This is a genomic window from Micromonospora sp. HNM0581, from assembly GCF_012726175.1.
GTDB lineage: Bacteria > Actinomycetota > Actinomycetes > Mycobacteriales > Micromonosporaceae > Micromonospora.
The window spans coordinates 1-57,671 of record NZ_JAASAD010000004.1; the positions used below are offsets into that span (position 1 = coordinate 1).

Consider the following 57,671-nt stretch of genomic DNA (forward strand, 5'->3'; position numbering starts at 1 on the left):
GGCGACATCGGCGTGGGCGGCGACCGGACCGGCGAACAGGCCACCGGTGAACGCCAGACCCGCAACACCCAGAACACTCTTCCGCAGCATCGTGTTCATGATCAAGCTCCAATCGGGGGTCACCGCACACCCACACCGAGGGGGACCGGTCAGGCGCACGCAAAACACCAACAGAAAAGGGCACAGAAAAACAAGAAAGGGAACAAGATCTCCGGCCGGGGGTCTACCTCACGTCGCCGGGACCATGTGTAACGACCACCGACCCGCCACCATTCCCGTCAGCGGCACACCCACCCGGGGGCGGCGCCCGCCACGGCCGGGCGGTCCTCCTCGCTCGTTCAGGGATCTCCAACGCCCCCACCACGCCCCCCATTCCACCCGGGCCGGCCACCGAACCCGACCCCCGAGCCCAAACCACACACACCGTCGACCATGAGGTTGACGGCGGTTTTAAAGATCAACACGCCGCCAACCTCATGGTCAACGAGTGGAAGGCGGGGTGGGGGGCTGGTTGGGCGGCGGGGTCAAGCCTGCCCGCCCGGAGCCGGGCACGGCGGGCCACACCCCCAACCACGCCCACAACAGCGCCCGACCGCCCCTTCCGCGACGCCTGTGGCGTCCGGGGGAACACGGGACGGCAGCGAGGATTTCTCGTTTTCACCGGATCGGGTCTCAAGCCCACCTAGTGTTGGGCACACCGGTGCTAGTCACGGAGTTGGCCACCCGAACGACGTCCCACGCAGTCAGCGGACGAAAAGTGAGGGAAGACGCGTATGAAGGCAACAAAATTTCTCGTACCGGCGGCAGGCGGCGTTACTTTCGGCGCACTGCTGCTGCCCGGCACCGCGCTGGCCGACACGATCGTGTCGCCGTCCACCACGCCGGTCGGTGGAACCGTCGTACTGACCACGACGGGCTGCAACCCGAAGTCAGGTGACGCGATCTTCCGTGTCACCGGGCCGGACCGCGACCAGAACGTTCGCTCCACCACCGCCGCCGCCGGTGGCGGGTTGAGCGCCGAACTGTTCACGGCCGGTTTCACCCTGGGCAGCTACACGGTGGCTGCCACCTGCGGCGACGGTACACCCGACAGCAGCGCCACCCTGACGATCACCCCGATCGGCGGCGCCGCGGCCGGGGGCCGGACCGGCGACGACGGGATCGGGACAATGGCCACCGGCGCCACCCTGCTGGCCACCGCGCTCGGCGGTGCCGTCATCCTGGCCCGGCGACGCCGTCACGCCGTCACCGCCGCAACCCACTGATCCACGGCTCACCCCATCCTGCGACGGGTGCCCGTGCCAGCTCCACGGTACGGGCACCCGAGGCGGCACGGCAGACACAGTTCCGCGCCCATCGCGGACACCGGCGAACGGAGATTCCCGTGCGGGCGTACCGGTTGGGCCGTCTCCTGGTCGCGGCGCTCGCGGTGACCGGCCTCGCGCTGCTCGGGGCGGGTGTGACGCGGCTGCCGGTGCGACCGCCGCAACCGGACGGAGCCGCCGCTGCGCACCGCACGGTGCCAGCGCCGCACCTACCGTCACTGCCCCGAGCCGTCCCCGTCGAGGTACGCATCCCCGCCATCGACCTTCACGCACCGCTGATGTCCGTCGCCGCTGATGCCGCCGGGACGCTGGAGGTACCGCCGCTGGACCGCCCGGCCGTGGCGGGCTGGTACCGGCCCGGGGTCAGCCCCGGGGAGACCGGCAACGCGGTGCTGGTGGGTCACGTGGACTCCCCCGCCGGGCCGGCCGTCTTCTTCGACCTCGGACGGCTGCGTCCCGGGGACACCATCGAGATCGTCCGGACCGACACCCGGCTGGTGCGCTTCGCCGTGCACGCCGTCGAGGCGTATCCGAAGGACCGGTTCCCCACCGACCTGGTCTACGGGCCCGGCGACGCGGCCGGGCTCCGCCTGATCACCTGCGGCGGCCGGTTCGACGGGGACAGCGGCGAGTACGTCGACAACCTCGTCGTCTTCGCCACCAGGGCGGCCTGAACCCGAGTTCGACCGTCGGGGCACCGGAAGACCCGTCGCCAACGGCGTACGCCGGAGAGGACTTCGGCAGCTCAGGGCCCGAGCGGAGGGACGGCCGGCCCGAACGGTCTCCGGTCGCCAGCCGGCCGGATCGCCAGGGCTGCCGCGATCAACAGGTACGGCACGGCGGCGACCGCGAACGCCACCGGATTTCCCGCCATGGTTGCGACCAGTCCGTACCCGGCGTACACCACGATGATCGTCAGGTCGGTGCCCATGCCGGCGACCGAGGTGACGGTGGCCCGCCCCGGCCCGGTGATCCGGGCCTGTAGTCGCGCGTCGGCCAGCACCGAGGCCAGTTGCAGGCCGCAGAACGCCACCGCCACCAGACCGAACCCGGCCGGGTGACCCACCAGCGCGCCCGAGGCCAGGGTCAGGGCCGAGCCGACCAGCAGCACCGCGTAGCCGCGACTGCCGAACCGCTGACCGACCGGAGCGAGCAGACCGCCGACGATCTGCCCAACCGTGACGATCAGGAGCAGCAGCGGCACGGTCGTCAACGCGACTCCGGTGTCGCGGGCCAGCAGCGGCGTGTACTCGTCCAGGGCGCCCCAGACAGCACCGACCCCGGCGACGAGCAGCACCGCCCGGCGCACCGGCCGGTTGCCGCGGGCCTCGGCGACCCCCGCGCGCAGCCCCTGCCACCAGCCGAGCTCGTCCTCATCCGGGTCCGGTCTCGCCGTCGCGGTTACTGCCACGCCGACCACGGTCGGCGCGGCCCTACCCAGGGCAGGCACGGTGGAATCGGCGTCGGGGCCGCGCGGCACGGTGTGGTCGGTGTCGAGGCCACCGGGCACGGTGTCGAGGCAGCGCGGCAGGCAGGCGCCGTCGCCGGCCCGGTCGACGTCCGGGCCGGCGGACCGGCGGTCGTCGGGGAAGCGGACCGCGACGGCCGCGGCGAGCAGGCACGCCGCGACGCTGGCCGCCCCGACTGCCGGGTAGCCGCCGAATGTGAGCACCGGAGCGGCCAGCACGATCGACCCCAGCACCCCGACGGTGCCGGCGGTACGCGCCCGGCCGATGACGCGGGCATACCGGTCGGCGACACCGAGCTCGTCCAGCTCGTCGAAGACCAACGCCTCCGTCGCGCCGGAGGCGAGTGCGCCGCCCGCTCCCCAGAGGACGAAACCGACGGCGAACGCCGGATAGGACGGTACAACGGTCCACAGGGCGAAGCCGGCGGCGGTGCACAACGGGGCAAGGCAGAGCATTCGCTGCCGGGAGGTCGCGTCGGCCCAGGCGCCGGACGGCACCTCCAGCGCGATGCTGGCCAGCGACCAGATGACGAAAAGCGAGGAAATCTGCCCGACCGACAGGCCGGTGTCTGCGAAGAGCAGCGCGTACACCGGGTAGAGCAGCACCAGGTCGGTGAGGAACGCGTACACGTAGAGCGTGCCGGCCAGGCGGCGGGCACGCGGCGAGCTCGGGATCATCGGGGCCTTTCGAGGTGGGACGGGTCACGGACACCTGTGTCGCGGTGTCCATGGCGGCCCACGGCCTCGGATGACGGATCAATGTCGCCAGGTCATGGCGCTGATGATAACGCCGCACGCGGCGGTTCCACACGGGCTGGTCCGAAGCGTTCGACGGTGTGCGGGCGGAACGGGGCCGACTGCCGGCCCCGTTCCGCCCGGTCGGTCAGCGCTGCTCGTCGGTCTTCGGCAGCACGATCGTCGAGTCGCTGTCGGCAGAGTCGCGCCGTGCCGGCACCTGCGGCTGATTCGGGGGAACCACCTGGGTGGTGTCCGCGTCGTTCTCCGGCGGCGTCGAAGACTCCGGCCCGGGGTGCGTGGGGGCGGCGCTCTGGCGTGGCAGCGGCGTGGTCGCGTCGGGATCGACGGCGGCCCCGGCGACGACTTGGGTAGCCTCCGGGTCGTCGACGGACGACGAGCCGGCGGTGGTCGGTGCGGCGGGGTCGGCGAGATGCTCGTCGGTGTCGCGGCGGCTGGCAGAGTACACCCGGGCATGCTCGGCGATGGTCCGCGACTCCTGCTCCGCCCGGGCGAGCCAGGACTCCCAGCGGTGCTGCATCGGACGCACCAGCCCGCCACCGACCCCGACCACGAGGATGCCGCCGATGGTGGCCAGCACGGCGATCAGTACCGGCGTGGTCACCGTGGTCGCAACACCGATCTGGGCGAGCGCGGCGATGATGCCGAGACCGAGAATGAACGCCGAGGCTGCGGTGGCCAGCAGCCGGCCGTAGGACAACCCGCCGAGCGCACCGGAGATGATGTCCTTCACCGCACTCGCGATCGCGGCGGCGACGACCACGATGACGATCGCCACGAAGGCGCGGGGCAGCCAGGCAATGACCCCACCGATCAGGTCGGAGATCGGGTTCGGCCCCCAGACCCCGAAGGCCAGGTAGAGGGTGAGCAGCAGGATCCCGTAGTAGGCCAGTCGGGCGACGATGTCGCTGGCGTCGTAGCGGGATCGGGCCAGGGCCCGGCGGATGCCGCCCCGCTCGACCGCACGGTCGAAGCCGACCCGTTCGAGCAGCCGGTTCACCAGCTTCAGCGCGGCCTTGGCCAGCAGCCAGCCGACAACCATGATGGCCACGAAGGCAAGCGCCTTGGGTAGAAAGAGAAGTATCGAGCGGAGGGTGTCCCCCACCGCGTCACCGAAGTCGTCTCGCATCGAGTGGTCCTCCACGGGGGCAGGTGGTTCGTCCGGCCCGACCTACCCGCCCGTTCGCGGGGAGAAACCAGAACCGTCAGCAACGGCCCGAACACACCGTCGGCGGACCTCAGTGCCCGTGGTAGAGGGCGGCGACGTCGTCGGCGAAGTGGTCCTGTACGGCCTCCCGCCTGATCTTGAGCGTCGGGGTGAGTTCCGCATCCGCCTCGGTGAGATCCCGGTGCAGGATCCGGAAGGTCTTGACCTGCTCGGCCCGGGAAACGCTCCGGTTGGCCCCGTCGATCGCGGTCTGGATCTCGTCACGTAGTTCCGGGTTGTCCCGTAGCGCGGACACCGCCGCCCCTGGGTGCCCGTGCTGATCCCGCCACCGCGTCCACGCCTGCGGGTCGACCGTCACCAACGCTGCGACGTAGGGGCGGCCATCAGCGACAAGCATCACCTGGCCGACCAGTGGATGCGCCCGGATGCGCTCCTCGATCGGCGCGGGCGCGATGTTCTTGCCGGCGGTCGTGACCATGATGTCCTTCGTCCTACCGGTGATCCGCAGGAAACCGTCGTCGTCGATCGTGCCGAGGTCACCGGTGCGCAGCCACCCGTCGTCGGTCAAGGCGGCCCGGGTGGCCTCCGGGTTGTGCCAGTACCCGCCGAACACCACCTCTCCCCGGGCGTGGATCTCGCCGTCGTCGGCGATGCGGATCCGCACCCCCGGCAGTGGTCGACCCACCGTACCGATCCGGATGGCAGCCGGCAGGTTGGCGGTCAGCGCCGGAGACGTCTCGGTGAGCCCGTAGCCCTCCAGCACCGTGATGCCCGCGCCCCGGAAGAAGTGCCCCAGCCGCTCCCCCATCGGCGCGCCACCCACGATGGCCAGCCGGCACCGCCCACCGAGGGCGGCCCGCAACCGGCGGTACGCGGCCAGGTCGAACACCAGATGCGCCAGGCGGAGCAGCCTGCCCGGCCCGTGCGGGGTGTCCAGCGATCGGCTGTACCGTACGGCCGCCCACTCGGCGATGTCGAACAGCCATCCCCGGTGCGCGTCCTCGGCGGTGCGGCGGGCCTGGTCCCGCATCTTCTCGAACATGCGGGGTACGGCGAGGATGAAGGTGGGCCGGAACCGACGCAGCTGGTCGAGCACCCCGGAAATGTCGGCGCTGTGCACCATGGTGGCCCGGGTGTGCACCATGCCCACCTGGATCAGTCGGGCAAAGGCATGTGCCAGCGGCAGGAACAGCACCGTCGACGCACCTGGATGCAGCAACTCGGGCAGGACCGCCGTGGCGTTGCCGATGTCGGCGGAAATGTTGCCGTGGGTCAGCACGCAACCCTTCGGTGAGCCGGTGGTGCCGCTCGTGTAGACGATGGTGGCGATGTCGCCGCCCGTCACGGCGGCCCGGCGGGCGTCCACCTCGGCGGCGTCGACCGCACGCCCCCGAACGACCAGCTCGATCAGATCACCGGAGTCGATACGCCAGATCTGCCGTAACTGGGACAGCTCAGACCTCCACTCGGCCACGCTGGCGGCGTGGCCGGCGGTCTCCAGCACACAACCCACCGCACCGGAGTCGCCGAGTATCCGGCGGATCTGTTCGGCGCTCGAGGTGTCGTAGATCGGCACGGTGACCGCGCCGACGGACCAGAGGGCATAGTCCACGAGCGTCCACTCGTACCGGGTGCGGCTGAGCAACCCGACCCGGTCACCGTGCGCGATCCCGGCGGCGACGAAGCCGCGGGCCACCGCCGTCACGTCGTCGCGGAACTCCCGGCAGGTCACCGGCAGGGCGCCACCGCGCCCGGAGCGGCGTACCGGCCACGACCTCGGGTCCGGGTCGGGCCTGACGAACTGCACGGCGTCCGGATCCTCTGTCGCGTTGCGCCACACCCGCTCCGCCAGGCTGGCATCGTCGCCGCTGACGATCGGCTCGACCGCTGTCTCCCGCACGCTCGTCCACCTGCCGTCGTGTCAACCGTCCTGCGGCTGATGGTGGACCGTTGTCGGACGACACGACCCGGAAACCCGGAAATCCACCTCGCGGACCGGCTCTCGTGCTAGCCGCCGCGCCGCCATTCCGTTCGGTGTGCGGACCAGCGCCGCCTCATCGGGCGGCCCGGCCGTGGTGTTGTGCTCGGTGGTGGCGACGAAGTCCAACCCGATTTCGCGGGCGGTGGCGACGAGTTGCCCGGGGTGACTTCGCCACCAGCGGAGAGTGTCGGGTGTAGATGGACATCGCCCCGATACCAGCCGGGCTTCGGACGGATCGGCTCGCCGTCGGCCCGCAAGCCCGCGGTGCGTGGCCGTCTCGACTGATCGGAGAAAGCACCACCGCGGCAGACTACCGCCGCCCGCCGCTGGAGTCCTACCCAGGGAGGATGTGGAGCTCCGCCCAGTGGCCGCGGTTGCGGCTCCTGGTCGGGCGCGACCGGCGGTCGCTCGATCCAGCATCTACAGACATGACTGACAACTTGTCGCGGCGGACGTACCGGCATCGTCCCCTGGTGGTCTTCGTCTCGGCGATGGCGGTGCTCGCCGTCGTCTGCGCGGTCGGTATCGTGGCCGACCAGCGGATCCTGACCGGCGTGCCGATCTGGCTCAAACCATTCAAGTTCTCGGTGTCGTTCGTCCTGTACGGCGGCACCCTGGTCTGGCTGCTCTCCCTGCTGCGTCGCCGTAGCCGGGCCGCGGAGTGGGCGGTGACCGTGGTGGTCGCCACGGGTGTCGTGGAGATGAGCATCATCGTCGGGCAGGTGATCCGCGGCACCACCAGCCACTACAACCAGACAAGCGCGTTGAACACCGTGCTGTGGCAGGTGATGGGCGCGGCGATCATGGTGTTGTTCGTCGCCCACGTCGTCATCGGTGTCGCGGTGCTGCGGCAGCCGATCGCCGGCCGCGCCAGCCGTTACGCGATCGGCTCGGGGCTCGGCCTGGCGGCACTCGGCATGCTGGTGGCGATACCGATGACCCTGCCGGGTCAGGCGCCCGCGATCGAGGGCATCGCCGGGGCGCACAGTGTGGGCGTACCCGACGGCGGGCCAGGGTTGCCGCTGCTCGGTTGGAGCACCACCGGCGGGGACCTACGGATCGGGCACTTCGTGGGGCTGCACGGGATGCAGGTGCTGCCGTTTGTGGCGCTGCTGCTGGGCCGGTTCGCCGGTGGCCGGTTGGACGAGCGGACCCGGGCGCGGTTGCTGCTCGTCGTGGGCGTCGGTTACGGTGCGGCGACCGTACTGCTGACCTGGCAGGCGCTACGTGGGCAGCCGCTGCTACGACCGGACACCCTCACCCTCGTCGCCGCCGCGACGCTGGCGGTGGCGACCGTCGCCGCTGCCACGGCGGTGCTGACCCGACACCGGTCTTCGGCGCGCACGGTCGGGCACCGACCGGAAGGCCCCGGTGAACAGGGCAGGGCGGCTCCGCGCGACGGGCGGATCGTGGGTGACGAACGGGCGGAGGTGATCGCGTGAGTGCCACGTTGTTCTCGTTGACCTTCGCGGTCGCGGCACCCTTCTGGGTGCTGATGATCCTGCTGCCGAACTGGGCGGCGACCCACCGGATCATCCAGTCACCGCTGATCGTGGCCCCGGCCGTGGCGATCTACGCGATCCTGGTCGTCCCGGCGTTCGGGGAGGTCCTGCCGGTCGTGGTGTCACCCACCCTCGACGGCGTACAGGGTCTGCTCGGCGGCACCGACGGGGCGGCCGCGGCCTGGGCACACTTCATCGCCTTCGACCTGTTCGTTGGCCGTTGGGCCTGGCTTGACAGCCGTGAGCGGAAAGTCCCGCCGCTGGTGATGGCGCCGGTGCTGGTGTCGACGATCCTGGTGGGCCCACTCGGCCTGGCCGGGTACCTGGCCGTACGCACCAGATGGCCCGTACCGGGCACGATCAGCAGCGCCTAGGCTGAGGTCGTGGGCTGGGTGGGGCGGCTGTTCGACGCGCGCGACAGCCTCGTACGGATGGTGCTGCTGATCCTCTCCGGCCTGGGTTATCTGGTCCTCGGCACACTGTCGGCACCGACCACCGTCCAGTGGGTGCTCGCGGTACTCGCCTTCGCCGTCGGGCTGGCGCTGCACCACCGGCCGCTGCCCGGCATGCTGACGCAGACGGCGCTGCTGGCGGTCGCGATCTGGCAGGTCGACGACTTCACCATCAACCAGGTGGGGGCCAGCTGGGCGTTGCTCGAACTCACCATGGCCGCCCGTCGGGGGCGCACCATCTGGCTGGCGGCGGGGCTGCTGGCCGTGGTCGACCTGACCGACTCGATCGGCGATCCGCTGTCACGTCTGCTCTCCGGTGTGTTCGGGCTGCTTGCCGAGGTCGGTGTTCCGCTGCTGCTCGGGCTGGTCATCCGGACCACCCGGGAACTCGGGCAGCAGTCGCGGCGGCGTACCGAGGAGGAGCAGCGGCGACGTGAGTCGGAGAGCCGTGCGGCACGTGCCGACGAACGCAGCGCCATCGCGCGGGAACTGCACGACGTGGTCGCCCACCACGTGGCGTCGATGGTGCTGCGCGTCGGCGTCGCCCGGCACGTGTTGACCGACACGGATCCGCGGGTGGTCGCGGTCTTCGACGATGTGCACGGCACCGGCACCGCGGCCCTGGCCGACCTGCGTCGGCTGGTCGCGGTGCTGCGTGACCCCGACGGGGTTCGCGGCGACGCGGCGCTGACCGCGATCGAACCTTCGGCGCTACCGGCCGCGCTCGGCGCCGCGGTGGACCGGGCCCGTCAGGCCGGCATCACGGTGATCGCCGACATCGACCCGGCGGTCGGTACCCTCGACGCGGTGCGTGGCCTCGCCGTACTGCGCCTCACCCAGGAGGCGTTGACGAACGTGGCCAAACACGCCGGTACCGCCGCGGTGGCCCGACTGACGGTGAGCGTGGTCGACACCGGCGTCCGGTGGGAGGTCGTCGACGACGGCCGTGGCGCGGTGCCCACCGATGTGCCGGCCGGCGGCGGCCATGGCATCACCGGGATGCGTGAACGGGTCGAGGTCCTCGGCGGACAGTTGACGGTCGGTCCGACCGGCCCCGGCTGGCGGGTCGCCACCGTGCTTCCCGCCGCCGACAGAGCGACGGAACCCGCGTGATCCGGGTGCTGCTGGTCGACGACCAGCATCTCATCCGCGCCGGGCTGCGCATGCTCTGCGAGGCCCAGCCCGACATCGAGGTCGTCGGCGAGGCCGACAACGGCCGTGACGCAGTCACTCTCGCCGCCCGGCTGGTGCCCGACGTCGTGGTGATGGACCTGCGCATGCCTGGCGTCGACGGGATCTCCGCCACCAGCCGGATCCTCGCCGAGCGTCCCGGCGCCCGCGTCCTGGTGCTCACCACGTTCGGCGACGACGACCACCTCTATCCGGCCCTGACGGCCGGCGCCTGCGGTTTCTTGCTCAAGGACGCGCCGCCGACCGAGCTGCTCGACGGTGTGCGGCGGGCAGCGACCGGCGACAGCCCGTTCAGTCAGGAGGTGCTGCGCCGGCTGGTGCAACGTGCGGTGCACGCCCGCACCGGCACGCCCACACCGGTCGCCGGGCTGACGGCCCGGGAGCAGCAGGTGTTGGACCTGGTCGCCGACGGGCTGTCCAACGGCGAGATCGCTGAGCGGTTGCACATCGGCGTCACCACGGTCAAGTCACACATCACCAGCCTGATGACCAAGACGGACAGCCCCAATCGGGTGCGCCTGGCACTGTTTGCCCACGGTCGGTGAACGTTCGCCTGCCGTGCGGCACTCCCCGGCTCTGCCTGCTCCACTTCCGGAATGCCGGATTCGGGCGAGGTTGCTCGCCAGCCCGGCCTGGACCGAGAAGTACGCCAGCACGCGGGTGGCGACCGCCGGGGCTCACACCATCGGGGTCCGCTGCGCGTCGGCGGGCCAGATGACGGTGGTGGGGACGCCCCGCGTGCGGGCCCAGCTGACAGTCCGGTCGGTGGACGCGTCATGGCAACCCGGTTCGCCGTCCCAGACCGCCAACAGCCGCTGCACCCGCAGCAGCAGCTCCCGGTTCGCCGCCACGTAGGCAGCGGTGCCGGAGGTCCGGTGGCCGGTGTGCAGGACCCGGGTGGCGGTGCCCAACAACTCGTCGAAGGAACCCCGGGCCGGCGCAGCGATGGTGTCGCGGTAGTCGGGAGCCGGCAGGATCACCTCGTAGGTACCGCCACCGTCCCGCACCGCTCGGGCGAAGATCTGGTCGGTGCCCGCTGCCAGGCAGGTGACCCCGTGCACCGGTCGAGCACTGATCCGGCGCAGTTCGAGGCGGATCGCGTCGGCGACCAGCCGCTCGGTGGCCGGGGTCAAGTTGATGTGGCCGGTGACCCCGACACGGACCGGTTCGTGTTCAGGCCGCATCGGCGGAGCCTCCCCGCTGCACCGGCACGCCGGGGCCCAACCGGATCAACTCGAACCCGCTGTCGGACAGTACGTCTGGTAGTGCGCGGATCTCCTCCCGGTTCTGTTCCTGCGCCGCCGGTGGCAACTCGTCCCACGGCCGCAGCAGGTGATGCCGGCGGCGGGCGTCGTCACGCGGCTCGCCGTACGTCCAACCCTCGGAACGCCGTTCCCGGCACCACCGTTCGTGTTCGAGCCGGGCCAGCTGTTCGACCCGGTCGTCGATGGCCCACCGGGCTGCCGAAGCGTCACCGGCACCCCCGTGCCGGGGTGTCACAACGCAGCCCAATTTGAGCAGCTTCGCGGCAATGTCCTGGACGTGGCTGCGGTTCGCGCTGCGCAGCGACTCCGGCAGCCGAGACCAGGGCACCATGGCGGGTGCCTCGCCGAGACGTACGCCGGCCCGCTGCCGGGCGGACAGGTACCGCAGGTGGAGCTGCTCAGCGAGACGTTCGGTGAGGTCCTCGGCGATCAGCTGCGCTTCGCTGGCGTGGGTGAGTACCGGATAGAGCCGGAGTTTTCCGTGCACCTCGTCGAGGAGGTCGTGGCGGGCGTCGCCGTGGAAGGCAGCGGCGAGCGCGGCCTGCCGGTAGACCGGCACGAACACGACACCGCGGGCTCCACGCCACAGCGCGGGGGTGTCCAGCGCGAAGCGTAAACCGTTGCTCTCATCGGGGGCGCAGAGGTAGATGCGGTCGTAGCCCTCGGCGGCGAAGTGATCCAGACCGACAAGTCCCGTGATGTCCCGATCGTACCCTACCAGCCGGCAGACCTCGGTCAGGAACGGGTGACGGGAGGTGGCCAGGGCGAGTTCCGAGCGGGCATCCGGCGCCACCAGGTCCACCCGCAGCCGACGGTCGGGGCTGCCCTGGTCAGCCTGGTGCGCCCGCCAGTGGCGGGCGGTCTCCACCAGCAGGGTCCGGCGGAAGCTGCCGTCACCGGCGATCAGGACCATCGTCGGGCGGTCCGGCGCCGACGGCAACGGATGGTGCCGGTACAGCGCCCGGGCGGCGATGTCGTCGACGTGGAAGTAGTCCAGTCTGAGCCGGCTGGAGCCTGCGGCACCGAGCCGCCGAGCCTGCAACGACAGGCACATCTCCGGGTCGTGGACCTGCACGTACATCCGGGGTGGATGTCGCCGGTCCTGGATCATCCGGTTGGCGGTGTTGGCGATGGCGTGGTTGCGGTCGTCGTCGTCGGTGCAGGCGTAGACGGTGTGCGCCCGGGGCAGACCGGCACCCCGAAGCACCTCGGCGTTCGTCGGGTCACCGACGACCCCGAGATAGCGACGCCGGCGGTACTCCAGCGGCCCGAACGGTTCGGAGCGCACGACCACCACCCGGCCCCCGTCGGCGTGCAGCCGGTCGGCCAGCATGTGCGCGAACTGGGAGTCGCCGCAGACGACCGCATGGCCGCTGGCTCGTCGGGCCCGCCGCCGACGGATCTCCGTGGCCAGCAGCAGCCGCCCGGCCTCGGCCACCGCCAGGAGCGTGAACAGGGGTGCCATGAACCGGGCCACCTGCAACTGCCACGGGTACGGGCCCGGCTGTTCGAAGAGTTCGGCGCTGAGAAGGAACAGTTGCAGGTCGTAGTAGAGGATGTCGTACCGGTCCTCGATCACCCCGGGACGAATCTGCGACAGACGTTCCAGACCGACGTAACCGAGCACCGAGGCGACCAGACCGATCACCCCGAAGACGACCCGAAGCCACCAGGCGACAGGACGGGCCGTACCGGGGATCAGATAGGACATGCTCACCGGTCGGACCGGTCCTCGGGAGGCGGCACGACGTCGATGACGACGTTGCCGAGCTTGTGTCCGCTGTCGACGTGCCGGTGCGCCTCGACGATTTCGGCCATTCTGCCGGACGCGCCGATGACGAGGACCTTCGGCCCGAGCGCCGTCACCTCACCGGCGAACGCCAACCCGAGCACCCGGACGCTGCGGCGCGGCCGGCGCAGACCGATGACGACCCGACCCCACCGGGGTTCACCACGGCGCGTTCCACACTCGGCGGTTGTCACCGTGGTGGCGTACTCCCGGATCAGGACCTGATCACCCTTCGGTACCGGGGTGGGCAGCTCCACCTGGTTGAGCACCTCCGGCGGATCGTACGCGTCGAACATCACCGCTCGCATGCGCGTCATTCTGCGACAGCCCCGCCACCCGGCCCCGATGCGCTACCGGAGGCCACCGATCGGCTCCTTTTTGCAGGTACGACCGATCTGTCACCCGTCGAGGACCGCCACGATGGCTACTGACGGCTACGATTCGAAGACGCCCTGAAGGCGCGACGTCGCAGTGCCTGCCCGGGCCGTGGGAGTTCCTGGTGCCCGGACCAGAGCTACCGGAGGATCATGAAGATGGATGCAACTGAAGATCCGCCGGCGATCGTTGCGGTCAACCCGTTCTCTCCGACAGCTGTCGCCAGGGTGACCGAGGGCCGGTCGCCGACGATCACAGTCACCACCGCCGCCCTCCGCGACGCCGTCGCCCACCTGGACCACTACCTGCACAGCGGAGACGGCGGCACGGTCGCGGTGGTGGGTGACTACGGCACCGGCAAGACGCACCTGGCCGCCGAACTGTTGGCCCACACCCGCAAGGCCAGCAACGGCACGGCCCGAGCGATCTACCTCGACGCCCCCGCCGACACGTTCCTGTCACTGAGTCGTCAGTTCCTCGGTCGGTTGTCCCGCGACACGGTGCGGGCCCTGGTCGAGGAGCACCGGGCGGAACTGGCCGCGATCAGCATCGATCCGCACGTGGGCACGGTGCTGGCGATGTTGATCGACCCCATCACCGAGGCGGCGGCCTGGGACTGGCTCACGGGTCACCCGCCCGGCCCGGCCCTGACGGCCGCAGGTGTCCCCGCCCGGGTCGATGTGGAGTCCGACGCGGTGGCGACGATGGGTACGCTGGCCCTGCTGTGCGGGCAGCACGACCGACGGTTCGTGGTGCTGCTGGACGAGGTGGACAAGGTCCTTGCGGCCTCGGGCCGTCCGGGTGACGACACGATGACCCGGTTCTCCCGCATGATCGAGATTTTCGCGGCAGCCGGTGCCTTCCTGGTGATCGCCGGGCTGCCCGACATGTTGCACCTGTTCGACCCGGACGTGCGGCAGCGGATCGGGCCGATCGTGAGAATGTCCGCGCTCAACGCGCAGGACGTGCGGGACTTCATCAGGCGCAGCCAGCTGCACACGTTCGGGCGCACACGGCTGGCGCCGTTCACCGTGGAGACCACCGAGTACCTCACCAACCTGACCGACGGGGTGCCACGTCGACTGATCCGGCTCTGCTACCACCTCTTCCAGCAGGCGTCGCAGGCCGGCACGCCGGTCACCCACCACATGGTTCGGGAGGCGGTCCGCGTCCAGTTCGACCTGGCCAGCAGGCAGGATGTCGCCGCCGACGTGCGGCGGGTACTCACCCAGGACGGCTGGTCGTACCAGCGGGACCATCTGGTGGGTTCGCTACGGGACCTACCTGTCGATTTCTGGGTGCCGCTCGAGGAGCAGAATGCCGGCTGTTGCGTGCTACTGACCGAGTCGGTGCTCAAGTCCGAGGAGGTCGACGCACTGAACCGCCGGGTGGTGGCGATCCGGGCGGCGGTGCCGGACAGCGAGGTCATCCTGGTCGTCGTCGGTCACTTGCCGGCGGAGTTCGCCGCTGACCTCACCGAGACGTTCAGCGTGGAGCCGATCGTCTACGAGCCGCAGTCCTTCCCCGAGGACCTGTCCGGCAGCGTCAAGGCCACCCTGCGTCGGCTCGAACGGGCGCTCGGCGCTGACGCCCTGACCTCGGTGCGGACCCGCGTCGAACGCATCCAGCGTCAGCAGACGAACGCCCAACGCTCCATCGAACGGCTGTCGTACCAGCTGGACGAGATCCGCGACGACCTGCGCCACGACGCCCGCAGGACGGTGCAGCGGGACCATCGGCCACCTCCACCGGACCTCACCACGTCGATGCTGCCCGGCCCGGTGACCCGACTCTTCGTCGAGGCCATCGTGTCCCTCGACCAGCTCAGCGGCTTCGACCGCCACCTACGCGACGCGTTCGCGACGGCCGGTACCGGCCCCCCCCGATCGATCGGCGACGCCGCGCTGCTGCGCTCGGGGTTGCGGTCCCGCGACGTGCAGCGGGCACTGGGCACCTCGATGGTGTTGCGGCGGCTGATCGAGGCGTTCCGCGACGGCGTCGAAGGCTGGTACGAGGGCCACCGCCGCACACCTCGCCCAGGGGATCTGGACCGGCTGGACCGGCTCTGTGAAACCTACGACGGCATCGTCGAGTACCTCCCGCTGTTCCAACTGGACGTGCTCGGTGATCTGGCCGTTCACGGGGACGCCGGCCCCATCGAGCCGGCGGAACGCTCCCGCAGCTGGTCGGAGGCACGGTCGGTGTTCGACGGACTGAGCGGTCGGGTACGTCGCCTGATGGTGAACGCCTGACCGCCTCCGGCCGCGACCGACACCTTGCCTCACGTGCCGGTGGTTCGGACCTTCGACGGGGCCAACTGCCGGCCCACCGCCGACATGTCACGATCTGCCTGGGTGACCCAGTCCTGGTCGAGCGCAACCCCGAACAGGTACTCCTCGGGGCCGAGCAGATAGTAGAAGACCGCGCCGATCTCCAGATCGAGCACGAGTCGTTCGACCTGGCCGGCCACCGTCCGGCGCAGATCCCGGCTGACCTGCAACGCCAGCAGGGACAGGTCCCCGGCAAGCCGCTCGTAGCGTGCACGACGACCCGCCACGGTGACACCGCGGCTGAAGAAGGACTCCAGGTCCGGGTGTCGGAGGATGTCGGCGGCGGCTGTCTGCTCCCCAGCCCGGTGATGGCTCAGATAGTGCAGCCCGGCAGGCCGTAGAGCGGTGCTGAGCAGCTCAGCGGACTCCGGCACCCCGACCACGTACGCCACGAAGTTGGCGTTCGACGACGCCACCGGCTCCTGGGCGTCACCGGCGGTCTGCCAGCCACCCGGATTCTGCGAGGGCAGCCGGACCAGTTGACGTAGCGCGGTGGCGAGCCGGGCCGCCGCCCGGTCGATGTCGCTCGCCTGAGCAGGGTCGACCACCACGTCGCTGGGCTGCTCCGGAAGCCACCCGAACCCGACGACATGTTCGCCACCGATCACCGTGTTGCAGAAGACGAGGTCCGTCCGGGTCTGGACCGCGAGCCGCACCAGCGCACCACACTGGAGTTCCCAGACCCGCCGGCTGAGGTCGGCCGCCCGGTAGACGAGCTGGGCACCGGCCCGACCGTGTGCGTCGCGGCGCTGCGCCGCAGAGGCGTCGTCGACGGCGGCCGGTGCGGACGGATGATCGAGGAGATCCAGCGTGAAGTCGAGAACTCCTCCGGTGTAGTGCGCGACGTAGTAGACGCCGGTATCGCCGAGAAGAAGTTCCCGGCACAGGTTGCGCTTCTTGCGGAACCCGGGCACGTCCTGCTCGGCCGACTCCTCCGTCAGCGCGTCACTCAGACGCGAATCCGTCACCTGTCCACTCCTCAGCTTCTCGGCACGTCGATGTCGGTGTCGGTCAACGCGCTGGTATCGGCGCCGTGGGCGCCCTCGTGCAGCGCCCTGACCACCGCGAGGTTGGCGACGGCGTCGATGGTGCAGGGGTGGCGGCGGCCCAGGTAGCGTTGGCAGAGTTGGTGCGTGTCCTCCTGGATCCGAAGGGCGTCGCTGTGGTTTCCCCGCGCGGCCAGGTGGCCGGCCTGGGCGGTGGCAGCGGTGAGCGTCCACGGATGGGCGTCGCCGAGCCGGGCGCGTAGCGTACGCAGACCCCGTTCGCCGTCCCGGACAGCCTGGTCGTGCTCCCCGGCACCACGCTGGAACAGCCCCAGGTTGACCGAGCAGACGGCGGTGAACGGGTGCCCGGTCTCGAGCTGCCGCTCGTAGCCGCGCAGACAACGGATAGCGTGCTCGACCGCGACCCCGGCGTCACCGGCCCGGTAGTAGTCCACCGCCAGGCTGAGCAGGCTGGCCCGGGTGATCGGATGGTCCTCACCGAATCGGTCGCGGTAGCCACGGAAGGTGTCGATGCTGCGCTTCTTCGCGGCGATGGCCAGGCCGAGCCGACGTTCGGTGACGGCGAGACTCCGGTTCACGCTCAGCTCGTCGAGGTGGCTCGCGGAATGCAGCTCGTGTACCCGCTCCAGCGTTTCACGCAGGGTGGCCAACGACAGGTCGTACTCGCCGGCCTCCCGCTCAAGCGTCCCCACCAGGCACGACGCTCGCCACGTCGCCGGGTCCTCCGGCCCGAACAGCGCCATCCGCCGGGCGAACAGGTGGCGAGCGAGTCGTAGTGCCTCGCGTGCATCTCCGATGAGCTCGAAGGAGATAGCGAGATTGTTGATCGCCATCAGGGTGTTCGGGTGGTCGTCGCCGAGCACCTCCTGGTACCCGACGAGGGTCGCCTGGTCCTCCACGAGCGCATCCTCGAAACGACCGAGACCACGCAGGTCGCCACCACGGCCCCGGCCGGCGATGAGGGTCCGGAAGTGTCGTAGCCCGTGCCGACGGCGCTGCTCGCTGAGCACCCGCTCGTCGAGGCGCAGCGCCTCCTGGTGTTTCCCCAGCGCCCGGTGCAGGTTCGCGGTCTGCACGAACAACCGCATGGTCAACTGGTCGAACTCGCCGGTGGCTGTCCACCTGTCGCAGACCTCCTGCGCCAACCGCACCGCCGACTGCCAGGCGTCGCTGTCACCGAAGAAGAACAGGTAGCGGACCTGCTTCACCACCCAGTGCCGCACGGGTGCCTCGTCGGCAGCCAGCGCCCCGCAGGGCACCAGATGGCGCTGCAACTCCTCGAAGACCGGCAGGTAGCTCCGGTCGTCGGCCTCAGGATCCGTCGGCGCGTAGCCAGCCAGCCCGCGCAGAACCTGACGATGACGCTGGCGTCGCTGCGGCTCGGGCATCGCCTCGCGCAGCAGGACCTGGATGGCCCGGTGCATCCGCAACGCGGCGCCGCGCCCCCAGTCGATGTCGAACAGGGCGAACCGCGCGCCGACGGTGAGCACCAGATCGACCTCTCCGGCGTCGAGCAGCAACTCCTCGGCGGTGAGGTCAGCGGCGGCGGCGAGCTGGGTCAGCATCGGCACCGACCGCAGCAGGGGGAAACCGATGCCCTCCGGCGAGAGGAACGAACCGAGTTCGGCCACCCGTATCGCCAACGACCCGAACTCGGTCGCCCGCAGGCTGGCCAGGGTAACATCCAGCATCCGAGCCACGGTCGAGGTGCGGGAACCGGGAATCCGCTCCGTTGGTTCCTCCGCGTCGGCGGGCAGTCGCAACCCGTCGAGCAGGTCGGCCACGCACCGGCCGACGGCCTCCAGGTTGGGCACGCCCTCGCGCTCGAAGGCCCGGGTCCGCTCGCGGATCCACGCGGTGGCCAGCCGAAGTGCCAGCGGCAGGTGCTCCACCGCCACTGCGATGGCGCGGGCGTCGTCGGCGCTGATGCCGAGGGTCCGCCGCAGCATCGCGGTGCTCTCGTCGCCGGTGAACGCCGCCACCTCCAGCGGTGCCGGCAGGTTGGAGGAACCGTCGTCGCGCGAGGTGAACAGCACGTGCCCGACCCCTGGCCGGGGAAGTAGTCCGGCGAGCACGTCCGCGTCGTCGGCATTGTCGTAGATCAGCAGCCAACGGGCGATACTGCTACGCGGAGCCGACAGGGCTGCCACGGCCGCCTCCGCCGCGCCGACGCTGTCAGCCACGTTGATGTCATGGGCCAGCTCGCCCAGTGCCGCCTGGACCGTCTCCCGGTCCTGTGCCGGAATCCACCACACGACGTCGTAGTCGTAGGCGAACCGGTGGGCGAACTCGCGGGCGATCTCACTCTTCCCGACTCCGGCGCCGCCGGTCAGGGTGACCGGTCCGCCGCCGTCGGCGAGCTGGTCCCGTAGCCGTTCGAGGTATTCGCCACGGCCGACGAAGGACTCGTTGCGCGGTGGCAGGTTGCTCCGCAGCCGGCGTTCCGTCTCGGCCGGGTACCGTGGCGCGGTCCGCAGGTCGCCGGTCGGCTGTCCGGGTGCGATGAGGCCCAGTCGGCTCAGCAGCAACGCCTGCGCCCGTGCCGCGTCGACTCCGCCGAGGTCGACGACCCGGCTCGGATCCAGCTGTTCGGGAGCGTCCCCGCCGATCAGTACGCCGAACACCTCGACGTCGGTGTCGAGCCCTGCCGCGCCGCCGGGGCCGATGGCCTGGACCATGCCCGGCGAGAGGATCGCCAGCACAGTGGCCTCGGGGTCGTAGGCGGGTGCCGGCCCCGACCGCACGGCATGCCGCTGGACCTGGGCGTTGGCCCGACGAAGCTGCCCGCAGATCCAGTCGGCGTACGGCCGGGCGACCGGCTCGTAGAGCACGTGGATCTCGTCCACGCTCTCGGCCGGGTCGAGCAGCACGCCCCGGCGGTAGCGACGGCGGATCCGCTCGGGCACCTCGGCTGCCCGGGCCACCGCTCCTCCGCTGATCCAGGAGGCCATCTGCTCGTAGGCCGCGAGCAGGGTGTCTTCGCTGCCGGGTGGGTCGGCCAGTACCGCCAGCACGTCGTCGTAGGTGTCGTAGGTCTGCTCGGGTACCTCCACGATCTCCACCATCGAGGTACCGGGCAGCCCGATGGTGGACTCGTCGAGCAGGTCCGCGAACGCCTTACGGGCCGAGTCGCGAACGGCTCCGTACCACGGTTGGCTGACATCGCGCAGGGTCGGCGCGGCGAGCACCCGGATGCCTCCGGTGGCCTCGCGCTGAAGCTGCGCGGCGAGTTCTGCCGCCTGCTGCATGGCCTGCCGGCGGGGCGGCACCGAGACCACCGCCACGTCACTGAGCATGGCGGTGTAACCGGTGCCCGGCAGGGTGAGGTCGACCGGGGTGTCTATCAGGACGTAGTCGTAGCCGGCGTGTAGCAGCAGCTGCCGTGCCCGTACCGGATCGACCTCCGGCAGAGCATTGACGTCGAGGTTGACGCCGATCATCTCGAAACCGAAACTCGACCCGGATATCGCGTACTGGTGGAGCACGCCCTCCTCCGGCCCGCTGGACGCGGACGTACCGGCCCGGCGCGTCGGCGCGTCCGGGTGCGGGCTGATCAGGGCGGCGAGCTCTGTTCCGAGCACCCCGGCGGCCGGCACTGCATCCACGCGGAACGACCGGAGATAGTCGTAGACCCTCGGGGTCTTGGTGCACCAGTCCACGGCGAGGACCCGTTTGCCGTTCGAGGCGAGGATCCAGGCGATGTTGGCGACCGCGCTGCTGCGACCAGTGCCACTTGTGGGCGAGACGAAGGAGACGATCGTGCAGTGACCAGCGGGTTCCTCCCGACCCTGGTGGCCGGTACGGCTGCGAGCCGGTCGCTGCTGCGGGACGTCACCCGGAACGGCCGGGGCGTCCCCCCGGTCAGTCGTCGCCATCGATGGCGCTCTGCCAGCCCGCGTACTGGTCGCCGGAGGCGCCGCTGCGCTGCTGCAACCGGTGCAGCGCGGCGAGGAGCACCTCGCTCGGCACGGCGTCGAGGGCGGCCAGGTCCATGTCGGTCAGATCGATCAGATCGGAGCGCAACGAATCCTCCCCGGCGTCCATCCCCCGATCACCGCCTGTCTGCATCTCGGACAAGGATCGCGGCGCAGTTCGGACATCGACCGTTGGCCAGATCCGCTGCGTGAACCCATGATAACGGTATGGCGTGCCCGTCAGGCGGTCCCACGCGGACCGGGCCGGTCCGCCGCCATGGCGGTTCGGCAGTGGTTTCGGCGGTCCAGCGGCGGATCAGACACGGGAGTGAAACGCCGAACGTCGATGTATGCTGTGGACCTGTCGACCCGGCCGACCGGCCGCAGCCAGGACGGTGAAGCTCCTGATGCCCGGACCTGATGATGACCACCGGCCAGCCGGTGTGACCGCCGCCCAGCCCGCTGCGCCGATCGCGTTCCGTCAGTTCGTGCTCAAGCTGCACAGCCGCTGCGACCTGGCCTGCGACCACTGCTACGTCTACACGATGTTCGACAAGCGGTGGCGGGATCTCCCCCGGGCGATGCGCCACGAGGTGATCGAGGCGACCGCCGGGCGCATCGGCGAACACGTCAGGGCACACCGGCTAGACCGGGTGTCGGTGATCCTGCACGGCGGTGAACCGCTGCTGGCCGGACCGGAACACGTCGAGACAGCCGTGTCGGTCATCCGACAGGGCGCGGCGCCGGTGCCGGTACGGATGACCGTGCAGACGAACGCCACCCGGCTCGACGAGCGGTACCTCAGCATGTTCGACCGGCTCGACGTACGACTGAGCGTCAGCCTGGACGGCGACCGGGCCGCGCACGACCGGCACCGACGCGGGCCCGACGGGCAGGGCAGCCACGCCCGCGTCGAGGCCGCCCTGCGTCGTCTCACCACGGGCTACCCGCACCTGTTCAACGGACTTCTGTGCACTGTCGACCTTCGCAACGACCCGGTGACCACCTACCTCAGCCTGCTGGAACACCGGCCACCGACGATCGACTTCCTGCTACCGCACGGCACCTGGACTACTCCCCCGCCCGGACGCCCGGCAGATCCCCGTCTGGTCCCGTACGCGCGGTGGCTGATCCAGGTGTTCGACCGGTGGTACCACACGCCGGGCCGGCCGGTCCGGATCCGACTCTTCGACGAGATCATCCAGTTGCTGCTCGGCGGTGCCTCCCGACTGGCCGGGGTGGGCCTGAGTCCGATGGCGGTGGCGGTCGTGCAGACCGATGGTGAGATCGAGATGGACGACACGCTAGCCGCCGCCCACCCCGGCGCTGCGCGTACCGGTTTGCACGTGCGACGGGATCCGTTCGACGCCGTCCTCCAGCTGCCCGTGGTACGCGCCCAACTCAACCCGGCTGCCGCGCTCTGCGCGACGTGCAGTGCCTGCGACCTGCGGCAGGTCTGTGGCGGCGGGCTGCGCACCCACCGTTGGCAGGCCGACAACGGCTTCGACAACCCCTCGGTCTACTGCCCCGACCTGTACGCCGTCATCAACCACATCCGCCGGACGGTACGTCGGGACCTGGCGACACTGCCCGGGGCGGCACGTTGATCCTGCCGGCGCACCGGATGTCGACGGCGGTCCTCGACGAACTCGCCGCCGGCCGGGGCGGCGAACGAGCGGTTGCGCAGCTGCGGGCCGCGCAACACAGCAAGACCCTCCTGCTGCTGCGCGCCATGCTGCTACTGGTACGCGAGCGGGCACACCCGGACCGGGCGGCGGTCGAGGCGGCGTACCAGGTGCTGGCAGAGGTTCCGCCACCGGATCGGTTGGCCGCGCTCGCCCATCCGCCCGTCGCCGCATGGGCCTTCGGCACCGTGTCGCTGCTGGAGGCGGGTAACGCGTCGACGGCGTACCCGGGACTGCTCGCCGCCGTGGCGGTGGCCGCGGCCGTCCGGGCGGGCACCGACACCGAACTCGACGTCCCGCTGGCGCGCGACGCCAACGGCCTGCTGGACCTGCCGGGTCTCGGCACGGCGACCCTCCCGGCCACCGCCGCCCAGGCCCGGGTCCAGGTGACCGGCGGGCAGGCTTGGGTGACTGCCGCTGGTACCCGGGTCGCCATCGTCGCCGGTCGGTCGTCCGACCGGCGATGGCGGCCACTGTCCCGGCTGGACGTCACGCACGACGGGCTGAAGCTGTCGCTGCTACTGGACACCCGGACCTGGCGGCACGTGCCCGGCCTGGACCGAAGGCCCTGCTTCAGCGTGGGACACACCGGTGCCTGGAGGTCGCGGCTCGACGGTGCATGGCGGATGCTCGTCGAGCACCACCGGCCAGTCGCCGAGGAGATCTCCGCCCTGCTCCGCACGCTGGTACCGATCGCCGCACCTCGGACCAGCACCCGCAGCGGCACCTTCCACCACGCCTTCGGTTCGGTGGTCATGTCGCTGCCACCGGACGCACGGTCGACGGCGGTGGCGCTCGCCCACGAGGTCCAGCACGCCAAGCTCGCCGGCTTCACCGACATGTTCGCCGTCCTGGAACGGGGGCCGACGGAGCTGTTCTACGCTCCGTGGCGGCCCGACCCACGACCGTTGGACGGTCTGCTGCACGGGGTCTACGCCCATCTGGGGGTGGCGGGTTTCTGGCGTCGGCAGGAGCAGGTGACCGAGCCGGGTGCGGCGCGGCACGCGGCACAGGTCCATTTCGTCCGGTGGACCAGGGCAGCCGCCGACACCGTAGCGGTGCTTGGCATCCAGCCCCGACTGACCCCGGTGGGCCGGCGTCTGGTGCACGGCATGGCCGGTGTACTCGACCGATGGCAGGCGGAGCCGGTCGACGCACGGGCGGCTACCGAGGCCGACCGGCTGCTGGCAGCGCACCGCGCCCGGTGGGACCGTCACCGGGCGCCGACCGGCTGACCACTCGTCTCGCCAGACTCCACTACGCTGGGTTCATGGGGGAGGAACGCGAGAGGCCTACGCGTCGTGAGTGTTTCGTGATCGCCCCGATCGGCCCGGAGGGCTCGGAGATCCGTAAACGCAGCGACCAGATCCTCAAGCACGTGATCCGTCCGGTGGTCGAGGAACGGGGCTTCGTAGCGGTACGTGGCGACGAGATCGAACGAGCCGGTCTGATCACCTCCCAGGTGCTGGACCGCATCATCCGCAACGATCTCGTCATCGCCGACCTGACCGACCAGAACGCCAACGTCTTCTACGAACTGGCGGTCCGGCATGCCCTGCGTAAACCGTTCGTGCAGCTGATGGCGAAGGACCAGCAGCTGCCCTTCGATGTGCAGGGCATGCGGACGATCCTGGTCGACCACACCGATCTGGACAGCGTCCACGCCGCGAAGGAGCAACTGGGTCGGGCCATCGACGCGATCGGCCGCGAGGCGGACATCGTCACACCGATGTCGGTCGCGCTCACCCTGCAGGAGCTGCGCGGCTCGTCAAGCCCGCACGAGGCCGGACTTTCACAGATCATCGAGACCCTGCCACAGATGATGGACATCCTTCAGGAGCTGCAACGTCACCTCGGGACCGGAGCCGTCACGTCGGCGCCGACCGAGGACGACGACCATCGCCGGTTGCGGACGATGGTCGAGTCCCTTGCCACCCGCGGCGGGGTCACCGAGGACGAACTCGCCGGGCTGCTCGGCGGCGGCAGCAGCAAATTCGAACGGTGGGTCGAAAGCCTCATCCAGCGGGCCCGCGGCTCCAACAACCACGGACCGGCCTGACCGGGGCTCGTCTGCCGGTACACCGGGGCGTTGACCGCCTGCGGCCCGGGTCCGCGCCCCAGGTGGTGAGGGTAGGCAGGCGACGGAGCGTCAGGATGCCTGACGCACCGCCTGCTGGTAGAACCAGGCGAGGTGTTCGACAAGTGCCTCGCGGGCCGAGGCGTCGGCAAGGACCTCCAAGGAGAATCCGGGACGCAGGGCCAGCTTGGCGGCGGCGATGTTCACCCCCGGCAACTTGTTGAGCCGCTGGCGGAACTGCTCCCGAAGGGTGATGGCGTCGAATGGCGGCCGGACACTCAGGTGTTGGAACACCAGCTCGAACTTGCCGCTCGGATAGATCGCCGCGGGCCAGATGTTCCCCAGCTCGTGCTCCTTGCCCCGCGCCATGAGGAAACACGATGTCTCACCTCCGGAGCCGTAGAGCGCTCGACCGCCCAGTCCCGCCCAGGCTTCGATGACGGCAACCGTGGCGGCGACCACCCGGGCGTCCTGCAGGTCGGTCAGCTGCTCGACGAAACGGTCGTCCAGCGAATCGTTACGGTGGGAGCGGGGTCGGTGGAACTGCCGAGGCGTGTCGTGCTGCGGTAGGCCAGCAAGTTGGGCCAGCTCGTCGACGCCGAAGCGTTGTGCCTGGTTGGCCCGGCCGTACGTGTCGAACTCGACACCTTCGGCCCGCAGCAGATCGCGAGGGTCGCCCTCTCGGTCGCGGAGGTTCACGGCGCACCCATCGACGAAGTTGAACGCCGCCGGACGCTGGTCATGGGCATCATGCTCGGCGGCAGCGGTTCCGCTCGTCGACCACCGCACCCAGCCGTGTTTCCGCGACGTTACACCGCTCCCGGGCATCGACGGAGGTCAAGCCCCGTCCGGTTGACTTACTTCGTTCATCTATCGGCGCAGGTCTTGCCCGAGCGGGCCGCCAGACCCCACGATCTGCACTCATAGTCACCGCACCAGTGCGCTGTGACATGGTCCTGTGGGAGGGTTCCGAATGAATCGAATGGATCGGGTGTGGCGGCGTTTCGCTGCGTCCAGGTCGACGGCGCTGCTGCGGATGGCGGCGACGACGCTGGCCGCCGTCGTCGTCGGCGGGGCCGCCGCCGTGGCCCTGGCGACGCCGGCCAGCGCGGCGACGACGACGATCTGCAAGAACCAGGCGGTGCCGGCCGGGTACGTCGTCATCGCCGAGGGCTCGTCGATCTCCTGCCCCTACAGCTTCCCCAACACCTGGACCATCACGATCCCGTCGACCACCACGACGACGGTGATGTGCAAGGTGTCTGCCGTGCCGACCGGCTTCGTCGTCGTCGCCGAGGGCTCGTCGATCTCCTGCCCCTACAGCTACCCGAACACCTGGACCATCCGGAAGCCGTCGACCACCACGTCCACGGTGATGTGCAAGGTGTCCGCCGTGCCGACCGGCTTCGTCATCACCGCCCAGGGCTCGTCGATCTCCTGCCCCTACAGCTACCCGAACACCTGGACCATCCGTACCCCGTCCACCACCGGCACCACGGTGATCTGCTCGGTGTCTCCGGTGCCGGCCGGCTACGTGGTGGTGGGCACCGGATCGTCGATCTCCTGCCCCTACAGCTACCCGAACACCAAGACCATCCGGCTGCCCTGACGGTTGGCCAGAAGCCCCGCCGCCGGTGTCACACCGGCGGCGGGGCGGCGGCCGTGTACGGAGGGTGCCGGCTGCTCTGTCGGACCAGTGTCGTAGCGTGAGTCGATGACCGACTTGGTGGCGATCATCCGGCAGGCCTGCCTGCGTCTTCCCGAGGTCAGCGAACGACTCAGCCACGGCACCCCGAACTGGTTCATCCGCGACAAGAAGGCCTTCACCACCGTCTGGCCCGATGGTCATCATCAGAACGACTTCCCCCATCTGTGGTGTGCCGCGCCGCCGGGGTCCGCCGCCGAGCTGATTGCGGAGGACCCGCGAACCTACTTCCGCCCGCCCTACGTGGGACATCGCGGCTGGGTCGGCGTCCGCCTCGACACCGGCATCGGCGAGGCCGAGCTGGCGGAGATCATCGAGGACGCCTACCGGACGGTGGCACCGAAGACCCTGCTCGCCCGGCTCGACACGGCCGGACAGCACCCGTCGGCGAATCCGGGTATCGGTCCGTAGACAGTCTGCAGTTCACCACCGGCCGGAAGACAGGGCGTCGGACCGCTGAGTCCCGGACGAGGACGTCGGTAGCTACCGACCGAGCGCCCTGTTGCGCCACGCTGCCCGGTTCCGCTGTCTCCGCAGCCGAGACCGGCACCTTCAGCTGCCCCGGCCACGCGGCGGCGTACCCCACGTAGTTCCCCGCCGTTGGTTGTTCGGGCGTCAGTTCAAGGACTTCACTCCCACTCCCTGTCCGGTGCAGCCGTTCGGAGAGGCCACTGCTGTGCGGTATGGAGTACCGATGTCGAGTCAGCGGTGCGCACCGTGCGCTACCGCAGTCGCCGGGCGGCGAAGCGGGTCGGGGGGTCGGCGATCGCGGACTGGGCGGTGACCAGTTGCAGTTCCCGGGTGCCGGCCGCGAGAGTGGCCTCCAACACGGCGAAGATCGAGTTGGTGGTCCGTTCCAGCGCGGTGGCCGGCGAACCCGTGGTGGCCAGGTGCGCCAGATACAGGGCGGCGGTGATATCACCGCCACCGTTGGGGTTGATCGGCAGCAGCGGCGTCGTCACCGCCCAGGCACCGGCGTCGGAGACGGCCACCACCTCCAGCGCACCAGCCGGCAGGTCGTCGTGCAGCACGCTCGTAACCAGTACGTGCCGGGGCCCGGTGGCGCGTACCGTGTCGACGGCCGCCAGCAGGTCGCCGATCGTGTTCGTCCGGCGGCCGGCGAGGAACTCCAGCTCGAACTGGTTGGGGGTGACGATGTCGGCGCGGGGCACCACCACGTCACGCAGGTACTCGGGGATGCCGGGCCGGACGAACATGCCCCGGCCGACATCACCCATCACCGGGTCGCAGCAGTAGAGGGCGCCCGGGTTGAGGGTCTTCACCGAGGTCACCGCGTCGAGGATCACCGCACCCATGGCCGGATCACCCTGGTAGCCCGAGAGGACCACGTCGGCGTCGCCGAGCACCCCCCGGTCGGCGATGCCGGCGATCACCTCGGCAACGTCGGCGGGCGCCAACAGCGGACCGCGCCACGCGCCGTACCCGGTGTGGTTGGAGAAGTGCACGGTCAGCACCGGCCACACCTCGTGGCCGAGCCGTTGCAGGGGGAACACCGCCGCCGAGTTGCCGACGTGGCCGTAGGCGACCGAGGACTGGATGGACAGAATTTTCACTGTTCCATCATCGCGGTCGGTGGCCCTCGATGGACCGGGTCCCGCCACCCGACACTGCTCGACACCATGGCCCAATGTGTTCCAGGAGGCCACCGCCACATCCGCCGCCGTTCCGCCGGTCGGGTCGGGGCCGACAACTGACCGGTCGTGGGCCGCGTCCAGCAGCTCAGGAACCGACGCTGTCGGGACGATGGCTGTGGGCAAGGTCGCCGCTGTCGAGTTGGCGGCGTGGACGGATCGCCCGACACGGCTACCGATCGTTCCGCAGGGTGAGCACGTACCGGGCGGTGTGTGCCACCGTGCGGTCCTCGTCATGGGTCAGGGCTGCGAGGGCACGCGCGGCCGTGGCCCCGGGGATGTCCGCGAGCGCCTGCGTCAACCGGCTACGCACCGGCGGGGCCACACCGTCGGCGGTGAGGTGCTCGACCAGGTGGCCGGCGATCCGCTCCGCCAACGTGGGCTCACCGGCCAGCGCCGTCAGTGCGTCGGCCGCGTCAGCTTCGTTCGTCTCCTCGACGACCATCGCGACCAGGATCGGGATCGACTCGGCCCCGCCGCGGGCGGCGAGCGCGAGTGCCGCGTACCTGCGGACGACGAGGTCGGGGTGGGCGAGGGTGTCCCGCAGCAGCACGGTCGCGGCGCCGTCGGGGATCTCGGCGATGGACCGGACGGCGCGTTTGCGTATTTCGGAGTCGGGTGCGTCGAGGCCCACCGCCAGCAGCGCCGCCGCATCGCCTGCCGACTTCGCCAGCGCCCAGCGCAGCGCACCGGCGACGTTCGGGTCCGCTTCGCTCAGCACCGCCTCGACAAGTGCCTCCGCCGGCACCGCCGGGTCACCGGCAGAGGACAGGGCAGCGCGCTGACGGCGTCCGGCGTTCTCGGAGCCGAGAGCTTGGAGCAGGGCGACGGCCTGGAGTACGTCCGCCCAGTCTTCGGGTTGGGCGGCGCCGATCCGACGCAGCCGGGTGAGCAGCTCTGTCTGGGTGGTGATCCGCGCCGTGGTCTGCTGGATCAGGTCCGCCACAAGCTGCGCGGGGGTGAAGGCGGGATCGTCCAGCGCCCGCTTCACTTCCCGCAGTGACAGTCCCAGCGACCGCAGGCTCTCGATGTGGAAGATCCTCCGGACGTCGTCGCTTGAGTACTCCCGGTAGCCGACCCCGGTGCGGCCCGTCGGTTCCACCAGGCCGAGCGACTCGTAGTGCCGGAGCATCCGGGCACTGACGCCGGAGCGTCGGGCCACCTCACCGATCAACACCGCCGGTCACCGGATCCGGTCGTTCTCACCGAGGGCCACCGTACGCTTGGCCTCCTCGATCGCGAACTCGAAGCCGGCGTCCGGGTCGTCGAGCAGGCGTTGCGTGGCGATCGCGTGCTGCCGCACGCCGGGGTCGGGATTCTTCCCAGCCGCAGCCAGGACCGGAGTGATCACCTCCCCGAGCCCGATCAGCGCCCGGCTGAGGCTCAGCTGTGTCTCCCGCCCACCTCGCCCGAGTTGGGTCGCCAGCACGGCGGCCAACGCCGGCTGCTCACCGTCGGGTGCCAGCACCACTGCCGCCCGCCAGGCGCTGCGCGCCACCTCGTCGTCGGCGTCGGTCAGCAACGCCTGGGTGATCGCCGGCCACGACCGCCGGTCCCCGATCTTGGACAGGGTGTGCAACGCCTGGCTGCGGGCCTGGGCGGTTTCCGAGCGCAGCTCCGCGACGAGCCCGGGGACGGTCAGGGCGGCTGGGTGCCGGGTGAGGGCCCAGGTGAGCATTTCGCGTACGGAGAAGTCGGGCTCGACCGCACAGCGCTGCACCAGCTTGTCAATCAACTGCGGGTCGGGTGTCGTGCCGGCCGCGAGCGCGGCCCGCAGCCGCACCGACGGGTCGGCGTGCGCCAGGCCACGCAGCATCCGTGCCGGCTGCGTGGACTCTTGTGACATGTTCATCCGGATCACCTCCTCGACACAGTGAAGACCTTGTCACTCTGTCAAGGTCAAGCCGTTGGTGCCCGGGCAACGGCCGGACACCTCACGGCCCGCGAAGGTCCCTCGGTCAGCGCTTCGGTGCCTTGACTTTCTGCTCGTTGTGGTTGTTGCCTCGTCCGTCGGGCTGGTAGTCGCGCTCCACGTTGCCGGCCGCGTCCACCGAGAACCAGTGCACGGCCGTGCCGACGGGGATGGTGGGCGTCTCGCCGCCCTCCCGGATGCCGGCCGAGCCGCAGAGCGTCGAGGCGTAGGTGGGTCGGCTGCGGTGTTGGTGACGGGCACCGCCAGGGTCGCCAGCAGGAGTCCGGTGTTTGACCTGCGTGCAGACTGGAGATCAAGAGCGTGAGGGTAGTCAACGAGGGGGATCACGCGTGTCCGAGAACGCCACCGACCGGCCCGACCACACAGCCACCCGCCCGGCGGGTATCACCGATCCGCTGCTGTGGCGGCTCGCCCTGGGCGTCGCCGACGCGCACGCGCCGGGCGAGGACGCAGGCTGCACCCACCTGCTGTGCGCCGGCCAGACCTGGCCGTGCGAGCCGTGGCAGCAGGCCCAGCGGGCGCTGAACCTCGCCCAGGGCGGTACGGCAGGCGAGACGTCAGCTCCCGCTGCCAGCCGGGACGACAACTGGGCGGACTCGACCGCCCGACCGACCTGGTCGACGGACCACTCCCGTCGCCAGTCCGCCGCCTGAGCGCGCCAGGCCGGGCCGCGATGTCAATGTTGCGTTGACGGGTGCTCGACCCGCTCGACCAACTCGCCGGCGTCCCGTCCGCCCGGGTGGCAGCGCGATGGCCCTGGTCACCGGCCGCTGGATCCTCGACCTCACCCACTTCCCCCGGCCTGGCCGTGCTCACCGCCTCTGCGCTCACACGCCCACCCTCGCCGGCCCTTGGCTCGGCGCTGTCGTCGACCGGCTGCCCCGGCGCCCGGTCGTCGTCACGGCCGACCCGACCCTCACCGCCACCCTGCCCGGGCTCACTGTGGGGCGGGTACCTCCTCGGCGTCCCGATCGGGGCAGCACACGGTCAGGGCGGCGGGCATGGCGCGTGCCTTCAGTTTCCGGGCCGTGCTGCGGGCGCCGCCGTCCAGTTCGTACGTCTTGGGGTCGGCGAAGCGGACCTTGACCCTGCGGCCCCGGGTGATCCGCACGAACTTGGAGTCCTCGGAGCGGCCGGTGGCCATCTTACCGAGGGTGCGGGCCCAGTCGACGGCGCCGCTGGCGGTGGAGACACCGATCTCCAACGCGCCGCTGTCGGGGCGGGCGTCGTCGAAGGCGGGGATGCCGCCGGTGATGGTGCCGACGTTGCCGAACAGCACGCAACTGGCCTCGCCGTCGAACCAGAGGGCACCGTCGACGGTGATCCGGGTCCGGGTCAACTCGCCGCGCACGTGGCGCAGCCCGGTCCACACGTAGGCGAGCCGGCCGACACGTCCCTTCATCTCCCGGTCGGCCTCGCGGATGAGGTCGCCGTCGAAGCCGGCACCGGCCATCACCGCGAAGTGCTCGCCGTTGAGCTTGCCCAGGTCGAGCCGGCTCCGCCGCCCGTGCAGGCCGATCCGGACGGCCTCACGCAGATCCTCGGGAATGCCCAGGTTGGTGGCGAACAGGTTGGCGGTGCCGGCCGGCAGGATCGCCATCGGTACGCGGGATCCGGCGAGGGTGTCGGCGCACCGTTGGACCATGCCGTCGCCGCCCCATACGAAGACCAGTTCGGCGCCCTTGTCGAGCGCCTTACGGACCTTTTTCGGTGCCTTCCGGCTTTTGGGCACCTCGTACCAGAGCAGGTGCTCGACGCCCGCACCGACGAGGGCGGCGCGCAGCTCGTCCAGGCCCCCACCGAGGTTCTTCTTTCGGTGGGCCACGACCGCGACGGTGCCCACCGCCACGGCGGGCGCAGGCCGGTCCGGATTCACAAGCGCACTCGCACTCATGCCGGCCAGTGGTACCCAGCCACCAGAAACTCCACTCCTGCAGTAATACCGCCGTGTCTTCTGCGCGCCGAAACCACGGCGGTGCCTGACTTGGCCGATGCGGCATGGGTCTCATCGGCAACGAAGCGGGGTACCGTCCAACTTGTGGCTTGGGGCGCGTGCCGCTTACCGAACCGGCCACTCGGGAGGTAGACGGTAAGTATGGTCAAGAGTGCCGACACCGTGGGTGCGAGGATCCGCTATTGGCGGATGCGTCGGGGCGGCATGTCCCAGGCCGTCCTCGCCGGGCTCGCTGGAGTCAGCCAGTCCTACGTCTCGCAGATCGAGTCGGGGCGGAAGATCATCGACCGGCGCTCCGCCCTCGTTGCTTTCGCTGCCGCTCTCCAGGTCACCGTGGCCGACCTCCTGGGCCAGGGCATCGAGACCGGCGACCCCGCCAGGGAGCGGGCGGCGGAGTTCGTGCCGGCGATCTGGTCGGCGCTGATCGAAATCGAAGACGGCGAGCGGCGGCCCCCGACGCGTGCCAGCGAACAGCTGACTGGCGACATCGAACGAAGCGACCGGCTCCGCATGAGCTGCAACTACCCGGCCATGGCCCGGATGCTTCCCAACCTGCTGGTGGAGGCCGCCGCCGTGGGCGGTCCGACACTTGCGCAGGCCGCCTACCAGGCGTCGACATGTCTTCGGCATCTCGGATATCGACACCTGGCGCTCAATGCAGCCCGGGTTGCGGTGTCGGCGGCCGGGAACGTCGAGGATCCTGCCTGGATGGCAGCGGCGCGCTTCGCCTACGTGCAGAGCCTGCCGATCGAGTCGGCGGCGCTCGCCGCCAAGGCCGCCGACCGGTCACTTGGCGAGTTGCAGGCCGACGCCGGCGAAGTGCGGGTGCGTCAGATGCTCGGCCAACTGCACCTCTCGGCCGCGTTAACCTCGACCGTGGACGGCCGCCTGGATATCGCTCGCGACCATCTTGCCGAGGCGACCCGGGAGGCGGCCAGTCTCGGCGATCCGGTCGACGGGGGCGGCTTCAACGGCTGCGGCTTCGGACCGACCAACGTCGGGCTCTGGCAGATGTCCATCGCGGCAGAGCAGGGCGAGATGGGCCAGGTGATCGAACTTTCCCGCACTGTCCGACCGCAGGTGCTCGCAGCGACGAATCGGCAACTGTCCTACTGGCTCGACCTTGGCCGTGCCTTGACGGAGAGCGGCCGTCGAGACGCGGAAGCGCTGGGCGCATTCGTACAGGCCGAGCGAGCCGCACCCATTCCGTTCGCGCTGAACCCCCTCGCGCGCGACGCGGTGGTTTCCCTCGCCCAGCGGGCAAGGCGTCGGGCCGTCCCAGTTGATCTTCGGCTGCTGGCTGGCCGAATGGGCATCAGACTCGCCACATAACTTCCAGTGATTACTCAGTCACCACTGCCTCCTACTGTCCGATTCGGAGAGGGCAGCCGTCCTCTTCGGCCCGATGAGACAGAAACCCTTCACTAACCCGTGCGGTCCGACGGATCACACGGGAGGAGGCGGTGCGCGCCACGCGGCCCGGACGAAGGATTCGGTGGTCAGCCCCTCCTGACCGAGGTCTCGCGGCAGAGATCGGTGGAGGTGAAGTGAACGTGCAGGACGAGGAACCTGTGAGCCGGGGCGAGCAGGTCGAGGGGGCCGAGCGGGACGCTGCGCGGCGGCGACTGCTGGAGCAGGCCGAGGCGCAGCGGATTCCGGTGGACGAGACCACGCGGGCGGTACCGGAACGGCGTTGGCGACGTGACCGGTAGGGGTGAGGTGCCAGCCCCGACACGTTCCTGACACCCACAGCCACGGTCTTGCCCGCTGCCGGGATCGAGTTGGTGCCACTCGATCCCGGCAGCGGGCGCGGCTACAGGGTGCGGGCGAGGCGGTCGGCGAGGATCCGGGCGAACCGCGACGGGTCGGCCAGGTCTCCGCCCTCGGCGAGCAGCGCGGTGCCGTAGAGCAGCTCGGCGGTCTCCGTGAGGGAGTCGCCGGTGGCGCCCTGCTCGTGTGCCTTGCGCAGGCCGGTGACGAGCGGGTGGGTGGGGTTGATCTCCAGGATCCGCTTGACCTTCGGCACCTCCTGCCCCATCGCCCGGTACATCTTCTCCAGGGTGGGCGTGAGGTCGTGCGCGTCGCCGACCACGCAGGCCGGCGACGTGGTCAGCCGCGACGACAGACGAACCTCCTTGACGTGGTCCGCCAGCACGGTGCCCATCCAGCCGAGCAGGTCGGCGTACTCGGTGCGCTGCCGCTCCCGCTCGGCTTCGGCCTCGGTACGCTCCTGCTCGGTGTCCAGGTCGACCTGCCCCTTGGCGACCGAGCGCAGCGTCTTGCCGGCGTAGCTGCCGACCCGCTCGACCCAGACCTCGTCGACCGGGTCGGTGAGCAGCAGCACCTCGTAGCCCTTGGCGCGGAACGCCTCCATGTGCGGGGAGTTCTCGATGGTGACCCGGTTCTCGCCGGTGGCGTAGTAGACGTCCTGCTGGCCCTCCCGCATGCGTTCGACGTAGCCAGCCAGGTCGGTCTGCTCGGCCGGGTCGTGGGTGGAGGCGACCGAGAGGATCTCCAACAGGGTGTCCTGGTTGTCGGTGTCCTCCAGCAGGCCCTCCTTGACCGCCGGCCCGAACTCGGTCCAGAAGGTACGGTAGCGCTCCGGCTGGTCGGTCTTGAGTTCCTTGACCGTGGCGAGGATCTTCTTGACCAGGCGACGACGGACGGCGCTGATCTGCCGGTCCTGCTGCAGGATCTCCCGGGAGATGTTCAGCGACAGGTCGTGGGCGTCCACCACACCCTTGACGAACCGCAGGTAGTTGGGCATCAGCGCGTCGCAGTCGTCCATGATGAACACGCGCTTGACGTAGAGCTGCACCCCCCGACGGCCCTGCGGGGAGAACAGGTCCAGCGGCGCGTGGGTGGGGATGAACAGCAGTGCCTCGTACTCGAAGGTCCCCTCCCCCCGCATGTGGATGGTCTCCAGCGGGTCCGCCCAGTCGTGGCTGACGTGCTTGTAGAACTCGTGGTACTCGGCGGGCTCGACCTCGCCGCGCGGGCGGGCCCACAGCGCCTTCATCGAGTTGAGGGTCACGGTCTCGGTGGTGGCGGGGGTGTCGTCGGTGCCGGGCCGCTCGACGGTCATCCGGATCGGGTGGGCGATGAAGTCGGAGTAGCGCTTGACGATCTCCCGGATCGTCCACTCGGCCGTGTAGTCGTGCAGGTTGTCCTCGTCGTCGGCGGGCTTGAGGTGCAGGGTCACCGCCGTGCCCTGGGCCGCGTCGTCCAGCTCGGTGATGGTGTAGGTGCCCTCACCGGTGGACTCCCAGCGGGTACCGCCGCTCTCCCCGGCCCGCCGGGTGACCAACTCGACCCGCTCGGCCACCATGAACGCGGCATAGAAGCCGACGCCGAACTGCCCGATCAGCTCCTGCGAGGCACCCGCGTCCTTGGCCTCCCGCAACTGCCGCAGCAGCTCCGCGGTGCCGGACTTGGCGATCGTGCCGATGACGGAGACCACCTCGTCGCGGCTCATGCCGATGCCATTGTCCCGCACCGTCAGGGTACGGGCGTCCCGGTCGACCTCGATGGCGATGTGCAGGTCGTCGATGTCGACCGCGAGGTCCTTGTCGACCATCGACGCCAGGCGCAGCTTGTCCAGCGCGTCGGACGCGTTCGAGATCAACTCACGGAGGAAGACATCCTTGTTCGAATAGATCGAGTGGACCATCAGCCGGAGCAGCTGACGCGCTTCGGCCTGGAACTCCAACGTCTCGGCCCGGTCGTTCACACCAAGTCCCTTCCGGTCGTTGCCACAGCGGTTCGCGGAAAGGATACGAGCCGTCGCGCTGCGCGTGTGTCGGGTGGTCCCCACTTCTCAACGCGGATTGATCAGCACGGCGTAATCGGCGGCGGTGAGCGGCCCCGACGACAACGAGCCGTCCGCCCTGGGAACACTCAGCGGCCTGCCGCCCTCCACGAACAGCACCGCCGTCACATCGGTACGGGCGCTGAGCGTGCAAACGATCTGACCGTACGCCAACCGGCCGTCGCTGCGTCCGGTGTCCACGGCGGTCAGTACGACGGTCACCCGGGCCACCCCGTCGACCAGCTCGACGACCGCGCTGGTGAAGGCCCCCGGCAGGGCACTTGTCAACCCGTCGTCGCGCTCCTCGGGGGTCGGCCCGGCCAGAAGCGCCCGTAACTGCGCGTCGAGCGCAGGCACCTGATCGGCCCGACGGATCACCGGCACCAGACGTTCGTCGCGGGAGAAGTAGAGCACGTCGGTCACCGCGCCGGTCTCGGCCGCCGTCGGCGCGGCCGTGGCGGTGGACGGAAAAGGTACCGGTGGCGCGGTGACCGTGCGGGGTCGGTCCTCGGCGGGCACCCCGCACGCCCCGAGCAACGCGACGGCTACCAGCGCGGTCGTGCCCAGTCGAGCGGCGCGAGCAGGGCGGGTGGTACCTGCGGCTCTGACGACCCGCGTGAAAGGGCCGGGTGGCACGGGTCGGCCGGTGGTGGAGCGCATCATGTGACGCTCCCGGGCAGGGTGACCCGAAACCGCGCGCCGCCCTCGGGCCGGTCGCTCACCGACGCGTCTCCGCCGTGCGCGGCGGCGTGCTGGGCCACCAGGGCCAACCCCAAACCTGTGCCGTCGCCCTCGCCCCGGTAGTTGGCGGCCCGCCCACGGACGAAACGGTCGAAGATCGCCTTGCGGTCCTCCATCGGCACTCCCGGCCCCTCGTCGTCGACCTCGATCACGCCCGTGTCGGCGGAGTGGGACAGCCGCACCTCGACGGGTCCCGCGCCGTACCGCTCGGCGTTGTCCAACAGATTGGTCAGCACCTGCGTCACCCGGCGGCGGTCCACCCGCCAACTGGGCGGCGTTCCCGTTGCCAGCCGCACCATCGACTCCGGCAGGTCCCGGTCCCGGCACGCCTGCCGGGCCAACCCGGGCAGGTCGACCGGTTCCCGGTGCACCGGCTGATCGGCACGGGCCAGATCCAGCAGGTCATTCACGAGTTGCTGGAAGCGGTCGATCTCGTCGGCGACCAGCCGGGCCGCGGTGGCGGTCCGCTCGTCCTGCCCCTGCCGGCGGCGGGACAGCACGCTCGCCGCCGCGGCGAGCGTCTGCAACGGCGAACGCAGTTCGTGACTGACGTCGGCGGCGAAACGACGGTCCCGGTCGATCCGACCGGCCAACTCGTCGACCATGCGGTTGAACGAGGTGGACAGACGGGTCAGGTCCGGGTCGGTGTCCGGGGTGAGCCGGGTGGTGAAGTCACCGGCCGCGATCCGCTCGGCCGCGTCGGCGACAGCGGTCAGCGGGCGCAGCCCGTGTCGGGTGGCGTACCACCCGAGAGCCGCCCCCGATCCGGCCACCATGATCGCCACGGCGGTGAGTGCGAGCGCCAACACCTGGAAGGTCTGTTCCAGCTCACGTAACGAGGCGATCTCGTAGAACGCGGTCGACTCGGACAGCGGAACACCGACCAACATCACCGGGCTGTCGTTCACGCGGACCCGCTGCACCGCAGGCTTGCCCGCCGAGACGAGTTCCTGGAACCGGACCGGGACGATGGTGGTGAGCCCGGTGTCGGCGCTACGGGCATACCACTCGCCGTCGAGCAGCACCAGGGGTCGCCGTCCGGTACCGGTGTCCAACGCCCGCAGTGCCTCAGCGACGTCCGGATTCTCGGTGTTCAGCCCGGCCCGGACCACTGCGGCGTCGTAGTACGCCGCCCGCAGCACGGTGCGTTCCCGCTCGTCGAGCAGGGTGCGGCGGGTCAGCTCGTACGACACCAGGGCCATCGAGGCGGCCAGTAGCAACGCACCGATCGCGAACGCGGCGGTGACCCGGGCACGCAGTCCGAGGCGTCTCATCGTTGCAGCTTGTAGCCCAGCCCGCGCAGCGTCACCAGGTGCCGGGGATTGGCGGGATCCTCTTCGATCTTCTGGCGCAGCCGCCCGACGTGCACGTCGACGAGCCGTTCGTCGCCGCTGTCGTACCCCCACACCCGGCTGAGCAGCTGTTGACGCGAGAGCACCCGGCCGGCGTGCTCGACCAGCTCGCACAGCAGTCGGAACTCGGTACGGGTGACCGCGACCGGCGCACCCGAACGGCGCACCTCCCCCGCCTCCGGGCTGACCTCCAGCTCACCGAAGGCGAACACCGGCACCGGTCCGTCCGACGCACTGGACGTGCGACCGCGTCGTCGCAGGGCGCGCAGCCGCGCGGTCAGCTCCTTGATCGCTACGGGCTTGACCACGTAGTCGTCGGCACCGGCCTCCAGGGCGGCGACGATGTCGTGGGTGTCGTCACGGGCGCTGACCACGACGATCGGCACGTCGTCGTCGCGGCGCAGCTGGCGGATGCCCTCGAAGCCGTCGATACCGGGCAGCATCAGGTCGACCAGGACGTAGTCGGCGGGATCGCGGCGCTGGGTACGCAGCCCCTCCTCTGCGGTGCCGGCTCCCCGGGCCTCGTAGCCCTCGTCCTCGAGCGCGAGCAGTAACGCCAACCGGATCCGGTCGTCGTCCTCGATCACCAGTACCGCTGTCATACCGGAATCATCCCCAAGCGCCGACCACCGGGCCAACCGCGATCGACGACAGGGGCTTTTGTCACGCAACTGTCATCCGTCCGCGCGGTGGCCGCCAACCCCGCTGGGCAGGGTGAGAGCCACTTGGAGACCGCAGGAGAGGGCCGTAGACGTGACCACACCACGACGCCCCGAATGCTCGGTGCCGCTGGTCGAGGTGGCCATCACCGAGTTCGATCTGAGCTGTCTGTCGGAGACCGGCGCGGTCCTCGACCGTCTCCTGGCCCTGAATCCCCAGCAGGTCGTGATCGATCTTGCCGGCTGCCGGCACATCGACGCCGCCGCCATCGGCCTGCTGCTCGACGTGCACCGCCGGATGGTCCGCACCGGTGGCGTACTCGCGGTACGCAATCCGAACCCGCGCATCACCCGCATCCTGCAGACCGCCCGACTGGATCAGATCCTGCCGGTACACACCGACCTCGGGGGCACCCCAGCCCCGGCGGCGACCCCCGCCACAACCGCCCCCGACGCACCGGGCGTCCTACCGAGTGGCGTGACACCGCCGGCGGGTCCGGCACCCCGCGCTGCCGCGTTCGGCCGCGCCACCGTCACCGCGCGCACCTGACACAGGGCGGCCGACGCACCAGATCGCGAGTACGAGGAGCAGCATGACCAGCGCCGGGATTGTCACGGCTCTCGCCGTCGGCCTTGCCGTCGGCGCACTCGGCCGGCTGGTCCTGCCCGGTCGTCCGAGCGCGCCGGTATGGCTGACCATGACCATCGGTGCCGTCACCGCGCTACTCGGTGCCATCACCGCCTGGCTTGCCGGCGTGCAGGGGTTCAGCATCCTGGGCCTGGTGGTGCAGGCCGGGCTGGCCGCCGTCGCGGTGGTGATCGTGGTCGCCACCACCGGCAAGGAACGCCCCGACTCCCGGTGAGCAGTCCGCACGGCGTCGGTGCTGAGCCCGCCGCCCCGAGTCCCGACCCCGGCCGACCGGCCGCGGTACCGGAGAGGAAGCAGGATGACCGTCGTACCGGACGACAACCTGATGACGTTGATCTGCGACGTCTGTGGTGACACCACCACCGGCACCGCCTGCGTGTTGCCCGACGCCGAGGTCGTCTGGACGTTGGTTTCCGACCACGGGTGGAGTGGATCGCCGTTCGCCACCGGTCCGCACCGTTGTCCCCGGTGCAGTGCGCTGCCGCCGGGCAGCCCACCCGCCGACGGTGACCGCGGCGGGTCGGGCGGCGTGACCGAGGTGGCGGTGCCAGCAGACAGCGGCGTCGACCCGCACACCGGTGATGCGCTGCGGGCAGCGCTGCGCGGCGCTGTCGACGTGGCCGGGACGGTGGTGGTGGACCTGACTGACGTTCAGGTCATCGACTCGTTCGGGTTGGGCATACTCGTCCGGGCGCACCGTGACGTACGCGACCGTGGGGGGCGGCTGTGCCTCGCCGCACCGTCGAGGTTCATCCGGACTGTGCTGCACACGATGAAACTCGACGGGCTGTTCCCGATCTTCGACAGCCTCGACGCTGCCGTCGGTCAACTACAGGTCGCGGTGGGGCACGATGCCGATGCCGTTGACGTCGTGCCGGTGGATGTCACGCCAGCCGACGTACCGAGACCCGCCGCAGAGGTGACGCCGAGGGTGCCCACGGCCCGCCGTCGTCCGGTGAGCCGCGTCAGCGTCTGAGCTCGGCTAGGAGGCGGCGGAGAAGCCGCCACGGCGACGTAGTCGGCCGATCCATCCCTGCGCCGTGTGCCGGGGCACCCCGTAGTGTTCGGCGACTGCGGTGACCGTGCCGGTGCGGTTGAAGACCTCGACGACATCGTCCGGCATCCGCCGGTAGACCCGGCCCTTCGGCACCGAAGCCTCGGAGCGGCGGCGCATGGCCGTGGCGGCGCGGTTGGCACCGGAACGCGGGGTCCGCTTACCGACGCCCGGAACCCGGGGCTCGTCGACGGGGACCTCCCCGGTGTCGTCGGACGACACCACCGGCGCCAGCGGTGCGGTGTGGTCGGGGAACAGAGCCCGCAGAAGCAGATTCAGGTCGAAGGAGGGTAGAGCCGGTGCCGACATACCACTGCCTGCGCGCATGACGAGCTCCACCACCCGAGGTGTCGCATCATCCAGGTCGACAGAGATCACGGTTTCGCTGTCCGCATTCTCGGCTCTGATGGTGATTGTGTAGTCACCCATCGCTACCCTCCGCTGTCCCTCACATCAAAGCACACACCCCGACAGTGTGGTGGTTGAACATTCTAGACAGACTAGCGGATCGAGGTGCTTCCCTACAGGCCGTGTGTGCAGTCTGTTGAGTCGACCGGAAGCAGCCGATGCGCACGTCACGCCAGGTCACCCCTCAGCGGGCCGGTGGGTGAACCGCCCGGGCAGCGATTTCAACCCGTTGACGAAATTGCTCTCCAACCGAACCACAGGACCGGTCACCTCGAAGTTCGCCAGATGCGGGACCAACTCCCGCAGCATCGTCTGCGCCTCCAGTCTCGCCAAATGGGCACCGAGACAGAAGTGCGGGCCCATGCCGAAAGACAGATGCGGGTTCGGATTGCGGTCCAGCCGCAACGCCTCCGCATCGACGAAGACCGCCGGGTCGCGATTCGCCGCCACGTACCACAACACCACCTTGTCGCCCTCCGCGATGGGCTGACCACACAGTTCGGTGTCCTGTGTTGCGGTGCGCCGGAACTGCATGATCGGCGTGACCCAACGCAACAGCTCCTCCGTCGCCGTCGGCAACAGCGTCTCGTCACGCGAGAGCCGTTCCAACTGCACCGGATCCGACAGCAGCGCCAGCACCCCGCCGGAGATCAGGTGTCGGGTTGTCTCGTTGCCGGCCACCACCAGCAACAACCAGAAACTACAGAACTCACGATCGGACAACCGGCGGCCGTCCACCTCACTCGTCGCCAGCAACGTCATCAGGTCTCCCCGTGGCGCCCGACGCCGCTCGTCCGCCACACCAAGCGCGTACTGGAAAGCCTCGAAGAACGTCCGCCGGTAGACCTCCACGTCCCCGCCGCCGTACTCGGGGTCGTCGAAGCCGACAAGGTTGTCGCTCCAGCCGCGCAACAGGTGCCGATCCTCGCGAGGCAGTCCGAGCAGATCCGCCAGGACCAGCAGCGGCAGCTCCGCGGCGAGGTCGGCGACCACGTCGCACTCCCCCCTGTCCACGGCTCGGCGCACCAGGTCACGGGCGTGGACGGCGACGCTGTCCTGCAACGCGCGGATCGCCCGGGGCGTGAACACGGAGGTGACCAGACGACGGATCCGCGAGTGTCGCGGCGCATCCATGTTCACCAGCAACTGCCGGGCCTGTTCCAAGTCGGCCGCGGTGCGCGGGTCGGGAAGGAACGCGCCCCTGCGGCCGGAGGAGAACACCTCCGGTTGCCGGGACGCGGTGACCACCCCCTCGTGGCTGGTCACCGCCCAGAAACCGGAACCCTGGCTGAGCATCCGGCCGGCACCGCCGCGCCGCCACAGCGCTGGTTCCGCAACCCAGGACACCGGTTCCTCGCGTCGCATCCGGGCGAACTCGGCATGCGGCACCGCAGTTCCGTACGTCGCCGGGTGGGCCACGTCCGGGCGTTGCACCACAGGGTTCATGAACGGCCTCCAGCGGTTTCCCGGCGCAGCAGATCGCGTAACACGTCGTGACGGAGCTTGCCGGTGCCGTCACGGGGCAGTTCGGCAACGAACCGCCACCGACGCGGCACCTTGAAACCGGCAAGCGAACGCCGGCAGAACTCGTCCAGCACCTGCGCGCCATCGGCCGGGTCGAGCCGTTGCGGATCAAGCTCGACGACCGCCACCACCCGTTCGCCGTACTCGTCGTCCGGCTCGCCCGTCACCGCCGCGTCCCGGACCGATGGGTGGGACAGCAGGACCGCCTGCACCTCCGCCGGATGAATGTTCACCCCACCGGAGATGATCAGGTCGCGGGCCCGACCGGTCAGGTAGAGGTAACCGGCGTCGTCCAGGAACCCGGTCTCACCGTAGGTGAACACGCCGGGCCGCAGATGCGCCTCCCGGGTCTCGGCGGGAGCGTTGTGGTATTCGAACGTCTTGCCGGCCCGGTGGACGAACACCCGACCCGGCTGGCCGGGCGGCAGCTCCGAGCCGTCCGGACCCAGGATGACGATCTTGTGGGGTGGCACGGCCCGACCGACGCTCCCCGGATGTTGCAACCAGTCCTCGGCACCGATCAGCGTGACCACTCCCGCCTCGGTCGCCGCGTAGTACTCGACCACCACCGGCCCCCACCACTCGATCATCTGCCGTTTCACCTCGACCGGGCACGGGCCGCCGCCGTGCCACACCGTCCGCAGGCTGCTCACCACCGCCACGGATCGGACCCCGGCGTCCAGCCGCAGCAGCCGGACGAACTGCGTGGGCACCAGATGGCAGGCGGTGATCCGGTGCTCGGCCACCGCGGCCAGGAACGCCTGCGGGTCGAACCGCTCGTGCAGCACCAGCCGGCTGCCACGCAGCAGCGGCAACAGGGCGAAGAACAGTTGCGCCGAGTGGTACCAGGGGCCCACCAGCAACACGGCGCCACGTGCCGGGACGGCCAACGTGTACCCGGCGTAGGCCAGCAGCCGATCCACCCGACCGAACGGCGCACCGGTGCGGAACAGTCCGTTGCGTACACCCTTGGGCATTCCGGTGGTGCCGGAGGTGTAGAGCATGGTGGAGCCGCACACCTGATCCTCCGGCTCGTCGTCAGCGAGCGGTGCGAGCAGCGGTTCGACCGCTGCGGCAGCACCGACATCCCGCTCACCCGCGACGAGCCGGTCGATGCTACCGGGGCACGCGCGCACCGCCTCGTCCACCACAGCGGCGTACGCCGGCTCGGTCACCACCAGCCGGCTGTCCGAGTCGGTCAGCAGGTACGCGATCTCCGACGCGGTCAGGTGCCAGTTGACCGGCACCACCGTAACTCCGGTGTGGATGGCGGCGAGCAGCGCCTCGAAGGTCTCCCGCCGGTTGCCGCACACCACCGCCATCGTGTCGCCGACCCGCAGCCCTCGGGCGCGCAGCAGGCGGATCCACCGGTTGACCCGCGCGTCCAGACCCGGCCAGTCCACCGTCCCGGCGGCGTCACGCAATGCCGGCTGTCCGGCATCCACGGCCAGGTCCCGCAACAGTTCTGCCACGGCTCCCCCTTCGAATCAATCCAGCAGATCCGGCTGCGCCCGGACGATGTCGGCGTACAGCGGGCGGAAGTTCAGCCGGGCGATCGCCGGGGTGCCGATGGTCCGCCGGGTCTCGGCGGCCTCCGCCGCACCGATCGGCACCGGCTGCCCGGCCGCCTCGGCGAGCAACTGGACCTGGCAGCTACGGTCCATCGCGATGAACCACCAGGCCGCCTCTGCCACCGAACCACCGACGGTCAGCAACCCGTGGTTGCGCAGCACCGCCGCCTTCGTGTCACCGAGGGCGTCAGCGATGCGTTTGCCCTCCTCGGCAGCGAGCACCACCCCGGTGTAGTCCTCGAACACGGTGTGGTCGTCGTAGAACGCACAGGCGTCCTGGGTGATCGGATCCAGCGGCCTGCCGAGCGCCGCCCACGCCCGTCCGTAAGTGGAGTGGGTGTGCGCGGCGGCCACCACGTCGGGGCGGGCCGCGTGCACGTGGGAGTGGATGACGTACCCGGCCGGGTTGATCTGACCGGAGCCCTGCAGAACCGCGCCCGCCTCGTCGACCAGCAGCAGGTCACTGACCCGTACATGCCCGAAGTGCATGCCGAACGGGTTGATCCAGAACCGCCCCGGATGCTCCGGATCGCGGGCGGTCACGTGCCCCCCGGCCCCCTCGTCGAAGCCGTACCGGGCGAACAGGCGACAGGTCGCGGCGAGTTGCCGCTGCCGTCGCAGTCGTTCCTCGGCCGGAGTACGTTCCGTCATCCGCAACCTCCGGCGGTGTCGGTGTCGAAGGGGACACCGGCCGCGACCGCCTCGGGCACGCCGGTCGGCCCGGCTGGCGGATCGGCGTCCGGCTGCCACGCGGCCAGGAAGTGGTCGACCCGGTCCAGCCCCCAGAACCGGTGGCGACCCCAGCGCAGGTACGGGATGCCGAACACGTCGTCGTCGTAGGCGGCGGCGAGGCAGTCGGTCCCCTCCGCCCGGATCTCCGCGTCGTCCGGCGCAGCCTGGGCGAGAGCCGGATCGAAGTCGGCGGTCGTCGCGGCCTTCGTGATCACATCGGGGGTGCAGATGTCCTCGCCGCGCTCCCACCGGGCGGCGACCAGCGCGTCGTAGAACGGCACCGCCCGACCCGCCCGACGGGCCGACAGCCACGCCAGGTGCGGCAGTTCCCACCACGGGTCGACGTCGATCGGCCAGGCCATCGCCATGCCCGCCTGCCCGGCCAGGCGCTTGGTGTCCTGCAGGATGTAGAAGTGTTTCGCGCGACTCATCTGGGCGTAGTGCAGTTCCGCACCGCGCTCCGCCAACGCCGCGGTGGTCTGCGCGTCGGGATCCCAGTACGGGAAGAAGTCGACCCGGTCGAAGAAGTCGGGCACCTCACGACGCAGCCGGTGGATGGCCAGCCAGCTGTACGGGCTGCGGAACGAGAAGTACAACCTGGGCCGCCGCTGCTGCTTCACACGGCACCTCCGGACAGGGCCCGCAGCACCTCGTCGTCGAACTCGGCGAGCTCGCCGGCACGCGGGCCGGCGCTTATCGCGTAGCCGTGCAGGATGGTCGCGGTCGCCGTGTGCACCAGCCGGTCGCCGCGGCGCACATAGCAGTCCATCCGGGCATCGAACATGACACCACGCAACACGCCGGTCACGTTGAGCACGGTGTGCACCTCCTCCTCCATCAGTGCCGCCTCGACCAGCCGTACCCGGGCCCGGGAGACCACCGGAATCCAGGACCGTTCGCGGACCAGCCGGCCCACCGAGATGCCCCGCTGGGCCAGGAAGCGGTCCACCACCTCCTCCAGCGCCCGCACGTACCCGGAATGTTGCACCCGGTCGGAGAAGTGGCAGTAGAAGTAGGGTGCCCGCCAACTCCAGAGGAACGCGTTCGATCCCGCCGGGGTCAACACGTCGGCGACCGTCTGCCCGGTGGCCAGCGGCCGATGGTCGGGGCGGGTCACCGCGTCGGCGGCACCCAGAGTCGGTACCACCAGCTCGGCCAGGTGGGCCGGTGCCGGTGCCGACGTCGTGGCGGCGGGCTCGGTGACCAGCACGACGCGGACCTTGCCGCGCAGCACGACCTGCTCCCGGCCGTCTCGGTGCACCGTCATCCGCACCGCCAACCTGCCGGCGGATTCACCGGTCACCTCCACCCGGGCCTCGTCGTCGACCTCCAGGACGGCCGGCAACTGCACCGAACAGTCGACGATCTCCACACCCAGGCCGTGCTCGTGGAAGAGTTGCCGCGCTCCGGGGCCCCGATCGCGGAACCATTGCAGTACCGCCTCCTCAACGAGGTAGACGAAGTGCTTGAAGCCGATCCAGGTGCGGATGTTGGCCCCTTCGTAACGGGGCCGCCCGACGAGGACCGTCAACGGGGCGGTGGGAACACTTGTCAACTGTCTGCTCCTGTCGTCAGGGACGTACCGTCATCCGGCTCGCCGCACCGACGAACCGAGCGACCTGCTCCGCCACCTCTGCCGCATGGCGGACATGGCAGAAGTGGTCGTAGTGCTCGTGCACGAGCAGGGTCGCCCGGGGCATGTCCCGGCCCAGGGTCGCGGCGGCAGCCGGGGACAACGTCGGGTCGGCGCCACCCGCCAGGATCAACGTCGGGGTTTCCACCGTGCTCAACGTGAGCCCGCCGCTGCTGACGAACTGGTCGAAGACGGTGAGGAAGCCGGCGGGCCCGATCCGGTCGATGGCCTTCGCGATCATCGATTCGAGTACGGCGGCATCCAGCGTGCGTAGCCGTTCACCGATGCGCAGCCGCAGGCCGTCGTGGATGTGCCGGTCGAAGGTACGCCGGGCGCGGTCGAAGACCTGCCAGGTGATCGGCTGCTCCGGCGGACAGTACAGGGGACACAGCAGTACCGTCGAACGGGCCGGTCGTCGGCCGCCGGACATGAGCTCCAACGTGGCGTTGGCACCGAAGGAGTGCGCGACGATCGTGTCGGCCGGTCGGGGCAGCTGGGCGAGTCCTGCGGCGAGGAAGTCCGCCACCCTGCCCTGGCGTCGCCACCGGTAGTCGTTCCCGGCCCGCCACGGCAGGTCCAGCGCCACCACCCGCCAGTGCGGATCGAACTCCCGGGCGAGTGGTCGCCAGGACTCCCACGAGTCCTCCAGGCCATGCGCGAGGACCACCAGGTCTCCCCCGGTGGTTCCGGCGGACAACTCGTGCAGGGTGGGTGCTGTGATCACCGCTGTGCTCCTGACCCGCCGTCGACGAACACGACCCGCGGGGTGTCGGGTGTGATCGCCTCCGCGCTGTCGCCGGGGTCGGCGGTGAGCCACACCTCCCGCTCACCGTCGGTGTCGTCGCCGCAGGTCACGGCGATCGGGCCGGACCCACCGGCGTCGAGCAGCGCCGCCGCCAGCGCCAGGTTGACCACCCCGGCCGCGCCGTAGCAGTCACCCCACCGCGTTGCCGGGTCGAAACCGCCGGGCCCCAGGCGACACGTCGCCTGACGCGCCGCCGTCAACAGGACCGGCCCTCGACCCGACGGGGCGGCGCGGGTGAGCACCAGGCAGGCGGCGCCCGCGCGCAGCTGGGAAGTGGCGCAACCTGCCTGGTGCAGTCCGATGGCCGTCTCGTCGGCCGGTTCAGATCCCACCACGAGCACCCGTCCGGCCCGGCCGGCGCGCAGCAGCAGGGCCGCCGTGCGGACGGCGTCCAATCCGGCGGTGGCGCCGGAACAGAGCATCAGATTCGCTCCGCCGAACCCGAACCAGAGTGCGATCGTGCTGGCCAGCACGTTGCTGGAGGCGTTCGGCGCGGCGAGCGGGCTGACCGCACGACCGCCCTCGGCGTGGATGGTCCGCGCCAGCTCGGCGACGGTCGCCACATTACCGAGATTGCCGGCGACGACCACGGCCGTTTCCGGATCGACGCCGTCCGGCCGGACCCGACCGGGTGCAAGGCCCAGAGCGCGGTGCACGGCGCACAACGCGAGCCGGGTGGCTGGTTCCTTGTAGAGCAGGCCCTTGCGGCCGAGCGTCTCGTGGGCGCGTTCGGCCGGCACCGCGCCGGCCAGGGCACCGGCCAGGCGCTGTACCGGCACACCGGACCAGTCGGCCAGATCGTCGGCGAGGGTGCCCGCCCCGGGCAGGTGCAGGCTCCAGCCGGCCACCCGCACTGCGGGTGACGGCGCTGCGGCATCCGGTACGGCGCTGGTCACGGCGCCTCCACGAGGGTGACGGCGTTCACGCCGCCAAATCCGAACGCGTCGCACTGCACCAGTCGCGGCTGGTGGGCGATGGTCGTGTCTGCGAAGCGAAGTCCGGCGCCCTCCGGCAACGGGGAACGCAGTCCCACCACCGGCGGCACCTGGCCGTCGGCCAGGCACCGCCGACCCACGTCAAGGTTGACGAGCGCCGCCGCTCCGGAGGTGTGCCCGGTCGCGCCCTTGACCGCCGTCACCAGTGGATCTGCGCCGCCGGCCACGAGCACCTCCCGGATCGCCGCGCACTCTGCGGGATCGTTCAAAGCGGTGCCGGTCCCGTGTGCCACCACCAGGTCCACCTCGGCCGGATGGCGGTCACCACGGGTCAGGGCGTCGCGCATCGCCCGGGCGATACCCGACACGGACGGGGCGGTCTCGTGGTGGGCGTCGCAGGAAAGTCCGGTGGCCACCACCCGGGCCAGTGCTGGCCGGCCGTCGTCGTCGGGCACCAGTACGACCGCGGCGGCCCCGTCACCCAGCAGCACACCCTGCCGGTCGACGTCGAACGGACGGACCGTGTCTGTCGGTCGCTCGACGACCCGGCCGATCATCGCCAGCATCGACTCGGTGGTCGCGTCGACGCCGCAGACCAGCACCGCGTCGGCCTCGCCGAGCATGAGCAGATCTTCGGCGAGAGCCAGTACGTGGCCACCTGCGCTGCACGCGTTACTGACCGTGACCACTTCACGTAGGCCGGGTACCGCACCGCCGACCGCGTCGCCGAAATGCAGGCGGTGCGCGGCAACCGCCGTACCGCCCGTCGCATAGGCTTCCACCGCCGCCAACTCCCGCAGCCCGGTGCCGACCAACGCGACCATTCGACGTCGCCGGGGGTCGAGCCCGGCAGCGACGATCGCCCGGCTCGCGCATTCGGCCACCCAACGGCTGGCCGCGAAGTCCCGCGTCAGGCCATCGTCGATGTGGTAGCCGTGGGCGACGTTGAGAGCCGACGGTGTTCCGTGCCGCAACGGCCCGATCCCACTGCGCCCAGCCAGCAACGCGGCGAAGGTCTGCGCCCCGTCGCCGAAGCAGGTCCGCAGCTCGCTAGCGGTCAGCCGGGCCGGCACCTGACCACCCCCTGATGATGGCGGCGGCGGTACCGCCGTCCGGGCTGCGGGAGGTCAGCAGAGCCAGCCGCGTTCGGGCCCCGACCGGCTCCGCCGCCAGGAAGGTTGCCAGTGCCAGCCCTCCGGTCGCTGCGTCGCAGTGGCCGAACAGCCGGCCGACCCGGGTCCGGGTCGGGGTGTGACCGAGCGCGGCGCAGGCCGGGGCGAACTCGTCGGTGTCGTCAACACCGGTCTCACCGGTCAGCACGTGGGAAACCTGCGCCGGATCGACCCCGGCACGACGGACGGCCCGGCTCACGCAGCCGGTCAGCGCCCGGTCGGCGGACTCGCCACCGCCGGGACCGTACGCGGTGGCCAGGGCGAGCACTTCGGCCTCACGGCGCGGTCCGGCCCACGCGGGCTGTTCGGCCCGGGTCAGCAGGAACACGGCGGCGGCCTCCCCGGTGGGCACCTGCCGTCCGGTCAGCCAGGTGTTCCACGCCCGGTGCGGGCTGAACTCCTCCACCGCGCCGACCAGCATCGCATCGACGTAGCCCCTGGTGATGGCGTTGGTGCCGTAGCGCAGGGCGTCGAGGAAGGCCAGCGGGCCGGTAGCCACCGTGGCGTTGACGCCTCGCAGGCCGTGCCGGATGGCGGCCTGCCCGGCGGCGCAGTTCATCACGGTGTTGGGAAAGAGGACCGGATTGACCAGGTACGGCTTCTCCTGCACCAGGGTGTCCCGGGTGTAGTCGCTCGTGGAGCGGAAGCTGCCGAGTGAGGTACCGAGCACCACACCGAGCCGTGCCCGGTTGCTGTCGTCGACCAGCACCCCGGCGTCGCTCAACGCCTCCCCGCAGGCCACCACGGCCAACGCCGTCGCACGGTCGTAGAAGCTGGTGCCCTTGCGACCGAGGTGGGCGCGGACGTCGAAATCGACCAGGGCGTGCCCGGTGGTGGAGGGCAGCGGCTCGTCCGACAGACCCGTCACGTCGACCGGTGGCGGCGGCTCGGTCGATGCGGCCGCGGCGACCACGTCGGCGGTCAGCCGCTCGGTCAGGGCGGCGCGGCCGACTCCGGCCGGGCTGACCGTGCTCCAACCAGTGATGACGACGCCGCTCATTCGACCGCTCCGATCAGGACGATGGCGTTGTTCCCGCCGAAGGCGAAGCCGTTGTTCTGCACCACCCGCACACCCGTCTCCCGGGCGGTGTTCGGCACCGGGTCCAACCCCGCCAGCGCCGGGTCGGGAGTCGTCCAGTTGATGGTCGGTGGCAGGAACCCGTGGGTGATGGCCAGTGCTCCGGCGATCGCACCGAAGCCGCTGGCCGCGCCCATGGTGTGGCCGATCATCGACTTGATCGAGCTGACCGGTGGTACCCGGTCACCGAACACGTCGAAGATGGCCTGCGCCTCGACCGAATCGTTCGCGGGGGTCCCGGTGCCGTGGGCGCAGATGTAGTCCACGTCCTCGGGCTTGACGGCGGCGTTGCGGTGCGCGGTGCGCATGCACTCGGCGATACTGGCGCGGTCCGGTGCCACCGGGTGGTTGGCGTCGCAGTTCACGCCGTAGCCGAGTACCTCGCCGTAGATGCGGGCGCCCCGCGTCCGCGCGTGGTCCAGCGTCTCCAACAACAGCATCGCCCCGCCCTCGCCGGTCAGGATGCCCGAGCGGTCCCGGTCGAACGGCGAGCAGGCGTCGGCGGTGAGGGCACCGAGCCGGAAGAAGCCCGCGTGGGCCCACCGGCACACCGAGTCGGCCCCGCCGGCGAACATCACGTCCGCCTCCCCGGTGACGAGCGTGTCGTACGCGTAGCCGATGGCGTAGTTGCTGGCCGAGCAGGCGGTCGCCAGGGTCAACGACTCCCCGGCCAACTCCAGTTCGGTGCTCACCGCGTGGGCGAGCCGCCCGGCTGCCATCTGCCCGAGCAGTTCCGGGTCCATCGCGGCGAAACCACCCTCGACCTGCTGGGCGGTCACCGTCTCCACCACCACGGACTCGCCGCTGGTGGTGCCGACGACCGCCCCGACCCGGTCTGGCGCGACCGTCGCCGGATCGAGCCCGGAGTCGGCCAGGGCCAGCCGGGCGGCGGCTGCCGCGAACTGGCTGGAGCGGCCCCACCGGGTCGGCTCGATCCGGCGCAGCAGCGTTTCGGGTCGGAAGTCAGGCACCTCACCGGCGTTCCGGCGGGGAAATCCGCTGGCGTCGAAGCTGCGGATCGGTGAGATGCCGGACCGGCCCTCCCGCAGGCCGTCGGTGAACGCGGACACGCCGATCCCGATGCTGGACACCGGGCCCAGCCCGGTCACCACGACCCGGTTCATGCCTCAGGCCTGGCCGGCTGAGTGGCGGACCACCGCGTCGTAGACCGCCTTGAGGTTGTTGAGCGACGGCAGCTCCGACTGCGGAATTTCGATCTTGAACTTCTTGTCGATGCGGGCGAGGATCTCGATGGCGCGCAGCGAGTCGGCCTCGTAGTCCTCGGCGAAGTCGCCGGTCTCGGTGATCTCCTCCGGCTCCAGCTCCAGCACCTCCGCCACGATCTCGCGGAGTTCGGCCATGCGGGGGTCGGTCTGCGTCATGATGGGTCAGCCTTTCGAGGAGGATTGACGAAGCTGGCGCCGTTGCGTCCCGGGGAATGCCCCGGGACGGTCGGTACGTCGGCCGTGATCGAGGTGGCGGTCACGGTGCTGGCCGGCGCGGTGAGTGCCGTACGTGGACGACGGGCGGCCATCAGCGTGCCGACGCGGGCGACACGGCAGTCACCGACATACGTCTCGCCGGTCGCGAAGGCGGTGTCGGCGATCACGCGTTCCAGGTGGACGACATGCCGGAGCAGGTCCCCCGGGTAGGCGGCGACGTCGAAGCTGAAGTTCCTGGCTCCGACGAACATCAGCACGTGGTCGTCGTCGACTGGTCCCTCGGCCCCGGCGAGCCAGAGCAGGGCGGCGGCCTGGCCGAGGGACTCCACGAGCAGCGAGGCCGGATAGGCGTAGTCGCCGGCCGGTGCGTCGTCGGCGAGATCCCGGTAGCACGGCTCGGTCGCGGTGACCGTCTTGACCGCCTCGATGCGTCGACCGGGCGTCATCGACAGCACCCGGTCCACGAGCAACAGCGGGTAGCGCTGCGGCAGCAGGGCCCGGACCTGGTGGTGTTCCAGACCGGCACCGCCGGCACCGGTGACCACGGGACCGCTGATCTGCGGCCGGGGGGCCGTACCACCGACGAAGGTGGCCCGTAGTGTCACGGACACCGTGTCGTCGGCACGTCGACCTGAAGCCTTCACCACCCACCTGTCGGCGCCGTCCTGGGTCACCACGATGTCCAGGGTCAGCCGGTCCGGGGGCAGCAGTGGCGCGAGGAAGCGGATCGAGTCCACCGAGCGGAGCCGGAGACGCGGCTGACCCGGGTTGCGCAGGGCGATGTCGACCGCCTGGACCAGCGCCTCGACGATGAACACCCCCGGGAAGACCGGGAAGCCGGGGAAGTGTCCACACAGGTTCGGATCGTCCGATCGGATCGGCACACCCGCGATCACTTCGAGGTGGTCTCCTACCACGCTGACCTGCAGGTCGTCGACGGCCGCCAGCGGTGCGGCGCCCGGCGGGCACGGTCGGCCGGTCGTGGCTGGGGCGTTCACAGCGTGATCCCCCCGTCGACCTGGAAAACCTGGCCGGTGACGTAGTTCGCGCGCGCCGAGCAGAGGAAGGCGACAAGGTCCGCCACGTCCTCGGGTCGTCCGAAGCGCCCCAACGGGATCTGCCCGAGAGCCTGCTCACGCAACTTGCCCGACAGTGCATCGGTCATGTCGGTCTCGATGAAGCCGGGTGCGACCACGTTGACCCGGATGCCGTACCGGGCGACCTCCTTGGCCAGCGACCGGCTCAGCCCGATGATCCCGGCTTTGCTGGCCGCGTACGCGGTCTGACCGGTGTTTCCGTAGACGCCGGCTACCGAGGACATGTTGACCACGGTGCCGGCTCGACGCTTCATGAACCGGAAGGTGAGCGAGCGGCAGAAGTTCCAGGTGCCGGTGAGGTTGGTGGAGAGCACGGCCTGCCAGTCCGTCTCGGAGGCGAGCACCAGCGGGCTGTCGCGGGTGATGCCGGCGTTGTTGACCAGGCAGTCGATCGGCCCGATCGCCTCCTCGGCAGCACCGACGAAACGCTCCACCGCCGCCAGGTCGGTCACGTCGCAGGGTGCGAGGTGGACCGGGACACCGAAGGCGGCCACCTCGGCCCGGGTCTTGGCCGCAGCCTCGGTGGCGCTGCTGTAACAACCGGCCACCGCGTATCCCTGCTCGGCGAGGCGGAGCGCCGTCGCGCGGCCGATACCCCGCGAGACGCCGGTCACCAGAGCTCGGAGCTGAGTGGTCAAGCCAACCTCCCCTGTCGGACTCTGCCGACTGGACGTAACACAACACAACACTGACGGGTGTGTTGTATCTTCTCCGCGTCAACATACTGGCTCATCGGCGACACGGTCAGCAAGTAGTGTCGTATGTTTTCTTCGTCGCGTCAGTGGATGCGTTGTCGACGGGTGCCTCGTCGAGTCCGGCGAGCACCTGCGAGGTGTGCTGACCCGGTGCTGGCGCACCGTGGCGCACCCGGGTGGGCGTCCGCGAGAACTTCACCGCCGGCCCGACGATCGGGGCGTTGCTACCGTCACTGAGCACCGTGGGTTGCAGCATCTCCCGCTGCGCCAGATGCGGATCGGCAACCACCTCGGCGACCGTGCGTACCCGGGACACCGTCAGTCCCCGCCCGACGAGCTCGTCGACCACGACGTCGGCCGGAAGGTCGGCGCACCAACCCGCCACCACCGCGTCCACTTCGACCCGGTTCGCCAGCCGCTCCGACGCACGGGCGAACCCGGTGGCCCGGACCAGGTCGGCACGCCCCATCGCCTCGGCGAGTTCCCGCCAGTGCCGGTCGAGCGCGACGGCGAGATAGACCTGCCCGTCGACGCAGGCGTAGACGTTCGCGGGCACCACGAAGTCGGTCTGGTTACCCCACCGCTCGGGTGCTCGGCCCGCGGCGGCGAGGGTGTGAAATCCCGCGCTTCCCGCGAGCATCGCGTCGAACATCGCCACGTCGACGTGTTGCCCCTCACCGCAGGTACGGCGATGCCACAGCGCCGCCAACGCGCCGATGGCGCCGTGCAGACCGGCCAGTTCGTCGGCGAGGAACGTCGGTGCCCGAACCGGACCTCCGTCGGGGTCACCGTTGAGTGCCATCCACCCGCTGGCCGCCTGCACGACCGGGTCGTACGCCGCCGCGGTGCGCCGGTCACCGTACTGGCCCCAGCCGGAGATCGACACGAAGACCAGGTCAGGGCGGACCGCCCGGCACTGGGACCAACCCACCCCCCAACCGTCGAGGGTGCCGGGTCGGTAGTTCTCCACCACCACGTCCGCGGTGGCCACCAGCCGTAGAAACGTCTCCCGGCCGGACGGCTCGCGCAGGTCGACGCCGACGCTGCGCTTGTTCCGGTTCACCGTCTGCCGGAACCAGGACAGGCCGGTACCCGGAATCCGGGGTGGCACCTCGCCGTCACGGCCGTGCGGCAGCTCCACCCGGATCACGTCGGCACCAAGGTCCGCAAGGATGGCGCTGGTCAGCGGACCCGACCAGACCTTCGTCACGTCGAGCACGCGGATGCCGTCCAGCGGCCCGGCCAGGTCGCTGCGGGCCTCCCGGTAGAAGTCCCCGGCATCGCGGTACGAGGCTGCGCTGTCCACCGCGGTCACATCCGCTGCAGGATCGAGGCGGTGCCCAACGCTCCGCCGCAGCACATCGTCACCAGAGCCAGTTCCCGGTCGGCGCGTTCCAGCTCGTGCAGGGCGGTGACCAGCAACCGGGTCCCGGAGGCCCCCAGCGGGTGGCCGAGCGCGATAGCACCGCCGTTGACGTTCACCCGGTCCAGGTCCGCCTCGTGGGCCGCCGCCCAGCCGAGCACGACGGCAGCGAACGCCTCGTTGACCTCGGCTCGGTCGATGTCGGTCAGCCGCATCTTCGCGCGGTCGAGAATCTTGCGGGTCGCCACGACCGGCCCGTGCAACAGCAGGTACGGGTCGGAACCGGTGACCACCTGGTGCAGCATTCGGGCCCGTGGGCGCAGTCCCAGTGCCGCGGCCCGCTCAGCCGACATCCACAGCACGGCCGCCGCACCGTCGGAGATCTGCGACGTGCTCCCGGCGGTGTGCGTCCCGCCCTCGATGGTCGGCCGCAGTCCGGCAAGTCCCGCCGGGGTGGTCTCGCGCAGCCCCTGGTCGCGAGAAACCTCGACGGTGCCGTCGGCGGCGGGAGCGCGCACCGCCACCACCTCGGCGTCGAAACGTCCCTGGGCCCAGGCCTGTGCCGCGAGGGTCTGGGAGCGCAGCCCGTACGCGTCGGCCGCAGCCCGGTCGACACCGTAGAGCGCGGCGATCCGCTCCGCTCCGCCGAACTGCGCCTTCGGCGGGTCGTCCCAGGGGTAGTCAGCGGTCTTGTAGTGACCCGGCCCCTGGTAGAGGTTGGTCCCCACCGGCACCCGGGACATCGATTCCACCCCGCAGGCGATGCCCACGTCGATCACCCCGGCGGTGATGAGTGCGGCCACCAGATGATTCGCCTGCTGTGCCGAGCCGCAGGACGCGTCCACGGTGGTGCAGGCCACCTCCGGGTCGAGCCCGGTGCTCAGCCAGGCGTTGCGGGTCACGTTCAGGCTCTGTTCGCCGACCTGGGTGACGCATCCGCCGATGATCTGGTCCACTTCCGATGGCGGTAGGCCGACCCGGTCGATCACCTCCCGCTGCACCGTGCGCAACAGTTCGACCGCCTTGAGGCCGCTGAGCCAACCGTCCCGCCGACCGATCGGGGTACGCGCCGCTGACACGATCACCGCTTCCGCCACGGTACTCACTCCTCGCGCAGCGACAGGGCGAGCTTCGGGCAGCTGCGTACGGCGGTCTCCACCTGGGCCAGTTGCTCCGCTGGTGGCCGCTCGACCAGCACGTACATCAGGTCGTCGTCCCGGATCTCGAAAACCCCGGGGGCGTTGTCGACGCAGGTCCCGTAGCTGTCACACCGGTCGTAGTCCACGACTATGTGCATTGTTCCACTCCCACCCTTCTGTCGAACCGGTCGGGCAGGCCAACGATAGATGACGCATGTAGGATTTGCCGACCGGCAGAAGCAACAGACACTTGCGCCGAAGAAGACACTTCGCATAGCGTCGGCCCGTCCGCTCCGGCGGCAAGCTCCCCGTCCGGCACCACCAGGAGGCCGACCATGCTCACCGGATGTGTCCCCTGGCCCGACGAACTCGCCGAGCGCTACCGCCGGGAGGGCATCTGGCGTGGCGAGGTACTGGGTGACCTGCTACGCCCGTGGGCAATCCGCGACCCGGCCCGCACCGCGGTGGTGACCCGCCACGGCCGGCACAGCTACGCCGAACTGAACGAGCGGGCCGACCGGCTCGCGGCCGGTCTGGTCGCCCTCGGCATCCGCGCCAGCGACCGGGTCGTCGTGCAGTTGCCGAACACCCCCGATTTCGTGGTGACGTGTGTGGCGCTTTTCCGGATCGGTGCGTTGCCGGTCCTCGCCTTGCCGGCGCACCGCCGGGCGGAGTTGAGCTATCTCGCCGAATACGCCGCCGCCGTCGCGTTGGTGGTTCCTGACCTGGTGGCCGGCACCGACCACCGGGAACTGGCCCGGGCCGTCCGCCAGGCGGTGCCGAGCGTCGAGCACGTGCTGGTGTCCGGCGACGCCCAGGAACTGACCGCGCTCGGTGCCGTCGACGCCGACCCGGTGGATCTGCCCGCACCCGACCCGTCGGAGGTCGCCTTCTTCCTGCTCTCCGGCGGCACCACCGGGCTACCCAAGCTGATCCCCCGGACCCACGACGACTACGCCTTCCAGTTGCGCGCCACCGCCGAGGCGATGGGTTTCGACGAGCACGGCGCCTACCTCGCCGCGCTGCCGGTGGCGCACAACGCCGCGCTCGGCTGCCCCGGTGTACTGGGTGCGCTGCGCGCCGGCGGGCGGGCCGTACTCGCCGCCAGCCCGGCACCCGACGAGGTGTTCCCGCTGATCACCGCCGAACGGGCCACCCTGACCACACTGATGCCGGCGTTGCTGCCGGTGTGGACGGAGACCGCGGGCATCTTCGGCGCCGACCTGTCGGAACTGGTCATCGAGGTGGGCGGCGCGACGCTCAGCCCCGAGGTGGCCCGCCGGGTCCGTCCGGACACGGGTGCCACCCTGACCCACTGGTTCGGGATGGCCGAGGGGGTGCTCTGCTTCACCCGCCCCGGCGACGGCGACGAGGCCGCCGCCACCACTCAGGGCTCCCCGCTGAGCTCTGCCGACGAGCTGCGCATCGTGGACGACGCCGACCGGGACGTCCCCGACGGTGACGTCGGCGAGCTACTGGCCCGGGGCCCGTGCACGCTGCGCGGCTACTACGCCGTACCCGAGCACAACCGCGGCGTGTTCACCTCCGACGGGTTCCTGCGCACCGGGGACCTGGTGCGCCGCGACGACGCCGGACGGCTGGTCGTGGTCGGCCGGATCAAGGACGTGGTCAACCGGGGCGGTGAGAAGATCTCCGTCGACGAGGTCGAAGCGCACCTGGTGGCGCACCCAGCCGTGCGTACCGCCGCCGTGGTACCGGTCCCCGACCGCCGCCTGGGCGAGAAATCCTGCGCGGTGATCGTCGCGCGGGACGCCCCACCCAGCCTCGCCGAGGTGCACGACTTCCTCCGTGGCCGCGGACTGGCCGACTTCAAGCTGCCCGACCGGTTGCACGTCGCGCCCGAGCTGCCGTACACGCCGGTCGGCAAGATCGACCGTCGGGCACTCGCCCGCGAGCTGGCCGGATGAACCGCCCGCCGGTGGCCACCGCCGACACCGAACGGGTGCTCTGGCTCGACGGCCTCCCCCCGGACCAACTCGCCACTCGCCCGCCGTTGGACGGCGACACCACCGCCGACGTGGCGATCGTCGGTGCCGGCTACACCGGGCTGTGGACCGCCTACTACCTGAGCACGTTCAACCCCGACCTCAAGGTGGTGGTGATCGACGCCGGTCGGGCCGGGTTCGGTGCCTCCGGCCGCAACGGCGGCTGGTGTACCGCCGAGATGCCCGCACTGTTGCCGGGGTTGGTACGCCGGCACGGGCCGATGGCCGCGATGCGGTTGTACCGGGCCGGTCAGCGCACCCTCGACGAACTGCGTCGGG

The 57,671-nt window shown here is 70.5% G+C and carries 53 protein-coding genes and 2 pseudogenes (1 of these 55 running past the window's edge); 20 read left to right on the top strand and 35 right to left on the bottom strand.

What is annotated here, in order from left to right:
• The first annotated feature begins 773 nt into the window (after positions 1-773).
• Together HCA58_RS07325 and HCA58_RS07330 are read left to right on the top strand one after the other, a co-directional pair.
• Positions 774-1,265, top strand: a complete 492-nt coding sequence (locus tag HCA58_RS07325; protein WP_169597007.1) for a hypothetical protein — start codon at positions 774-776, stop codon at positions 1,263-1,265.
• Between the two features lie 119 nt (positions 1,266-1,384).
• Positions 1,385-1,999 carry a class F sortase gene (locus HCA58_RS07330; protein WP_169597008.1) on the top strand — a complete coding sequence of 205 codons (615 nt, stop codon included), beginning with the start codon at positions 1,385-1,387 and terminating at the stop codon, positions 1,997-1,999.
• A gap of 71 nt (positions 2,000-2,070) precedes the next feature.
• Here the strand turns inward: HCA58_RS07330 and HCA58_RS07335 are convergent.
• From HCA58_RS07335 to HCA58_RS07345, 3 genes and pseudogenes are all read right to left on the bottom strand, one after another.
• Positions 2,071-3,453, bottom strand: a pseudogene (locus tag HCA58_RS07335) (MFS transporter); the annotation flags it as partial.
• Positions 3,454-3,676: 223 nt separating this feature from the next.
• Positions 3,677-4,678: a hypothetical protein gene (locus HCA58_RS07340; RefSeq protein WP_169597010.1), complete on the bottom strand. Its 1,002-nt coding sequence runs from the start codon at positions 4,676-4,678 to the stop codon at positions 3,677-3,679.
• Between the two features lie 109 nt (positions 4,679-4,787).
• Positions 4,788-6,617, bottom strand: a complete 1,830-nt coding sequence (locus tag HCA58_RS07345; RefSeq protein ID WP_169597011.1) for an AMP-dependent synthetase/ligase — start codon at positions 6,615-6,617, stop codon at positions 4,788-4,790.
• Positions 6,618-7,126: 509 nt separating this feature from the next.
• Here HCA58_RS07345 and HCA58_RS07350 point away from each other — a divergent pair.
• From HCA58_RS07350 to HCA58_RS07365, 4 genes are read left to right on the top strand one after another with little or no spacing between them, the layout of a single operon-like run.
• Positions 7,127-8,140 (top strand): hypothetical protein, encoded by a 1,014-nt coding sequence (locus HCA58_RS07350; protein ID WP_240955672.1) that lies wholly within the window; start codon positions 7,127-7,129, stop codon positions 8,138-8,140.
• Positions 8,137-8,574, top strand: coding sequence for an ABA4-like family protein (locus HCA58_RS07355; RefSeq protein WP_169597012.1), 438 nt, complete (start codon positions 8,137-8,139; stop codon positions 8,572-8,574). The genes HCA58_RS07350 and HCA58_RS07355 overlap by 4 nt, the downstream gene beginning before the upstream one ends.
• A gap of 9 nt (positions 8,575-8,583) precedes the next feature.
• A complete protein-coding gene (locus HCA58_RS07360) occupies positions 8,584-9,765 on the top strand; it encodes a histidine kinase (protein ID WP_169597013.1) in 1,182 nt (393 codons plus the stop codon).
• Complete coding sequence (locus tag HCA58_RS07365) at positions 9,762-10,388, top strand: response regulator transcription factor (RefSeq protein WP_169597014.1); 627 nt, start codon at positions 9,762-9,764, stop codon at positions 10,386-10,388. The genes HCA58_RS07360 and HCA58_RS07365 overlap by 4 nt, the downstream gene beginning before the upstream one ends.
• A 132-nt stretch (positions 10,389-10,520) precedes the next feature.
• Here the strand turns inward: HCA58_RS07365 and HCA58_RS07370 are convergent, their stop codons facing one another.
• From HCA58_RS07370 to HCA58_RS24000, 3 genes and pseudogenes are all read right to left on the bottom strand, one after another.
• Complete coding sequence (locus HCA58_RS07370; protein WP_169597015.1) at positions 10,521-11,027, bottom strand: hypothetical protein; 507 nt, start codon at positions 11,025-11,027, stop codon at positions 10,521-10,523.
• Complete coding sequence (locus HCA58_RS07375; protein ID WP_240955697.1) at positions 11,017-12,819, bottom strand: RyR domain-containing protein; 1,803 nt, start codon at positions 12,817-12,819, stop codon at positions 11,017-11,019. The genes HCA58_RS07370 and HCA58_RS07375 overlap by 11 nt, the downstream gene beginning before the upstream one ends.
• Before the next feature lie 137 nt (positions 12,820-12,956).
• Positions 12,957-13,205 (bottom strand): annotated as a pseudogene (locus HCA58_RS24000) (NAD(P)-dependent alcohol dehydrogenase); the annotation flags it as partial.
• Positions 13,206-13,430: 225 nt separating this feature from the next.
• On the opposite strand from HCA58_RS24000, the gene HCA58_RS07385 reads away from it, so the two are divergent.
• On the top strand, positions 13,431-15,524 hold the full coding sequence (locus HCA58_RS07385; RefSeq protein WP_169597017.1) for an AAA family ATPase: 2,094 nt from the start codon (positions 13,431-13,433) through the stop codon (positions 15,522-15,524).
• Between the two features lie 29 nt (positions 15,525-15,553).
• Here the strand turns inward: HCA58_RS07385 and HCA58_RS07390 are convergent, their stop codons facing one another.
• From HCA58_RS07390 to fxsA, 3 genes are read right to left on the bottom strand one after another with little or no spacing between them, the layout of a single operon-like run.
• On the bottom strand, positions 15,554-16,570 hold the full coding sequence (locus tag HCA58_RS07390) for a hypothetical protein (protein WP_169597018.1): 1,017 nt from the start codon (positions 16,568-16,570) through the stop codon (positions 15,554-15,556).
• An 11-nt stretch (positions 16,571-16,581) separates the two neighbouring features.
• The gene (gene fxsT / locus HCA58_RS07395) at positions 16,582-20,484 is read right to left on the bottom strand and encodes an FxSxx-COOH system tetratricopeptide repeat protein (protein WP_169597019.1); all 3,903 of its coding nucleotides are present in this window, start codon (positions 20,482-20,484) and stop codon (positions 16,582-16,584) included.
• A complete protein-coding gene (gene fxsA / locus HCA58_RS07400) occupies positions 20,471-20,677 on the bottom strand; it encodes an FxSxx-COOH cyclophane-containing RiPP peptide (RefSeq protein WP_169597020.1) in 207 nt (68 codons plus the stop codon). Before fxsA ends, fxsT begins: the two co-directional genes overlap by 14 nt.
• 253 nt (positions 20,678-20,930) lie before the next feature.
• On the opposite strand from fxsA, the gene HCA58_RS07405 reads away from it, so the two are divergent.
• The 3 genes from HCA58_RS07405 to HCA58_RS07415 are packed head-to-tail and all read left to right on the top strand — an operon-like array spanning position 20,931 to position 24,267.
• On the top strand, positions 20,931-22,130 hold the full coding sequence (locus HCA58_RS07405) for an FxsB family cyclophane-forming radical SAM/SPASM peptide maturase (RefSeq protein WP_169597021.1): 1,200 nt from the start codon (positions 20,931-20,933) through the stop codon (positions 22,128-22,130).
• A 17-nt stretch (positions 22,131-22,147) separates the two neighbouring features.
• Positions 22,148-23,443 carry an HEXXH motif domain-containing protein gene (locus HCA58_RS07410; RefSeq protein WP_169597022.1) on the top strand — a complete coding sequence of 432 codons (1,296 nt, stop codon included), beginning with the start codon at positions 22,148-22,150 and terminating at the stop codon, positions 23,441-23,443.
• Between the two features lie 35 nt (positions 23,444-23,478).
• A complete protein-coding gene (locus HCA58_RS07415) occupies positions 23,479-24,267 on the top strand; it encodes a hypothetical protein (protein ID WP_169597023.1) in 789 nt (262 codons plus the stop codon).
• Positions 24,268-24,357: 90 nt separating this feature from the next.
• Here HCA58_RS07415 and HCA58_RS23410 read toward each other — a convergent pair whose 3' ends face one another.
• On the bottom strand, positions 24,358-24,984 hold the full coding sequence (locus HCA58_RS23410) for a hypothetical protein (protein WP_240955674.1): 627 nt from the start codon (positions 24,982-24,984) through the stop codon (positions 24,358-24,360).
• Positions 24,985-25,258: 274 nt separating this feature from the next.
• Here HCA58_RS23410 and HCA58_RS07425 point away from each other — a divergent pair, with 274 nt between their 5' ends.
• Positions 25,259-25,894 (top strand): hypothetical protein, encoded by a 636-nt coding sequence (locus HCA58_RS07425; RefSeq protein WP_169597025.1) that lies wholly within the window; start codon positions 25,259-25,261, stop codon positions 25,892-25,894.
• 105 nt (positions 25,895-25,999) lie between these two features.
• Positions 26,000-26,401 carry an MmcQ/YjbR family DNA-binding protein gene (locus tag HCA58_RS07430; protein ID WP_169597026.1) on the top strand — a complete coding sequence of 134 codons (402 nt, stop codon included), beginning with the start codon at positions 26,000-26,002 and terminating at the stop codon, positions 26,399-26,401.
• A 311-nt stretch (positions 26,402-26,712) separates the two neighbouring features.
• Here HCA58_RS07430 and pdxY read toward each other — a convergent pair whose 3' ends face one another.
• The 3 genes from pdxY to HCA58_RS07445 form a co-directional block, all read right to left on the bottom strand.
• Positions 26,713-27,564, bottom strand: a complete 852-nt coding sequence (pdxY, locus tag HCA58_RS07435; RefSeq protein WP_169597027.1) for a pyridoxal kinase PdxY — start codon at positions 27,562-27,564, stop codon at positions 26,713-26,715.
• A gap of 250 nt (positions 27,565-27,814) precedes the next feature.
• Positions 27,815-28,819 (bottom strand): MerR family transcriptional regulator, encoded by a 1,005-nt coding sequence (locus HCA58_RS07440; RefSeq protein WP_169597028.1) that lies wholly within the window; start codon positions 28,817-28,819, stop codon positions 27,815-27,817.
• Between the two features lie 6 nt (positions 28,820-28,825).
• A complete protein-coding gene (locus HCA58_RS07445; protein ID WP_240955702.1) occupies positions 28,826-29,488 on the bottom strand; it encodes a HEAT repeat domain-containing protein in 663 nt (220 codons plus the stop codon).
• 416 nt (positions 29,489-29,904) lie between these two features.
• Here HCA58_RS07445 and HCA58_RS07450 point away from each other — a divergent pair, with 416 nt between their 5' ends.
• Entirely contained in the window at positions 29,905-30,228 is a 324-nt protein-coding gene (locus tag HCA58_RS07450) for a hypothetical protein (protein ID WP_169597004.1), read from the top strand.
• Between the two features lie 284 nt (positions 30,229-30,512).
• Here the strand turns inward: HCA58_RS07450 and HCA58_RS07455 are convergent, their stop codons facing one another.
• Complete coding sequence (locus HCA58_RS07455; protein ID WP_169597030.1) at positions 30,513-31,469, bottom strand: diacylglycerol kinase family protein; 957 nt, start codon at positions 31,467-31,469, stop codon at positions 30,513-30,515.
• A gap of 201 nt (positions 31,470-31,670) precedes the next feature.
• On the opposite strand from HCA58_RS07455, the gene HCA58_RS07460 reads away from it, so the two are divergent.
• Both HCA58_RS07460 and HCA58_RS07465 read left to right on the top strand, forming a co-directional pair.
• Positions 31,671-32,861 (top strand): helix-turn-helix transcriptional regulator, encoded by a 1,191-nt coding sequence (locus HCA58_RS07460; RefSeq protein WP_169597031.1) that lies wholly within the window; start codon positions 31,671-31,673, stop codon positions 32,859-32,861.
• 215 nt (positions 32,862-33,076) lie between these two features.
• Entirely contained in the window at positions 33,077-33,241 is a 165-nt protein-coding gene (locus HCA58_RS07465; RefSeq protein ID WP_169597005.1) for a hypothetical protein, read from the top strand.
• Between the two features lie 101 nt (positions 33,242-33,342).
• Here HCA58_RS07465 and htpG read toward each other — a convergent pair whose 3' ends face one another.
• The 4 genes from htpG to HCA58_RS07485 form a co-directional block, all read right to left on the bottom strand.
• Positions 33,343-35,259, bottom strand: a complete 1,917-nt coding sequence (gene htpG / locus HCA58_RS07470) for a molecular chaperone HtpG (protein ID WP_169597032.1) — start codon at positions 35,257-35,259, stop codon at positions 33,343-33,345.
• A gap of 87 nt (positions 35,260-35,346) precedes the next feature.
• Entirely contained in the window at positions 35,347-36,000 is a 654-nt protein-coding gene (locus HCA58_RS07475) for a GerMN domain-containing protein (RefSeq protein WP_240955676.1), read from the bottom strand.
• On the bottom strand, positions 35,997-37,352 hold the full coding sequence (locus HCA58_RS07480) for a HAMP domain-containing sensor histidine kinase (RefSeq protein ID WP_169597033.1): 1,356 nt from the start codon (positions 37,350-37,352) through the stop codon (positions 35,997-35,999). Before HCA58_RS07480 ends, HCA58_RS07475 begins: the two co-directional genes overlap by 4 nt.
• Positions 37,349-38,032 carry a response regulator transcription factor gene (locus HCA58_RS07485; RefSeq protein ID WP_169597034.1) on the bottom strand — a complete coding sequence of 228 codons (684 nt, stop codon included), beginning with the start codon at positions 38,030-38,032 and terminating at the stop codon, positions 37,349-37,351. The genes HCA58_RS07480 and HCA58_RS07485 overlap by 4 nt, the downstream gene beginning before the upstream one ends.
• Before the next feature lie 151 nt (positions 38,033-38,183).
• On the opposite strand from HCA58_RS07485, the gene HCA58_RS07490 reads away from it, so the two are divergent.
• From HCA58_RS07490 to HCA58_RS07500, 3 genes are all read left to right on the top strand, one after another.
• The gene (locus HCA58_RS07490; protein WP_169597035.1) at positions 38,184-38,639 is read left to right on the top strand and encodes an STAS domain-containing protein; all 456 of its coding nucleotides are present in this window, start codon (positions 38,184-38,186) and stop codon (positions 38,637-38,639) included.
• A gap of 43 nt (positions 38,640-38,682) precedes the next feature.
• Positions 38,683-38,952 (top strand): GlsB/YeaQ/YmgE family stress response membrane protein, encoded by a 270-nt coding sequence (locus HCA58_RS07495; protein ID WP_169597036.1) that lies wholly within the window; start codon positions 38,683-38,685, stop codon positions 38,950-38,952.
• A gap of 84 nt (positions 38,953-39,036) precedes the next feature.
• The gene (locus HCA58_RS07500; RefSeq protein ID WP_169597037.1) at positions 39,037-39,714 is read left to right on the top strand and encodes an STAS domain-containing protein; all 678 of its coding nucleotides are present in this window, start codon (positions 39,037-39,039) and stop codon (positions 39,712-39,714) included.
• 6 nt (positions 39,715-39,720) lie between these two features.
• On the opposite strand, the gene HCA58_RS07505 is transcribed toward HCA58_RS07500, so the two are convergent.
• From HCA58_RS07505 to HCA58_RS07590, 17 genes are all read right to left on the bottom strand, one after another.
• Complete coding sequence (locus tag HCA58_RS07505; RefSeq protein WP_169597038.1) at positions 39,721-40,221, bottom strand: hypothetical protein; 501 nt, start codon at positions 40,219-40,221, stop codon at positions 39,721-39,723.
• Between the two features lie 156 nt (positions 40,222-40,377).
• Entirely contained in the window at positions 40,378-41,646 is a 1,269-nt protein-coding gene (locus tag HCA58_RS07510; RefSeq protein ID WP_169597039.1) for a cytochrome P450, read from the bottom strand.
• Entirely contained in the window at positions 41,643-43,196 is a 1,554-nt protein-coding gene (locus HCA58_RS07515; RefSeq protein ID WP_169597040.1) for an AMP-binding protein, read from the bottom strand. Before HCA58_RS07515 ends, HCA58_RS07510 begins: the two co-directional genes overlap by 4 nt.
• 15 nt (positions 43,197-43,211) lie before the next feature.
• A complete protein-coding gene (locus HCA58_RS07520; protein ID WP_169597041.1) occupies positions 43,212-43,946 on the bottom strand; it encodes a class II aldolase/adducin family protein in 735 nt (244 codons plus the stop codon).
• Positions 43,943-44,647: a DsbA family protein gene (locus tag HCA58_RS07525; protein WP_169597042.1), complete on the bottom strand. Its 705-nt coding sequence runs from the start codon at positions 44,645-44,647 to the stop codon at positions 43,943-43,945. Before HCA58_RS07525 ends, HCA58_RS07520 begins: the two co-directional genes overlap by 4 nt.
• The gene (locus HCA58_RS07530) at positions 44,644-45,582 is read right to left on the bottom strand and encodes a thioesterase family protein (protein WP_169597043.1); all 939 of its coding nucleotides are present in this window, start codon (positions 45,580-45,582) and stop codon (positions 44,644-44,646) included. Before HCA58_RS07530 ends, HCA58_RS07525 begins: the two co-directional genes overlap by 4 nt.
• Positions 45,583-45,598: 16 nt before the next feature.
• Positions 45,599-46,384, bottom strand: coding sequence for an alpha/beta hydrolase (locus tag HCA58_RS07535; protein ID WP_169597044.1), 786 nt, complete (start codon positions 46,382-46,384; stop codon positions 45,599-45,601).
• Entirely contained in the window at positions 46,381-47,361 is a 981-nt protein-coding gene (locus HCA58_RS07540) for a beta-ketoacyl synthase N-terminal-like domain-containing protein (RefSeq protein ID WP_346775900.1), read from the bottom strand. The genes HCA58_RS07535 and HCA58_RS07540 overlap by 4 nt, the downstream gene beginning before the upstream one ends.
• Positions 47,358-48,473 carry a beta-ketoacyl synthase N-terminal-like domain-containing protein gene (locus HCA58_RS07545; RefSeq protein ID WP_169597045.1) on the bottom strand — a complete coding sequence of 372 codons (1,116 nt, stop codon included), beginning with the start codon at positions 48,471-48,473 and terminating at the stop codon, positions 47,358-47,360. Before HCA58_RS07545 ends, HCA58_RS07540 begins: the two co-directional genes overlap by 4 nt.
• On the bottom strand, positions 48,451-49,572 hold the full coding sequence (locus tag HCA58_RS07550; RefSeq protein WP_169597046.1) for a beta-ketoacyl synthase N-terminal-like domain-containing protein: 1,122 nt from the start codon (positions 49,570-49,572) through the stop codon (positions 48,451-48,453). Before HCA58_RS07550 ends, HCA58_RS07545 begins: the two co-directional genes overlap by 23 nt.
• Positions 49,569-50,774: a beta-ketoacyl-[acyl-carrier-protein] synthase family protein gene (locus tag HCA58_RS07555; protein ID WP_169597047.1), complete on the bottom strand. Its 1,206-nt coding sequence runs from the start codon at positions 50,772-50,774 to the stop codon at positions 49,569-49,571. The genes HCA58_RS07550 and HCA58_RS07555 overlap by 4 nt, the downstream gene beginning before the upstream one ends.
• A 3-nt stretch (positions 50,775-50,777) precedes the next feature.
• Entirely contained in the window at positions 50,778-51,032 is a 255-nt protein-coding gene (locus tag HCA58_RS07560) for an acyl carrier protein (RefSeq protein WP_169597048.1), read from the bottom strand.
• On the bottom strand, positions 51,029-52,090 hold the full coding sequence (locus HCA58_RS23415; protein WP_346775901.1) for a hypothetical protein: 1,062 nt from the start codon (positions 52,088-52,090) through the stop codon (positions 51,029-51,031). The genes HCA58_RS07560 and HCA58_RS23415 overlap by 4 nt, the downstream gene beginning before the upstream one ends.
• On the bottom strand, positions 52,087-52,827 hold the full coding sequence (gene fabG, locus HCA58_RS07575; protein WP_169597049.1) for a 3-oxoacyl-[acyl-carrier-protein] reductase: 741 nt from the start codon (positions 52,825-52,827) through the stop codon (positions 52,087-52,089). The genes HCA58_RS23415 and fabG overlap by 4 nt, the downstream gene beginning before the upstream one ends.
• Positions 52,828-52,933: 106 nt before the next feature.
• Positions 52,934-54,190: a CoA transferase gene (locus HCA58_RS07580; protein ID WP_169597050.1), complete on the bottom strand. Its 1,257-nt coding sequence runs from the start codon at positions 54,188-54,190 to the stop codon at positions 52,934-52,936.
• Positions 54,191-54,195: 5 nt separating this feature from the next.
• A complete protein-coding gene (locus HCA58_RS07585; protein ID WP_169597051.1) occupies positions 54,196-55,344 on the bottom strand; it encodes a steroid 3-ketoacyl-CoA thiolase in 1,149 nt (382 codons plus the stop codon).
• Positions 55,345-55,349: 5 nt separating this feature from the next.
• On the bottom strand, positions 55,350-55,544 hold the full coding sequence (locus HCA58_RS07590; protein ID WP_169597052.1) for a ferredoxin: 195 nt from the start codon (positions 55,542-55,544) through the stop codon (positions 55,350-55,352).
• Positions 55,545-55,721: 177 nt separating this feature from the next.
• Here HCA58_RS07590 and HCA58_RS07595 point away from each other — a divergent pair, with 177 nt between their 5' ends.
• Together HCA58_RS07595 and HCA58_RS07600 are read left to right on the top strand one after the other, a co-directional pair.
• A complete protein-coding gene (locus HCA58_RS07595; protein WP_169597053.1) occupies positions 55,722-57,314 on the top strand; it encodes an AMP-binding protein in 1,593 nt (530 codons plus the stop codon).
• Positions 57,311-57,671, top strand: the start of a protein-coding gene (locus tag HCA58_RS07600) for an FAD-dependent oxidoreductase (RefSeq protein WP_169597054.1). It continues 1,028 nt past the right edge of the window; only the first 361 of its 1,389 coding nucleotides appear in the window; it begins with the start codon at positions 57,311-57,313; its stop codon lies off the right edge, out of view. Before HCA58_RS07595 ends, HCA58_RS07600 begins: the two co-directional genes overlap by 4 nt.

Excerpts from the sequence above, each read along its gene's own strand:
- HCA58_RS07385 (WP_169597017.1), top strand. The coding sequence starts at position 13,431 with ATGGATGCAACTGAAGATCCGCCGGCGATCGTTGCGGTCAACCCGTTC.
- HCA58_RS07595 (WP_169597053.1), top strand. The coding sequence starts at position 55,722 with ATGCTCACCGGATGTGTCCCCTGGCCCGACGAACTCGCCGAGCGCTAC.
- HCA58_RS07560 (WP_169597048.1), bottom strand. The coding sequence starts at position 51,032 with ATGACGCAGACCGACCCCCGCATGGCCGAACTCCGCGAGATCGTGGCG.
- HCA58_RS07455 (WP_169597030.1), bottom strand. The coding sequence starts at position 31,469 with ATGAGTGCGAGTGCGCTTGTGAATCCGGACCGGCCTGCGCCCGCCGTG.
- HCA58_RS07410 (WP_169597022.1), top strand. The coding sequence starts at position 22,148 with ATGTCGACGGCGGTCCTCGACGAACTCGCCGCCGGCCGGGGCGGCGAA.
- HCA58_RS07510 (WP_169597039.1), bottom strand. The coding sequence starts at position 41,646 with ATGAACCCTGTGGTGCAACGCCCGGACGTGGCCCACCCGGCGACGTAC.
- HCA58_RS07475 (WP_240955676.1), bottom strand. The coding sequence starts at position 36,000 with ATGATGCGCTCCACCACCGGCCGACCCGTGCCACCCGGCCCTTTCACG.
- HCA58_RS07405 (WP_169597021.1), top strand. The coding sequence starts at position 20,931 with ATGCCCGGACCTGATGATGACCACCGGCCAGCCGGTGTGACCGCCGCC.
- HCA58_RS07375 (WP_240955697.1), bottom strand. The coding sequence starts at position 12,819 with ATGTCCTATCTGATCCCCGGTACGGCCCGTCCTGTCGCCTGGTGGCTT.
- HCA58_RS07350 (WP_240955672.1), top strand. The coding sequence starts at position 7,127 with ATGACTGACAACTTGTCGCGGCGGACGTACCGGCATCGTCCCCTGGTG.
- HCA58_RS07485 (WP_169597034.1), bottom strand. The coding sequence starts at position 38,032 with ATGACAGCGGTACTGGTGATCGAGGACGACGACCGGATCCGGTTGGCG.
- HCA58_RS07555 (WP_169597047.1), bottom strand. The coding sequence starts at position 50,774 with ATGAACCGGGTCGTGGTGACCGGGCTGGGCCCGGTGTCCAGCATCGGG.
- HCA58_RS07505 (WP_169597038.1), bottom strand. The coding sequence starts at position 40,221 with ATGGGTGACTACACAATCACCATCAGAGCCGAGAATGCGGACAGCGAA.
- fxsA (WP_169597020.1), bottom strand. The coding sequence starts at position 20,677 with ATGCAGACAGGCGGTGATCGGGGGATGGACGCCGGGGAGGATTCGTTG.
- HCA58_RS07325 (WP_169597007.1), top strand. The coding sequence starts at position 774 with ATGAAGGCAACAAAATTTCTCGTACCGGCGGCAGGCGGCGTTACTTTC.
- HCA58_RS07480 (WP_169597033.1), bottom strand. The coding sequence starts at position 37,352 with ATGAGACGCCTCGGACTGCGTGCCCGGGTCACCGCCGCGTTCGCGATC.
- HCA58_RS07500 (WP_169597037.1), top strand. The coding sequence starts at position 39,037 with ATGACCGTCGTACCGGACGACAACCTGATGACGTTGATCTGCGACGTC.
- HCA58_RS07495 (WP_169597036.1), top strand. The coding sequence starts at position 38,683 with ATGACCAGCGCCGGGATTGTCACGGCTCTCGCCGTCGGCCTTGCCGTC.
- fxsT (WP_169597019.1), bottom strand. The coding sequence starts at position 20,484 with ATGGCGACGACTGACCGGGGGGACGCCCCGGCCGTTCCGGGTGACGTC.
- HCA58_RS07340 (WP_169597010.1), bottom strand. The coding sequence starts at position 4,678 with ATGCGAGACGACTTCGGTGACGCGGTGGGGGACACCCTCCGCTCGATA.
- HCA58_RS07520 (WP_169597041.1), bottom strand. The coding sequence starts at position 43,946 with ATGACGGAACGTACTCCGGCCGAGGAACGACTGCGACGGCAGCGGCAA.
- HCA58_RS07445 (WP_240955702.1), bottom strand. The coding sequence starts at position 29,488 with ATGTCACAAGAGTCCACGCAGCCGGCACGGATGCTGCGTGGCCTGGCG.
- HCA58_RS07430 (WP_169597026.1), top strand. The coding sequence starts at position 26,000 with ATGACCGACTTGGTGGCGATCATCCGGCAGGCCTGCCTGCGTCTTCCC.
- HCA58_RS07590 (WP_169597052.1), bottom strand. The coding sequence starts at position 55,544 with ATGCACATAGTCGTGGACTACGACCGGTGTGACAGCTACGGGACCTGC.
- HCA58_RS07460 (WP_169597031.1), top strand. The coding sequence starts at position 31,671 with ATGGTCAAGAGTGCCGACACCGTGGGTGCGAGGATCCGCTATTGGCGG.
- HCA58_RS07370 (WP_169597015.1), bottom strand. The coding sequence starts at position 11,027 with ATGCGGCCTGAACACGAACCGGTCCGTGTCGGGGTCACCGGCCACATC.
- HCA58_RS07425 (WP_169597025.1), top strand. The coding sequence starts at position 25,259 with ATGAATCGAATGGATCGGGTGTGGCGGCGTTTCGCTGCGTCCAGGTCG.
- HCA58_RS07550 (WP_169597046.1), bottom strand. The coding sequence starts at position 49,572 with ATGAGCGGCGTCGTCATCACTGGTTGGAGCACGGTCAGCCCGGCCGGA.
- HCA58_RS07415 (WP_169597023.1), top strand. The coding sequence starts at position 23,479 with ATGGGGGAGGAACGCGAGAGGCCTACGCGTCGTGAGTGTTTCGTGATC.